The sequence below is a fragment of the Janthinobacterium sp. B9-8 genome (genome assembly GCF_000969645.2).
Lineage (GTDB): Bacteria > Pseudomonadota > Gammaproteobacteria > Burkholderiales > Chitinibacteraceae > Iodobacter.
On sequence record NZ_CP014222.1, the window covers coordinates 2,124,592 to 2,182,262 of the forward strand.

At 49.6% G+C, this 57,671-nt stretch carries 49 protein-coding genes (2 of these 49 only partly in view); 29 read left to right on the top strand and 20 right to left on the bottom strand.

Annotated features, from left to right (window positions below; all coding sequences use genetic code 11):
* Together VN23_RS09540 and VN23_RS09545 are read left to right on the top strand one after the other, a co-directional pair.
* A protein-coding gene (locus VN23_RS09540; RefSeq protein ID WP_046351317.1) for a uracil-DNA glycosylase crosses the window boundary here: on the top strand, positions 1-605 show its 3' portion. The gene continues 235 nt to the left of window position 1, outside the view; the window shows 605 of its 840 coding nt (coding positions 236-840); the start codon falls outside the window, past its left edge; the stop codon is at positions 603-605.
* Positions 606-702: 97 nt separating this feature from the next.
* On the top strand, positions 703-1,905 hold the full coding sequence (locus VN23_RS09545; RefSeq protein ID WP_046351316.1) for an EAL and HDOD domain-containing protein: 1,203 nt from the start codon (positions 703-705) through the stop codon (positions 1,903-1,905).
* Positions 1,906-2,021: 116 nt separating this feature from the next.
* Here VN23_RS09545 and VN23_RS09550 read toward each other — a convergent pair whose 3' ends face one another.
* Both VN23_RS09550 and VN23_RS09555 read right to left on the bottom strand, forming a co-directional pair.
* Positions 2,022-2,462, bottom strand: a complete 441-nt coding sequence (locus VN23_RS09550; RefSeq protein ID WP_156455169.1) for a hypothetical protein — start codon at positions 2,460-2,462, stop codon at positions 2,022-2,024.
* A gap of 382 nt (positions 2,463-2,844) precedes the next feature.
* Positions 2,845-3,903 (bottom strand): ABC transporter substrate-binding protein, encoded by a 1,059-nt coding sequence (locus tag VN23_RS09555; RefSeq protein WP_046351314.1) that lies wholly within the window; start codon positions 3,901-3,903, stop codon positions 2,845-2,847.
* A gap of 204 nt (positions 3,904-4,107) precedes the next feature.
* Here VN23_RS09555 and VN23_RS09560 point away from each other — a divergent pair, with 204 nt between their 5' ends.
* The 4 genes from VN23_RS09560 to VN23_RS09575 all read left to right on the top strand — a co-directional run bounded on the left by VN23_RS09560 (position 4,108) and on the right by VN23_RS09575 (position 9,813).
* Positions 4,108-5,793 carry a glutamine--tRNA ligase/YqeY domain fusion protein gene (locus VN23_RS09560; RefSeq protein ID WP_046351313.1) on the top strand — a complete coding sequence of 562 codons (1,686 nt, stop codon included), beginning with the start codon at positions 4,108-4,110 and terminating at the stop codon, positions 5,791-5,793.
* On the top strand, positions 5,790-6,179 hold the full coding sequence (locus VN23_RS09565; protein ID WP_046351312.1) for a hypothetical protein: 390 nt from the start codon (positions 5,790-5,792) through the stop codon (positions 6,177-6,179). Before VN23_RS09560 ends, VN23_RS09565 begins: the two co-directional genes overlap by 4 nt.
* Before the next feature lie 82 nt (positions 6,180-6,261).
* A complete protein-coding gene (hemE, locus tag VN23_RS09570; RefSeq protein WP_046351311.1) occupies positions 6,262-7,335 on the top strand; it encodes a uroporphyrinogen decarboxylase in 1,074 nt (357 codons plus the stop codon).
* A gap of 291 nt (positions 7,336-7,626) precedes the next feature.
* Positions 7,627-9,813, top strand: a complete 2,187-nt coding sequence (locus tag VN23_RS09575) for a primosomal protein N' (RefSeq protein WP_046351310.1) — start codon at positions 7,627-7,629, stop codon at positions 9,811-9,813.
* Between the two features lie 182 nt (positions 9,814-9,995).
* On the opposite strand, the gene rnk is transcribed toward VN23_RS09575, so the two are convergent.
* The 3 genes from rnk to VN23_RS09590 all read right to left on the bottom strand — a co-directional run bounded on the left by rnk (position 9,996) and on the right by VN23_RS09590 (position 12,691).
* A complete protein-coding gene (gene rnk, locus VN23_RS09580) occupies positions 9,996-10,379 on the bottom strand; it encodes a nucleoside diphosphate kinase regulator (RefSeq protein WP_046351309.1) in 384 nt (127 codons plus the stop codon).
* A gap of 150 nt (positions 10,380-10,529) precedes the next feature.
* Positions 10,530-11,030, bottom strand: coding sequence for a DUF934 domain-containing protein (locus tag VN23_RS09585; protein WP_046351308.1), 501 nt, complete (start codon positions 11,028-11,030; stop codon positions 10,530-10,532).
* Complete coding sequence (locus VN23_RS09590) at positions 11,030-12,691, bottom strand: nitrite/sulfite reductase (protein ID WP_046351307.1); 1,662 nt, start codon at positions 12,689-12,691, stop codon at positions 11,030-11,032. Before VN23_RS09590 ends, VN23_RS09585 begins: the two co-directional genes overlap by 1 nt.
* A 432-nt stretch (positions 12,692-13,123) precedes the next feature.
* On the opposite strand from VN23_RS09590, the gene pepN reads away from it, so the two are divergent.
* From pepN to VN23_RS09635, 8 genes are all read left to right on the top strand, one after another.
* Positions 13,124-15,742: an aminopeptidase N gene (pepN, locus tag VN23_RS09600; RefSeq protein ID WP_046351305.1), complete on the top strand. Its 2,619-nt coding sequence runs from the start codon at positions 13,124-13,126 to the stop codon at positions 15,740-15,742.
* A 344-nt stretch (positions 15,743-16,086) separates the two neighbouring features.
* Positions 16,087-17,721, top strand: a complete 1,635-nt coding sequence (locus VN23_RS09605) for a DUF2138 domain-containing protein (RefSeq protein ID WP_046351304.1) — start codon at positions 16,087-16,089, stop codon at positions 17,719-17,721.
* A gap of 469 nt (positions 17,722-18,190) precedes the next feature.
* Complete coding sequence (locus tag VN23_RS09610; protein WP_231743387.1) at positions 18,191-18,832, top strand: DUF1175 family protein; 642 nt, start codon at positions 18,191-18,193, stop codon at positions 18,830-18,832.
* Between the two features lie 212 nt (positions 18,833-19,044).
* Entirely contained in the window at positions 19,045-23,457 is a 4,413-nt protein-coding gene (locus VN23_RS09615) for an alpha-2-macroglobulin family protein (protein WP_197433075.1), read from the top strand.
* Complete coding sequence (locus VN23_RS09620; RefSeq protein WP_046351303.1) at positions 23,438-23,947, top strand: DUF2300 domain-containing protein; 510 nt, start codon at positions 23,438-23,440, stop codon at positions 23,945-23,947. The genes VN23_RS09615 and VN23_RS09620 overlap by 20 nt, the downstream gene beginning before the upstream one ends.
* A 191-nt stretch (positions 23,948-24,138) precedes the next feature.
* Positions 24,139-24,915: a YfaP family protein gene (locus tag VN23_RS09625; RefSeq protein ID WP_046351302.1), complete on the top strand. Its 777-nt coding sequence runs from the start codon at positions 24,139-24,141 to the stop codon at positions 24,913-24,915.
* Between the two features lie 53 nt (positions 24,916-24,968).
* The gene (locus tag VN23_RS09630; protein ID WP_156455170.1) at positions 24,969-25,748 is read left to right on the top strand and encodes a hypothetical protein; all 780 of its coding nucleotides are present in this window, start codon (positions 24,969-24,971) and stop codon (positions 25,746-25,748) included.
* Positions 25,699-27,237 carry a YiiX/YebB-like N1pC/P60 family cysteine hydrolase gene (locus VN23_RS09635; RefSeq protein WP_082752715.1) on the top strand — a complete coding sequence of 513 codons (1,539 nt, stop codon included), beginning with the start codon at positions 25,699-25,701 and terminating at the stop codon, positions 27,235-27,237. The genes VN23_RS09630 and VN23_RS09635 overlap by 50 nt, the downstream gene beginning before the upstream one ends.
* Positions 27,238-27,400: 163 nt before the next feature.
* Here VN23_RS09635 and VN23_RS09640 read toward each other — a convergent pair whose 3' ends face one another.
* From VN23_RS09640 to VN23_RS09655, 4 genes are all read right to left on the bottom strand, one after another.
* Positions 27,401-28,876: a B12-binding domain-containing radical SAM protein gene (locus VN23_RS09640; RefSeq protein ID WP_046351358.1), complete on the bottom strand. Its 1,476-nt coding sequence runs from the start codon at positions 28,874-28,876 to the stop codon at positions 27,401-27,403.
* 772 nt (positions 28,877-29,648) lie between these two features.
* Entirely contained in the window at positions 29,649-30,746 is a 1,098-nt protein-coding gene (locus tag VN23_RS09645; protein ID WP_046351300.1) for a site-2 protease family protein, read from the bottom strand.
* A gap of 138 nt (positions 30,747-30,884) precedes the next feature.
* Positions 30,885-31,478: a GNAT family N-acetyltransferase gene (locus VN23_RS09650; protein ID WP_046351357.1), complete on the bottom strand. Its 594-nt coding sequence runs from the start codon at positions 31,476-31,478 to the stop codon at positions 30,885-30,887.
* Between the two features lie 106 nt (positions 31,479-31,584).
* On the bottom strand, positions 31,585-32,613 hold the full coding sequence (locus VN23_RS09655; protein ID WP_046351299.1) for a hypothetical protein: 1,029 nt from the start codon (positions 32,611-32,613) through the stop codon (positions 31,585-31,587).
* A 127-nt stretch (positions 32,614-32,740) separates the two neighbouring features.
* On the opposite strand from VN23_RS09655, the gene VN23_RS09660 reads away from it, so the two are divergent.
* The gene (locus VN23_RS09660) at positions 32,741-33,289 is read left to right on the top strand and encodes a ClbS/DfsB family four-helix bundle protein (RefSeq protein WP_046351298.1); all 549 of its coding nucleotides are present in this window, start codon (positions 32,741-32,743) and stop codon (positions 33,287-33,289) included.
* Here VN23_RS09660 and VN23_RS09665 read toward each other — a convergent pair.
* A complete protein-coding gene (locus VN23_RS09665) occupies positions 33,235-34,059 on the bottom strand; it encodes an isocitrate lyase/PEP mutase family protein (RefSeq protein ID WP_052746516.1) in 825 nt (274 codons plus the stop codon). The two genes, VN23_RS09660 and VN23_RS09665, sit on opposite strands and share 55 nt — an antisense overlap.
* A gap of 231 nt (positions 34,060-34,290) precedes the next feature.
* On the opposite strand from VN23_RS09665, the gene VN23_RS09670 reads away from it, so the two are divergent.
* Entirely contained in the window at positions 34,291-35,856 is a 1,566-nt protein-coding gene (locus tag VN23_RS09670) for a DNA-3-methyladenine glycosylase 2 family protein (protein WP_335339392.1), read from the top strand.
* On the opposite strand, the gene VN23_RS09675 is transcribed toward VN23_RS09670, so the two are convergent.
* Complete coding sequence (locus VN23_RS09675; protein WP_046351297.1) at positions 35,813-36,703, bottom strand: LysR substrate-binding domain-containing protein; 891 nt, start codon at positions 36,701-36,703, stop codon at positions 35,813-35,815. The genes VN23_RS09670 and VN23_RS09675 overlap by 44 nt on opposite strands.
* A gap of 94 nt (positions 36,704-36,797) precedes the next feature.
* On the opposite strand from VN23_RS09675, the gene VN23_RS09680 reads away from it, so the two are divergent.
* The 5 genes from VN23_RS09680 to VN23_RS09700 all read left to right on the top strand — a co-directional run bounded on the left by VN23_RS09680 (position 36,798) and on the right by VN23_RS09700 (position 40,845).
* Positions 36,798-37,055 carry a DUF2917 domain-containing protein gene (locus tag VN23_RS09680; protein ID WP_156455171.1) on the top strand — a complete coding sequence of 86 codons (258 nt, stop codon included), beginning with the start codon at positions 36,798-36,800 and terminating at the stop codon, positions 37,053-37,055.
* A gap of 110 nt (positions 37,056-37,165) precedes the next feature.
* Positions 37,166-37,771 (top strand): LysE family translocator, encoded by a 606-nt coding sequence (locus VN23_RS09685; protein ID WP_046351295.1) that lies wholly within the window; start codon positions 37,166-37,168, stop codon positions 37,769-37,771.
* 94 nt (positions 37,772-37,865) lie between these two features.
* Positions 37,866-39,974: a heavy metal translocating P-type ATPase gene (locus VN23_RS09690; RefSeq protein ID WP_046351294.1), complete on the top strand. Its 2,109-nt coding sequence runs from the start codon at positions 37,866-37,868 to the stop codon at positions 39,972-39,974.
* A 357-nt stretch (positions 39,975-40,331) separates the two neighbouring features.
* Complete coding sequence (locus VN23_RS09695) at positions 40,332-40,538, top strand: heavy-metal-associated domain-containing protein (protein ID WP_046351293.1); 207 nt, start codon at positions 40,332-40,334, stop codon at positions 40,536-40,538.
* Positions 40,525-40,845: a metal-sensitive transcriptional regulator gene (locus VN23_RS09700; RefSeq protein ID WP_046351292.1), complete on the top strand. Its 321-nt coding sequence runs from the start codon at positions 40,525-40,527 to the stop codon at positions 40,843-40,845. Before VN23_RS09695 ends, VN23_RS09700 begins: the two co-directional genes overlap by 14 nt.
* A 137-nt stretch (positions 40,846-40,982) precedes the next feature.
* On the opposite strand, the gene fabG is transcribed toward VN23_RS09700, so the two are convergent.
* Both fabG and VN23_RS09710 read right to left on the bottom strand, forming a co-directional pair.
* Positions 40,983-41,723, bottom strand: coding sequence for a 3-oxoacyl-ACP reductase FabG (gene fabG / locus VN23_RS09705; protein ID WP_046351291.1), 741 nt, complete (start codon positions 41,721-41,723; stop codon positions 40,983-40,985).
* Between the two features lie 288 nt (positions 41,724-42,011).
* Positions 42,012-42,326 carry a DUF3579 domain-containing protein gene (locus VN23_RS09710; protein WP_046351290.1) on the bottom strand — a complete coding sequence of 105 codons (315 nt, stop codon included), beginning with the start codon at positions 42,324-42,326 and terminating at the stop codon, positions 42,012-42,014.
* 341 nt (positions 42,327-42,667) lie between these two features.
* Between VN23_RS09710 and argF the strand changes: the two genes are divergently transcribed.
* The 8 genes from argF to VN23_RS09750 all read left to right on the top strand — a co-directional run bounded on the left by argF (position 42,668) and on the right by VN23_RS09750 (position 48,839).
* Positions 42,668-43,582 (top strand): ornithine carbamoyltransferase, encoded by a 915-nt coding sequence (argF, locus tag VN23_RS09715; protein ID WP_046351289.1) that lies wholly within the window; start codon positions 42,668-42,670, stop codon positions 43,580-43,582.
* A gap of 68 nt (positions 43,583-43,650) precedes the next feature.
* A complete protein-coding gene (gene leuE / locus VN23_RS09720) occupies positions 43,651-44,271 on the top strand; it encodes a leucine efflux protein LeuE (RefSeq protein WP_046351288.1) in 621 nt (206 codons plus the stop codon).
* A gap of 30 nt (positions 44,272-44,301) precedes the next feature.
* Complete coding sequence (locus tag VN23_RS09725; RefSeq protein ID WP_046351287.1) at positions 44,302-45,516, top strand: argininosuccinate synthase; 1,215 nt, start codon at positions 44,302-44,304, stop codon at positions 45,514-45,516.
* A gap of 60 nt (positions 45,517-45,576) precedes the next feature.
* Entirely contained in the window at positions 45,577-45,798 is a 222-nt protein-coding gene (locus VN23_RS09730; protein WP_231743389.1) for a DUF2788 domain-containing protein, read from the top strand.
* A 12-nt stretch (positions 45,799-45,810) separates the two neighbouring features.
* Positions 45,811-46,122, top strand: coding sequence for a pyrimidine/purine nucleoside phosphorylase (gene ppnP, locus VN23_RS09735; RefSeq protein ID WP_046351286.1), 312 nt, complete (start codon positions 45,811-45,813; stop codon positions 46,120-46,122).
* Between the two features lie 52 nt (positions 46,123-46,174).
* Positions 46,175-46,669 carry a YajQ family cyclic di-GMP-binding protein gene (locus tag VN23_RS09740; protein WP_046351285.1) on the top strand — a complete coding sequence of 165 codons (495 nt, stop codon included), beginning with the start codon at positions 46,175-46,177 and terminating at the stop codon, positions 46,667-46,669.
* Between the two features lie 40 nt (positions 46,670-46,709).
* Positions 46,710-48,554: a sensor domain-containing diguanylate cyclase gene (locus VN23_RS09745; RefSeq protein WP_046351284.1), complete on the top strand. Its 1,845-nt coding sequence runs from the start codon at positions 46,710-46,712 to the stop codon at positions 48,552-48,554.
* Positions 48,555-48,653: 99 nt separating this feature from the next.
* Complete coding sequence (locus VN23_RS09750) at positions 48,654-48,839, top strand: DUF3149 domain-containing protein (protein ID WP_046351283.1); 186 nt, start codon at positions 48,654-48,656, stop codon at positions 48,837-48,839.
* Between the two features lie 52 nt (positions 48,840-48,891).
* On the opposite strand, the gene VN23_RS09755 is transcribed toward VN23_RS09750, so the two are convergent.
* The 7 genes from VN23_RS09755 to flgK form a co-directional block, all read right to left on the bottom strand.
* Positions 48,892-50,517, bottom strand: a complete 1,626-nt coding sequence (locus tag VN23_RS09755) for an ArnT family glycosyltransferase (RefSeq protein ID WP_046351282.1) — start codon at positions 50,515-50,517, stop codon at positions 48,892-48,894.
* Positions 50,518-50,633: 116 nt separating this feature from the next.
* Positions 50,634-50,891 (bottom strand): type B 50S ribosomal protein L31, encoded by a 258-nt coding sequence (locus VN23_RS09760; RefSeq protein ID WP_046351281.1) that lies wholly within the window; start codon positions 50,889-50,891, stop codon positions 50,634-50,636.
* A 105-nt stretch (positions 50,892-50,996) separates the two neighbouring features.
* Positions 50,997-52,253 (bottom strand): transcription termination factor Rho, encoded by a 1,257-nt coding sequence (gene rho, locus VN23_RS09765; RefSeq protein ID WP_046351280.1) that lies wholly within the window; start codon positions 52,251-52,253, stop codon positions 50,997-50,999.
* Positions 52,254-52,378: 125 nt separating this feature from the next.
* Entirely contained in the window at positions 52,379-52,705 is a 327-nt protein-coding gene (trxA, locus tag VN23_RS09770) for a thioredoxin TrxA (protein ID WP_046351279.1), read from the bottom strand.
* A 139-nt stretch (positions 52,706-52,844) separates the two neighbouring features.
* Positions 52,845-54,197 carry a DNA repair protein RadA gene (gene radA, locus VN23_RS09775; protein ID WP_046351278.1) on the bottom strand — a complete coding sequence of 451 codons (1,353 nt, stop codon included), beginning with the start codon at positions 54,195-54,197 and terminating at the stop codon, positions 52,845-52,847.
* Positions 54,198-54,291: 94 nt separating this feature from the next.
* The gene (gene flgL, locus VN23_RS09780; RefSeq protein ID WP_046351277.1) at positions 54,292-55,746 is read right to left on the bottom strand and encodes a flagellar hook-associated protein FlgL; all 1,455 of its coding nucleotides are present in this window, start codon (positions 55,744-55,746) and stop codon (positions 54,292-54,294) included.
* 45 nt (positions 55,747-55,791) lie between these two features.
* A protein-coding gene (flgK, locus tag VN23_RS09785; RefSeq protein ID WP_052746515.1) for a flagellar hook-associated protein FlgK crosses the window boundary here: on the bottom strand, positions 55,792-57,671 show its 3' portion. 358 nt of this gene lie beyond the right edge of the window; 1,880 of the gene's 2,238 nt are visible here — the last part of the coding sequence; its start codon lies beyond the right edge, outside the window; it ends in the stop codon at positions 55,792-55,794.

Consider the following 57,671-nt stretch of genomic DNA (forward strand, 5'->3'; position numbering starts at 1 on the left):
ATGAGCCGGTAGAAGACGAGCGATCGAAGCGAATCTCGATAATGAGCTGGGAAGAATTACGCAGTGCAGTTAGCAGCTGTACCGCCTGCGCACTTTGCCAAAGCCGCCAGAAAAATGGCGAACAGCCTGTTTTTGGCACGGGGCCAATGCAGCCGAATATTATGGTACTCGGTGAAGCACCGGATGGTGACGAAGAAGCCCAGCAAACCCCGTTTCTAGGTGAGGCAGGCAGGCTGCTCGACAATATGCTGGCAGCCATCGGCGAAGAACAACAAGTTTACAAAGCCAATATTATAAAATGCCGCACACCCAATAAACGTAACCCACAAGCCGCCGAAGTCCTGCAATGCGCGCCGTTTTTAAAGCGCCAGATCGAGCTACTCCAGCCCAAATCATTATTTGTAGTAGGCCGCTTCGCCCTAAAAACATTGCTAGAAACCGACGAGCCCGTCAGCGCACTACGTGAAAATCTACATCACTACAAGCAGATTCCGCTGGTTGTTAGCTACAACCCCAGCTATCTGCTGCGTAACTTACCAGACAAATCCCGCGCATGGCACGATCTGCTGCGCCTTAAAGCCTCAATCAACAAGCACCCGCTTTAAACCGAATATCTTGTCTGGTGACAACAAAATAAACGTGAGCGCTTCAGTCTTAAAAATTAGCGGCTAGACTGCAGTACTCACCTTTGCTCAGACCGCCATGCAAAACGCTTATCACCTAGGACGACAACCCATCCTAAACCGCCAGCAAGAGCTGGTGGCTTACGAATTACTATTCAGAAACAGCAGTCAGCGTAACGAAGCCATCGTTCCCGATGATTTTCTGGCAACACTAGATGTCATTCAGCACGCATTCAGCACACTCGGTGCAAGCAGTGTATTAGGAGATAAACTCGGCTTTATTAATGTAAACGCAGATTTATTAATGTCTGATGTCTTAGAATTATTACCCCCAAAGCAAGTTGTATTAGAAATTCTGGAAACAGTCGAAATTACCCCAGCTATTATTGAGCGCTGTCTTGCCCTAAAAAAGAAAGGCTTTAAATTAGCCCTGGATGACATTATCCATTTAGGCGATGCACAACGTGCCATTTTGCCGCACCTCTGTTTTGCCAAATTAGAAGTCATGGGCATGAGCAGCGCACAAATGCGCAGATTAATGAGCGAGCTACGCGCCTACCCGCTGCAAATACTCGCCGAAAAAGTAGATAGCCCGGAGCAACATCAGCTTTGCATGAAGCTGGGGTTTGATTTATTTCAAGGCTATTACTTTGCCAAACCCACTATTTTATCCGGCAGCAAACCACAGCCTTCCCAAATGGCTTTATTACGCCTATTAGGGCTTATTAATTCGAATGCAGATAATAGCGAAATTGAAACCGCATTTAAGCACTCGCCCGATCTCACCATTAATTTACTAAAGCTGGTTAATTCAGTCGGAGCAAGCTCCCCTAAAAAAATAGATAGCCTCTCTGCCGCCATCACCGTATTAGGCCGCCGTCAATTAGGACGCTGGATTCATTTACTGGTTTATGTACAGCAATCGGGTAAAGCCATCAATAACAACCCGCTCGTACAAACAGCGGCTATTCGTGGCAAGTTTATGGAACTACTGGCACTAAAACAAAAGCCAAACAATCAAAGCTTTGCCGATCAAGCTTTTATGGTGGGTATGTTTTCTTTAATTGATGTTTTTTTTAATGCACCACTTCAGGATTTACTAGAGCCGCTCAATCTGAGCGACGATGTAAAAGATGCACTGATGGGGAAAAGTAATTTACTGGGTAATTTACTCGCCCAAGCCCTGCTGACAGAAGACAACACCCCTGATGCCAACACCAACCCGCCCTGCGATTTTGAAGCACTACTCAATGCCATGAGCTGGGCCAATGAATTAGGCTAGGCCACCGATCCTGTTGCAGAATAGGTGCAAACCACGAGCAATACTGAAAAGTACGCGGCTTACACCCACCCTGCGATCATTCGATATTTGCAAACAGACAAGCCCAAAACAAATACCTAGCCTGATACGCTTAAGCGCTGACTCAGCCTAATAGCAGCATCGACACCTTCTTCCATATCAGGGACGGCGTCAAATTGCACTACACAGTAGATTTTCCAGCCTTCCACTCCACGCTTGACGTGATAGCAAGTGCCATACTGCCAAGGTGCCAGATCTAGTCGCGTTACTGACCAGATCAGCTTGACGGTTGCAAAGTTGTCATCAATAAAGAGTACTTCTTCTATCTTGTAAGTCGCACTGAGAAACCCTTGCTGCTCAAACCAGCCTAGCAAAGCCGCTGTTGCAGGCAGCAATGAATCCATCGTTTCCCAAACGGTGCCCTGCCCTTGGTGAACGGTCATAAAGGGCAAAGCAAACATGGACGAGGTCGCGTTCGCATCCAAGGCAGAATAAGCCTCACCATATTGCTCAAAAAACGCTTCCAATCCTTGATTCACCTTCATCACTCCATTCTCTCAATATTTCTTTAATTTATACATGGAGCTTTAAAGCAATACAACAAGTTACTTATTCATTTTTACTTTTATTTATTGGGGTTTGTCCGTAGGTAGTTGTAAAAAATACACTAAATACAATCTCGCTGAAATGCAAAAATGATTGCGTAGCCTGTTTAAGGTGCCATAGAGAATTTCGGTATCAATATGATGTCTTTTAAAAAAATGAATTAAACATATTTCAATTATTAAAATAATTACGCAGGCATCTATCTAACATTCAAGCTATGAGATTATTTTTTTATATTCCCAAACTAAAAAAACCATGCGCAGGTGATCAGCGTAGCTACAAAATCACCCACGCTGATGCACTCGTTTCTTAAAGTTAGCGTACTTTAATGCCCGTCCAGTAGCGGCTTAATAAGCGCCGCTCTTTGGCATCATACGCGCGCAATAAAGTCCACTTGGCAAAGTCCTGAGGTTTGGGATTGAGTACCGGATGCTGGCTAAGCTCCGGGTCTAAAAAGGGCACTGCGGTACTGACAGGGCTGATGCCACCACTGGCTTTTGATTGTGCCGCTGCCGTTTTTCCTTCTAGCAGGAAATCAATAAACTGATGGGCAAGATCCGGCCTTGGTGCGTCTTTCATAATGGTGACGGTATCCATCCACCATTCATTGCCTTCTTTTTGCGCGGTAAATTCCAAGTTGAATTTTCGCTTGGTCTCTTTAACTTCACGGCGCGCCTGAAATAAATCCGAGCTATTACCCATCGCCAGCCAAATATTGCCGTTTGCAAGTTGGCGGCTATAGCTATCGTTATTAAATGCGGCCCAATAAGGCTTGGCTTTACGGATTACATCACTGGCTGCAGCAAGGTCTTCCTGCTTACCAGAGTTAGGATCTTTTCCCAGATACATCAGCGCAGCGGCAAATAATTCGCGCGAGCTATCTAACACGGTGACTTTGTTTTTTATCTTTTTAAGCTGCTCCGGGTCAAAAATAGCGGCCCAACTGCTTGGATCAACGCCTGCCGCTTTCAATTTTTCTGCGTTATAGCCCAGCAAAGTTACGCCGATCATAAAGGGCTGGTGGTAGGCATTATTGCTGTCGTAGGGCACACGTAAAAAAGCGGGCAAAATATCTTTGCTATGCGGAAGTTTGTTTTTATCGAGGGCGAGTAGCTTATTAGGGCCGATCAGCGCAGGCAGGACAAAGGTCGATGGGAACACCAGATCGTAACCCTTAGCACCCGCAGCCAGCTTGGCAAGTAGCTCTTCATTATCGCCATAATAACTTTGCTCAACACGGCATTGGCAGCGTGCTTCAAAGGCCTTGATGGTGCTGGCAGGCATGGAATTGCTCCATACATAAATCGATAATTTATCGTCAGCATTTGCCCAGGATACATGAAGTAAAAAGCCTAAAAATAACCATTTCCACATAGTGTGCACTTCCTTTGGATGAGCTTAAATATCGCGGTTTAGAAGGTAAAACAGCCGTTTGGGCTGGGCTGTTTCTAAAAAAGGCGCAAAGATATCACGCAAGTGCTTATTGCCGCATTGCTGAAGCGCATGGGCAGACCCCTATTCGCACTTGGTTACGGTAGAATAGACGGTATCTAAGTATCTACAGAACCCTATTCAGACATGAGCAATGAAGCCCCGATTGTAAGCAATTTTATTCGTAGCACGATTGAAAGCGATCTTGCCAGCGGCAAGCATGCGAGTATTCAAACGCGTTTTCCGCCTGAGCCTAATGGCTATCTGCACGTTGGCCACGCTAAATCGATTTGTCTGAACTTTGGTGTTGCACAAGATTACCAAGGCCAGTGCAATTTGCGCATGGACGACACAAATCCTGAAAAAGAAAATGAAGAATTCGCGCAAGCCATTGCCAGCGATGTGAAATGGCTGGGCTATGAGTGGGCGGGTGAAATTCGCCATGCTGCAGATTATTTTGACCAGCTTTACGCATACGCAGAAGAGCTTATCCAAGCAGGCAAGGCCTTTGTTTGTGAGCTGAACGCCGAGCAAATGCGCGAATACCGTGGCAATTTTGAAGTACCGGGTAAAAACAGCCCTTTCCGCGATCGTGCGATTGAAGAAAATATGGATTTATTCCGCCGTATGAAAGCCGGTGAATTTGCCGATGGCAGCAGAACACTGCGCTTAAAAATTGATATGGCCTCGCCTAATTTAAATATGCGCGATCCGGTGATCTACCGCATCAAGCGCGCGCACCATATTCGTACCGGTGATAAATGGTGCATCTACCCGATGTATGACTACACCCATTGTATTTCTGATGCGCTGGAAGGCATTACGCACAGCCTATGTACGCTCGAATTTGCCGATCACCGCCCGCTTTACGATTGGGTGCTGGACAATATCAGTATCGATTGCCACCCACAGCAGATCGAATTCTCGCGCCTTGAGCTGCTTTACACCATGACCTCCAAGCGTAAGCTGGCTGCGCTGGTGAATGAAGGGCTGGTGTCGGGTTGGGATGATCCGCGTATGCCTACCGTGATCGGCATGCGCCGCCGTGGTTATACGCCAGAGGGGATTAAATTATTTGCCCAACGCGTGGGTGTTTCTAAATCAGAAAACGTAGTGGATTTAAGTATTCTGGAAGGCGCAGTACGCGAGCAATTAGAAAGCAACTGCCCGCGCATTATGGCTGTGGTTCGCCCGCTGAAAGTGACGCTGACTAATTATGAAGAAGGCGTCACAGCATCTCGCGCCGCACCGTACCACCCGCAACACCCGGAATTTGGCGAGCGCAATGTACCTATCTCGCGCGAGATCTGGGTAGAGCAAGATGATTTTGCCGAAGTGCCACCCGCAGGCTGGCAACGTCTGACCGTGGGTAGCGAAGTACGTTTGCGCTATTCCTATGTAATGAAATGCGATGAAGTCATCAAAGACGCCGCAGGTAATGTCATCGAGCTGAAATGCAGCTTAGATATGGCAACCTTGGGTCAAAACCCAGTGGGGCGTAAGGTAAAAGGCGTGATTCACTGGTTGTCAGCAGAGCACGCTGTGCCTGCCGAAGTGCGCCTCTATGATCGCCTGTTTACTGAAGCACGCCCTGATGCGGTGCGTGGTGCGGATGGCGAATACGTCGATTTCCGTCAGTTTATTAGTCCAGAATCACTGGAAGTGGTGACGGCCTATGTGGAGGCCGTGGCGCGCGATCTAGCACCCGAAACCCATTATCAGTTTGAGCGCGTTGGGTATTTCGTCACCGATCGCAAAGACCATATTGCTGGTGAAAAGATTGTATTTAACCGCGCCGTTACCCTGAAAGACACTTGGAAAAGCGCCACATGAGAAAGTTACTAGCACTGGTTTTACTGGCATGTAGTGGTGCTGTATTTTCTGCAACGCCTTCTGCAACACCAGCTGTGGTGTATCAAGGGGGTGCAGGCCAGCATCCGGTGCAAGTGGCTTTAGCTTATCTGAAAGATAAAATCAGCAACCCTGCCGGGCAGTTTGAATATCAGCGTTTGGATATTCAGCAGCGCTCGCAAGGCGAAGATTTTGCCCATACTCAGATCAGTGTAGAAATTAAAGGCCTGATGGACGATAGCGTGGCGAATGAGCGTTATCGCCTGAAAATGGCTTTTGTCGATGCTGCGTGGGTGATTACGGCAGAGCAAAAAGATCATCGCTGCCGTCGTGGCTTGAAAGGCTATACCCAGAAGCTTTGCCGCTAAAAAAATGTGGAATTTCCGCCTGTTCTTCAGCAATTCGCCCCGCATATGGGGCGTGTTGCTTTAAAAGGAAAGTGATTAATCAATGAGCCAATTACAAAACGATACTTTCTTGCGCGCGTTATGCCGTGAGCCTGTTGAATACACACCGGTCTGGCTGATGCGCCAAGCTGGGCGTTATTTGCCTGAGTACTGCGCTACTCGCAAAGTGGCCGGTTCTTTTTTGCAGCTTTGCAAAAATACCGAGCTGGCTACCGAAGTGACCTTACAACCGCTAGAGCGCTACCCTCTGGATGCCGCAATTTTATTCAGCGATATCCTGACCGTGCCCGATGCAATGGGGCTGGGGCTGTATTTTAGCGAGGGTGAAGGCCCGAAGTTTGAGCGACCACTGCGTGACGAGCGCGATATCCTGGCGCTGACCGTACCTGATGTAGGCACTGAGCTGCGTTATGTGACCGATGCTGTGTCATCCATCCGCAAGGCTTTAAATGGCCGCGTGCCTCTGATTGGATTCTCGGGCAGCCCATTTACTTTGGCCTGCTACATGATTGAAGGCCAAGGATCTGCTACGTTTAGCCGCGTAAAAACCATGCTCTACGATCGGCCAGACCTGTTGCACCATATCTTGGATGTGAATGCACGCACGGTGATCGATTATCTGAATGCTCAAATTGAAGCAGGTGCACAGGCGGTGCAAATTTTTGATACATGGGGCGGCGCTTTAGCCTATGGCAAGTATCAGGAATTCTCACTCAATTATATGAAACAGGTGATTGCCGGCCTTAAACGTGAACACGACGGGCGCAAAGTACCAGTGATTGTGTTTACCAAGGGCGGTGGCCTGTGGCTGGAAGATATCGCTGATAGTGGCTGCGATGCAGTGGGCTTGGATTGGACGGTTGATCTGGCTGATGCACGTCGCCGTATTGGCGATAAAGTGGCTTTACAAGGTAATTTTGATCCGAATGCTTTATTTGCCAATCCCGCCGCAATTGAATCCGAGGTGGATCGTTTATTAGCAAGCTTTGGCAAGGGTGAAGGTCATGTATTTAATCTGGGCCATGGCATTTCGCAATTCACCAACCCAGATCATGTCACCACCTTGGTGAATAGTGTACATAAACTGTCACGAAACTATCATCAAATTCATAAATAAAACAAGGGCTTATACTGAAAGATCATTAGATTTTTTTGATATAAGCCTAAGTTATACACATTACTCATAGCCATGAAGGGCAGCTTGTCAAGTGTTAAGGTAAAATTAATCCTTTGTTACTGATTTTTTTAAGTCATTGATTTTAAAGGGACTAATTTAAAGTTCAAAAAATAGGCAAGCTAAGCATAGCCCCGAATCTATTGGGGTTTGTCCACTTATCTTCAGTTAATCCACAAAGTTATCCACACAATCTGTGGGTAGTCTTGTTTTGCAGCTATTTGCAGGGCGTTTATGACCGGAGTATTAAAGAAATGTGTTTATGTTTCGGTGGCGCTCGATGTTCCGCTTACACGCCTTTTTGAATATAGCGTTACAGCAGAGCGCACGCCAGCTATTGGCGCTCGGGTGATTATTCCCTTTGGCCCGCGCCGTTTAGCAGGCGTTGTGCTGGGAGTAGCCGCTGAAACGCAGTTTGATAGCAGCAAGATCCGCCCAGTGATTGCTCTGCCTGATGATATGCCGCCCTTGCCAGAGGATGTACTGGCGCTGAGCCGCTTTTGTGCCGAGTATTATGGCCACCCCTTAGGCCAAGTCTTGGCCACCGCCCTACCCGTCGCTTTGCGCCAGCCCAAGGCCTTTGTGCCACCTGAGCCAAGCGGCGTCTATCAAGCCAGCAATATGGATGCGCTATTACAAAGCCTGTCTTCCCGCGCCACGGCACAAAGGCAGCTTGCCTTAATGCTAGCCCAGCCAATGGCGCGTGCCGAGCTGGCAGCTATTTCGCCAAGCGCCAATAAATGGCTAAAAAACTGGATAGATGCAGGTTGGGTGGCTTTTACCGAAACACTGCCCGATGCGATTCCCTTGCCTGTCGGGGCGGCCGAGGCCAATGCCGAGCAAGCCGCAGCAATCAACCTGATTGATAGCCAGCATGCGTCATTTGCCGCGTTTTTATTGTTCGGGATTACTGGCAGTGGCAAAACCGAAGTGTATTTGCAGACCATCGCAGCTTGCCTCGCCAGAGGTCGGCAAGCCTTGGTCTTGGTGCCCGAGATTAACCTTACCCCGCAGCTGGAAGCGCGGTTTAGAGCGCGCTTCCCCAGTGCCCGTATTGTGGCGCTGCATAGCGGCTTAAGTGATAAAGAAAGGGTTCTGAACTGGCTGTCTGCCAGCAGTGGTGAGGCGCATATTGTGCTCGGCACACGTTTGGCCGTGTTTACACCCATGCCACGCTTAGGAATGATTGTAGTGGACGAGGAACACGATGCCTCGTTTAAGCAGCAGGAAGGCCTGCGCTATTCGGCGCGGGACGCGGCCGTGTATCGCGCGCATCAGCGGCAGGTGCCTATTGTGCTGGGTTCAGCGACGCCAGCACTAGAGACCTGGCATAACGCCCGCCAAGGGCGCTATCGCCTGATCACCCTGCAACACCGCGCGGTGGGCGGTGCGATGCCACCAAAAATCGAAATTATCCCCATGCACCGCGCCAAGGTGGTGGAAGGCCTGCATCAGGCCACTTTAAATATCATGCGTGATCATCTGGCGGCAGGCCAGCAGGTACTGGTGTTTATCAATCGCCGTGGTTATGCACCGGTGCTCTCTTGCGGCGAATGCGGCTGGCTAGGCGAATGCAAGCGCTGCTCGGCCAAGCTGGTTCTGCACTTAAAAGAGCGCCGCTTGCGCTGCCATCATTGCGGCTATGAGGAAGAGATTCCTACCGCTTGCCCAGATTGCGGCAATCAGGATATACGCCCGCTTGGGCAAGGCACGCAGCGGATTGAAGCCGCTTTAGAAACGCTGTTTCCTGACGCAAAAATCTTACGCATCGATCGGGACAACACACGGCGCAAAGGCAGTTTGCAGGAAATGCTGCGCCAGGTAAGCGCGGGCGAGGCTAATTTGCTGGTCGGCACGCAAATGATGGCTAAGGGCCATGATTTCCCTGCACTTAACTTGGTAGTGGTGTTAAACGCCGATGCGGGCCTGTTTAGCGTCGATTTTCGGGGTGAAGAGCGAATGTATGCCCAGCTTTTACAGGTGGCGGGCAGAGCCGGACGCGCAGGCACGCAAGGCCGGGTGCTCATTCAGACTGGCTATCACGACCATCCCTTTTACGGCCAACTGCTAGCGCAGGACTACGCTGCCTTTGCCGATACGCAGCTGGACGAGCGCCGCAGCATGCAGCTGCCGCCGTTTGCGGCTTATGCGCTACTACGGGCCGAGGCCGAAGATGGCACACTGGCGAAAGCTTTTCTACAGCAATTACAAGCCGTGCTCGCCGATGCGGCAGGAGTACAAATGTTTGACCCTATTGCCGCCACCATGCAGCGCAAAGCGGGCATGGAGCGCTGGCAGCTGCTGGTGATGAGCGACACGCGCCATCCTCTGGTCAATGCCCTAAAACGAATCGCGCCACTACTGGAAGCACGTAATAATAAAGTGCGCTGTATTCTGGATGTGGACCCGATTGAAATGTGATTGCTATAAAGAGGCAGAGCATTTGCGGATAAATGCCTGCGATATTTGCACTTAAACGAGCAAGATTAAGCCAAATGAGTTTAACCCATTCATAAAAAAGGCTGGGCCCTGTGCAATACAGAACTCAGCCCTTGGCAAACTTGCTTAATAAGATCAGTTAAATCAAACAGCAGTATTTTATATTACTTGCTTACGCTTAATATTTTAACCTTTACTTCTTTACCGCCCGGCGCAGGCCAATCAATACTTTGCCCCACCGATAAACCCAATAAAGCACTGCCCACAGGGGCGGTAACAGAAACCTTGCCTGCTGCGCCGTCTATTTCATGCGGAAAACACAGCGTCAGCTCAAATTCTTTATCGCCCGGCGTCATCAAAAAGCGTGCAGTAGAGTGCATAGACACCACATCATCGGGCATATCGGCCTGCTCCAGCACAGTGGCCCGGCCCAATTCTGCCTCTAATGCATCCGCATCCGGAAAAGCATCTGCAGGCAATTTATCCAGCAAAGCATAAAGACGATCACTATCTAAAGTGGATACGGTAATCGGGGGCAATACGCTCATTATCTAATTCTCCAAACCCGCCGGCAAAGGCAATAATATTTAACAATCAAGATTAGACGCAACATATAAAAAGTAGTTCCCTAATAAACCATTAAACAAAAAAAATCCCCATCGCACGATGGGGATTTTTTAAATAGGCAAGTCGCGAATTTAAGTGCGGCGTCTGAATAATGGCTGTTGCTGATCTAGGCCTGTTTGATAAGCTTCAGGGAAATCATTCAATCCCAATAAAGCGTCTTCCAGATTTTTATCGCTATTCACCACAAAGGCATTAAAACCACAGCGTTTTAAATAGCCCATCGTATCTTTAAATACATCACCAAACGCACGTAATTCACCCACAAAACCAAAGCGCTCGCGTAATACACGACCAATCGAAAAACCACGGCCATCGGTAAAAGTGGGGAATTCCACTGCAATCAGCGCAAGGCTGGCAGCCTCTGCACCCAAGCTTTCCGGCTCATCATCCGGCGCAAACCACACACCAAAATCGCCACGACTGATCAACGCTGATTTTTGTGCAAAATACTGTGCCAAGGGCACAATCACTAAACCACTGGCCGGCAACTCAGCAAAGCTGCCATCGTCACTAAGGCGCAGTAGCTGTGCATCGCATTCCACAATAGCTGCATCTTTAATAATACGCGCCATTATGCCGTCTCCTTCGCATAAACGCGGGCCTTAAAGGGCGGCATACCAATGCGATCAAACACATCAATAAAACGCTCTTCACCCAAACGATTTTCTACAAATACGGCCATGATTTTTTCGATGACATCTGGCATTTGTTCCTGAGCAAAAGAAGGCCCAACCACCTTAGCTAAAGTCGCCCCATTACCCTGACGCCCGCCCAAAGACACCTGATACCATTCGGAGCCATTTTTATCGACCCCTAAAATGCCGATATTACCGACGTGGTGGTGGCCACAGGCGTTCATACAGCCCGACATATTTAAATCAATTTCGCCCAGATCATAGAGATAATCCAAATCATCAAAGCGCTCTTGAATCGCAATGGCAATCGGGATTGATTTGGCATTGGCTAACGAGCAGAAATCGCCACCGGGGCAGCAAATTACATCGGTCATTAAGCCAATGTTAGGGGTTGCAAAACCAATTGCCTTGGCTTTTTCCCATAGTTCAAACAAATCGGCTTGTTTTACATCGGCCAGAATCAAATTCTGCTCGTGCGAAACACGTAATTCACCAAAAGAATAAGCATCGGCCAAATCGGCGACGGCAGCCAATTGATCGCTAGACGCATCCCCTGGTGCAACGCCATGCTTTTTAAGGCTGAGTGTGACTGCGGCATAACCTGCTTGCTTATGCTTAAACACATTACGCTCTACCCAACGGGCGAATGCTTTGCTATCTAATTGCTGCTGAACAAAGCCCGCATCGTCCCCCGCAAAAGCAGTGTAATCCGGCACCGTAAAGAAGCCTTTCATTCTATCGATTTCGGTCGCGGTTAAAGTTTGTGGGCCGTCTTTTAAAAATGCCCATTCTGTTTCAACTTTGCTGGCGAATACTTCGGGCGTCATGGCTTTAACCAGAATTTTAATTCGCGCTTTATACTTATTATCCCGACGGCCATAGCGGTTATACACACGCAATACCGCATCTAAGTAAGTCAGCAAATGAATGCTAGGTAAAAACTCGCAAATCACGCTGCCAATAATCGGCGTGCGGCCTAAGCCCCCACCCACAATCACTTTAAAGCCAATCTCACCGGCTTCGTTTTGCACCACATTTAAACCAATATCGTGCACCCAAATAGCCGCGCGATCTTCTGCTGCGCCATTGACTGCAATTTTAAATTTACGTGGTAAATGGGCGAATTCAGGATGGAAAGTCGACCATTGACGAATAATCTCGCACCAAGGGCGCGGATCAAGTATTTCATCATGTGCCACACCCGCAAACTGATCTGAAGTGGTATTGCGAATACAGTTGCCCGAGGTTTGAATAGCGTGCATTTGCACGGTGGCTAATTCAGCCAGAATATCAGGCACGTCTTCTAATTTGGGCCAGTTATATTGCAGATTTTGGCGGGTAGTAAAGTGCGCATAATCTTTATCATATTTACGTGCAATTTCTGCCAATTTACGTAATTGGATGCTAGTCAGATGCCCATAGGGAATCGCCACGCGCAGCATAGGGGCATGGCGCTGGATATAAAGGCCGTTTTGCAAACGCAGCGGGCGGAATTCTTCATCGCTCAGCTCACCCGCTAAAAAACGGCGAGTTTGATCACGGTACTGAACCACACGCTGGTCTACGATGCGTTGATCGTAGTCGTCGTAGATATACATCTGAATCATCCAGAAAAAGAGATCGGGCTATGTGCCGCCAATGACATTAAAACTGCAATAAAAAGGGCAGAAAATCTCACTACTTGCAGAGATTGTCTACCCGAGTGTGCCAATTTATCCCTCAGACTATACCAGCGGCACTTTACAAACCAAATGACTATTTTTGAATAAGGTTAGGCTGCAATCGGCATATACCCGCTTGCCTTCTGGAGTAAAGAGACGGCTCCGTAAATAAACTGCCCATAAGCCCGGTTTAAAGCAGCTGGCATAATAAGCTGCAAAAATCATCAGCAAAACAATGTACTGGGCATTATTTACCTTGCTCTCTGCTGGCACAGGCCAATCGTATGGGATAACCACGATGGCGATTTGTTTACACGGCTCTTGCACGAAGAGTATCCTCGCATTTCAATCGAACTTTGAACCCACAGCATGACACTCCAAAGCACCCCAATTAATCGCCTCGATTACACTCCTCCGGCCTTTTTAATCGACCGAGTGGATCTTACTTTCGAACTAGAAGAAAGCCAGACCCGGGTTCAATCCCGTCTGGTACTCAAACGCAACCCTGAGGCCGCGCCCCAATTACCACTGGAGCTGGCTGGCGAAGAGCTGACACTTGAATCGATCAAGTTAGACGGCGCGCCACTCAAGGCCGATGCTTATACGGTTTCTGCCAATGGCTTAATGATCGCGGCCATGCCCGACGAAGCCATTCTGGAAATCGTGACCCTGATTAACCCGCTCACCAACACCAGCTTAAATGGGCTGTATGTTTCGAGCGGTAATTTTATTACTCAGTGCGAGGCCGAAGGCTTTCGCAAGATTACTTATTACTTAGATCGCCCTGATGTGATGGCTAAATTTACCACCACCATCATTGCCGATAAAACCCGCTACCCTGTACTGCTGTCTAACGGCAATCGCGTCGACAGCGGCCAGATGGATAAAAACCGTCACTGGGTAAAATGGGTCGATCCATTTAAAAAACCCGCTTATCTCTTTGCACTGGTTGCCGGTAAATTAGTCATGCTGGCCGATCAGCACACCACGCCAAGTGGCCGCCAGGTTGCGCTAGAGATTTTTGTAGAGCCGGGCAATCTGGATAAATGTCATCACGCCATGGCCGCAGTCAAAAAAGCCATGCGCTGGGATGAAGAGCGCTTTGGTCTGGAATACGATCTGGATTCCTACATGATTGTTGCCACCAGCGATTTCAATATGGGCGCGATGGAAAACAAAGGCTTGAATATTTTCAACACCAAATACGTGTTGGCCAAGCCAGAAACCGCCACTGACGTGGATTTTGACGGCATTGATGCCGTGGTTGCCCACGAATACTTCCATAACTGGACCGGCAATCGCGTGACCTGCCGCGATTGGTTCCAGCTCAGCCTAAAAGAAGGGCTAACGGTTTATCGCGATCAGGAGTTCTCCAGCGATATCGGCAGCCGCTCGGTTGAGCGTATTAATAACGTAAAAGCGCTGCGCGAAATGCAATTTGCCGAAGACGCAGGCCCGCAAGCGCACTCGGTTCGCCCAGAAGCTTACTCAGAAATTAATAATTTCTACACCATGACCATTTACGAGAAAGGCTCGGAAGTGGTGCGCATGTATGCCACCCTTTTGGGCAAGGCAGGCTTTCGTAAGGGGATGGATCTCTACTTTAAGCGCCACGATGGCCAGGCAGTTACATGTGATGATTTCCGTGCGGCCATGAGTGATGCAAATGGTGTTGATCTCACTCAGTTTGAAGAGTGGTATAAGCAGGCAGGTACACCAGAATTGGCCATCACCAGCCAATATGACGCCGCAGCCAAAACCTATACCCTGCATATCGAGCAAAGCTGCCCAGCCACACCGGGCCAAGCCGAAAAACGCCCTTTCCATATTCCGCTGGCACTAGGCCTCTTGGATAAGCAAGGCAAAGACTTGCCGCTGCAATTAGTGGGTGAAGTAGAAGCACAGGGCACAACACGCGTGCTGGAGCTGACGGCCACCAGCCACAGCTTTAGCTTTATCAATATTGACGAAGCGCCAACGCCATCCTTGCTACGTGATTTCTCTGCGCCGGTGAAGCTGAGCTATGCTTACAGCGATGAAGAGCTGGTGTTTCTGATGGCTAACGACAGCGATGCCTTTAATCGCTGGGAAGCTGCCAATACCTTTGCAAAAAACCTGCTGCTCTCGCTTTACGCCAGCAACGATGATCAGCCACTCGCGCCTGCCAGCTTTATTAATGCGCTGCGTAAAGTATTAAGCGAAAAGCTCGATCCTTCACTCATTGCACTGATGCTGGATCTGCCGCGCGAAAATTATCTGCTTGAACAAATCGACAGCGTAAACCCTGCGCAATTGCATCTGGTACATCGCAGCGTCAAAGCACAAATCGCCCGCGAATTACGCGCCGAGCTGCTAGCAACTTACAACAAGCTCAACGATGGTAGCGCCTACCAGTACGAAGACGCGGGTAAACGCAGCCTGAAAAACATCTGCTTAGATTACTTAGCCGAGCTGGATGAACCCTTAGTTACCGAGCTATTAAGTAAGCAATATCGCCTTTCCGACAATATGACCGATCGCCTTTCCGCGCTTAAAGCACTGGTTAACCGTGATGGTGGTGAAGCCCAGCTGGCAGATTTTGCGGTGCAATGGCACGACGACGCGCTGGTGATGGATAAATGGTTTGCCCTGCAATCCACCAGCCGCCGCCCCGGCGCACTCAGCCGTGTGCAAGCGCTCATGGATCATCCGGCATTTTCAATTAAAAACCCGAATAAAGTACGCGCGCTGATTATGGGTTTTTGCTTGCAAAATGCAGTGCATTTCCACGCAGCAGATGGCTATGGCTATGCTTTTGCTGCCGACCGAATTATTGAACTCGACAAAATCAACCCACAAGTCGCAGCCCGCTTGGCATCCAGCTTTAACCGCTGGAAAAAAATGGAGCCACAACGCAGGCAAATGATGCAAGACGAGCTACAACGCATTGCCCAGCAAGATGATTTATCCAGCGATTTGGCTGAAATTGTGAATAAAGCGCTGAGCTAATTTTTTCGCTACGTCAGCAGCACAAATACCTTTGGGCATGCTCAAAGGTATTTTTTTGCTTAAAAACGACTCAAAAACCCTGACACAGATATTTCACCCTATAATGCTTAGCCACCCAATAGCTTACAATAAAAAACAACACTTAATCAGCGGAAATCCCATCCCAAAATAAAACCCAAATCTTGAAGCACTTCGACCCCAGAGAACGCAGAGTTGCACGAAGAAAACCTTGTATATAGATGCTTTTCTCCGTGGCCCCCGTGTTCTCCCTTTCCTTTGTGGCTCAAGATTTGGGTTTTACATGACTTCCACTAACACGTACTAGCAAACATCCAGCGAATAAGATGATGAAAAAAATCTCCTTAAAATGGATATTGGCACTCACCCTTGGCAGCGTCACCGCGCTTGGGGCTTACTGGGTTTTCAAGCCTAGCAAAGAAATCCCGCCCAAGCTGGATACGCCGATTATTGCACTGGCAGCTGGCTTGGCAGCCCCTGATGTCGTGCTGGCGACCCCTAATTTAGCGCAGCTACCTGCCGCACTGATGCAAGTACCACTATTTAAAAAGGTGCTCACAGAAGATGCGGTGGATTATTACGAGCATCATCCGGACAAACTAGGCCTGGAAGGTTCGCTCAGACGGATTGCTTTTGAGCACGAGCTTAATCTGCAAGACCGTTTTATGAATGCGCTGCTCTCTGAGCCTGCCGAAATGGCGATGTGGAAAAGCGACGATGGCCGCCCCGGCCACTGGGTGCTGCGCATTACAAAAAACAATTTCGCCAGCCTGCTGCAATGGGTAGCTAAGGCTTCATTAAGCGATAGCCAGCTTAGCGTGGATGGCAGCATCGCCAAAGTGCCATTGTATAAATTGCAATATGGCAACGACGACGCCCTCTGGTTTTTTAGCCAGAATAATAAACTAGTCGTGCTTTCTGATAAAAGCTGGCTGGAAGGCAAGCAGGCTGCGGCATGGACTAAAATCTTAAGCGGCCTGCTTGATGACAAGGCCAATCCTTTACTCCAGCATTACGGCGTGCAAGCCGCCAACAGCGGCCATGCTGTGGTCGCGAATATGAAATATCTTTCATTTGGCTATCAAAGCCTCTTTGCCAATGTAAAAGCGCTGCGCATGGATGTCAGCAAAGAAAACGGCTGGTTCAGCCATGTACTGCTTAATCAGCAAACTCGATGGGATGGCATGGCGCTCTGGCAATCTGCCCCCGATGGCGCTGCGCTTTGTCTATCCGCCCCTGTAGATTGGAAAACACTCAAGCCCGTCAGCAAAAAAGCCAATATCCCCGCCGAATGGCTGGCACAACTGGAGCCTGCCGCAGGCGTGTGCTGGTATCCGGATTCATCGCTCTACACCCCGCTGCTGCTGGCACAAACCCGCGAGCCAAAGCAATTTACCAAGCACGCCCCCAAGCTGTTTGACTGGCTGATAGGCGCAAGTGAAGCCGGCCTGCGGGACGAAGAAGCATCGCGCCTGCCGGTCAGAAAAAGTAAAAAAGATGATGGCCTGCTATTGCAACGCGCGGTGAGCGCCGACGATGGCAACCTGAGCAAAGAGGCCAAAGACGCCGCGCCTGATGTCGATAAGCTCACGCTGGGCCGCTATTTTGACGTCAGCATGGCGCAATCCGGATCATCCATCGTGTTCTCGCCAGACAGCAAACTCGTCAGCACAGCCATGGCCGTACAGCAAAAACGCTACGCCGCACTGGCAGACCGAATGGAAGGCCCAAAACAAGGCTATATCGCCCCGGAAGCGCTCTCCAAACTACTTACCACCGCCACGATGTCCACGCTGCCGGGCAAAGCACAGCCCCTGCTACAAAACGCCGCCGTTACGTATCTCATCCCGCATATCACTGCGATAGGCGAGTTCTCCAACACCGGCCTGCAACTCAGCCCCAGCGCAGATCAACGCAAAGATCAGCATTGGGAAAGATTGGAGTGGAAGAATCCGAAGTGATTTATGGGGGAATTGACAAACCCACACCTTGAACCACTTCGGCCCCAGAGAACGCGGAGTTTCACGGAGAAAAACAGGGCAGTAGGTATTTAATATTTTAAAACCCAGCGACTAGGGTTTAGATCTCTGCTCGTGGCACGGGGCTTAACTCCCCCTTGAAGCACGCCGAAGCGAGGAACAAGCGGGGTTTCGGCGAGGACTGTTTGAGCGAAGCGAGTTCCGCAGCCGCCGCTCGATTGTCCGCAGCGATGGGTTTCGTGCTGGCCGGGGCGGCCTTCTTTGCGTACTAGGATTTCTGGCCGTTCAAGAAAGTGAGTCCCACGCGGGGGATTCCCACACCAAAATCAACGTGCCGGAGGCACTGATCTTTTTGAATTTGTTTGCCGTACATGAAATGAAAACCGCCACATTTGGCAAACACCCCAAACAACAGCGAATATCACCCCCAACACAAGGAAACCGACCTTCTGTGTTTTTAAGTAAATATCTCTGCACTGGCCTTATCCTGCTCTGCACCACCAGCCATGCCGCAGAACCCGTCCTCAACCCCGCTCAAACGCAGGCTTTTCGGGGCTGGTTTGTGCGGATTGTGAATGAGCAGCTTCGTCAGGGGCCGAACCCGCGCTGGCAGCATCGAGATTGCGCGGGGCTGGTGCGTTTTGCGGTGGCAGAAGCCTTGCAAAAGCACGATGCGGCATGGCTGCAAAGCAATGGCATCAGCCGTACAGGTTTACCGCCAGAAGTGGATTTAAGCCCAGCCAGCCGCGATGCCCTGCGGCACAACTGGAAGCAATCTGACGGCAAACGTGCCGCCTATGTGCCCACCTTCGGGCTGGTGCAAAATAATGCCCGCCTGATTGGCAAAGATATTAATCAGGCAGAGGCGGGTGATTTACTTTTTTTTGACCAGGGCGACGATCAGCATGTGATGGTCTGGACTGGTCGTTATATTGCCTACCACACCGGAACGTCTCACCCAAAAGACTCGGGTTTAAGAGCCGTAAGAATCGATCAATTAATGCAATGGAAAGACACGCGATGGCAGCCACGCAACGACAACCCCAACTTTATCGGCATCTATCGCCTGGCTTTCTTGCCCTCTGCTTCTTAATTTTCCGCTTCTTCCGTAGTGCACATCAGTGGAAGTTTTATCATATGCAAAATCTTGAACCACAGAGAGCACAGAGTTTCACAGAGAAAAATCTCAAAAAAAGGTTTGGCTTTCTCTGTGGCTCTCTGTGTTCTCCTTTTACTCTGTGGTTCAAGATTCTGATTTTTGCTGGCGCTTTATTACACAGCCCCAGCTTTGCGGCCGATTACGCCGTGCGCGGCAATACTTTTTATTTATTGTCTGATTCTGACTTTGCCAGTACAGACGAGGCCACGGTGCGGCTGGAAGCGTCCACTTACGATGCGCAAAGCTATGGCGGGGTGGATATTCTGGTTTACCGCGTTCCCAAACCGCTGGATTTTCTAAAGCAGCAAAAAGACCCGCATAAGCTTGATTTGAAGGGTAACTATCAGGGCGAAGGCGCGGCCAATGCGCTGCGCTATCTGTGGGACCAATGGTATACCCGCTCACGTAAAGCATGGCAGCGGGTGTTTTCTGCCCCTGCGCGTGGTGCCGTCACCCAAGCCGCGCCCGCACTCAAAACCCCGCCGCCCACCACCACTCGCTATACCGCGGTGCGCCAGTATCAGCCGCTTAAAGGTTTTGAGCTGGTCAACGAGTTTCGCTATCCGCTGCATCTGGCCAAACCAGAAGCTGCGAACAAAGCCGGTCGCTTAGAAGGCAGCAGCAGCGAGCGCGGCGTCACCCCTGGCAATGTTCGCGTACCTTTGGGCAAGCTGGCTCCGGGCTTATATATTATTGAAGGCTATCTGGGCAGCTACCGTGCAGCCACCCTGCTGTTTGTCTCTGATACCGCGCTGGTTACCAAGGTATCGAGCGAACAAATGCTGGCATGGACTGCGCATAAACAAAGCGGCGCCGCCGTAGCCGACAGCGAGCTGGTCTGGAGCGACGGTAATGGCACTTTAAAATCGGGCGACACCGATAAAGAAGGTATCACCGTCTTTAAAAAAACCGCACCTGAGCAAAGCTATGTTTACGGCATAGACAGCAAGGGCGGCGCGATGATCTCGGAGAACTTCTACTATCCGGCAGAGGTGAACAACAGCAAGCTGTATATCGTCACCGACCGCCCGCTCTACCGCCCCGGCGATGAAGTGAATGTGTCGCTGGTAGGCCGCCAATTTGAAAGCGCCCGCGAAAGCAGCCGGCTTAAAGCTGAAACCGTGCAACTGATGCTGCGCGATCCTGCGGGCACCGAATTATCGCGCCAGGAAATCAAAATCAGCAACGATGGCGCAACCAGCCGCTTTACCCTGCCGGACAATGCCGTGGCAGGTGGCTATGAGCTGAGGCTGGTTTACCAGAACACCCCTTATGCCGCGCCGTTTCGCGTGTCTGAATATACCAAGCCGCATTACGATATCAGCATTGATTTGGATAAGGCCGCGCTTAAAACCGGTGAAGAAGTCAGCGGTAAAGTCAGCATGCGCTACCCCGATGGCCGCCCTGTGGCAGGGGCCAGCGTAGAGCTGGTGCTGCGCAGCCAGCGGGTATCTATGGTGAATGCCGAAGTGCAATACCAAGGCTTGTTCCCCCTTAAGGTAAAACAAGACACGCTTAAGCTGGATGCCAGCGGCAATGCCCGCTTTAGCCTGCCTGCCGCCACCGACCCCAGCCGCTATGTCTTGCGTGTGATCGGCAGCCAATCTGGCGCTTACCCCGTTACAGCCAGCCGCGAAGTGCTGATCGACAGCGCCGCCAGCCGCTACCACATCGTGCCGGACAAGCAGTTTTCTGCACCTAACGAAACCGCCCGCTTTAAGCTGATCAGCGATTGGCCGGGGCAGAATAAACCCGCCAGCTGGAATGCTCAGCGACTGGAAGACCGCAGCACACAAAGCGGCACGCTCGCAGGCAATGTCCAACAATTTGATATTCAGTTTAAGCAGGCCGGTAATTACCAGATTAATTTGCTGGATGCTGCGGGCAAGCCACTTGGGCAAAGCAGCTTTATAGTCAGCGGCAAGGGGCTAAATGTAGCGCCGGGATCGATCTCACTGCTGTTTGATCGCGAAAACTATGCGGTGGGTGAAACCGCCGAAGGGGTACTGAGTTTTCCTGAAGATGTAAACGATGCCCTGCTCACCTTAGAGCTGGAAAACGTGCAGGAAAAAGCCACGCTGGCCCAAGGCGGTGATTGGCTCAAGCTGAATAAAATCAACGCCCGCCAGTGGAAAATTAGCCTGCCTATCGTTAAAGACTATCGCCCGAATATGACTTTCTCGGTGCTGTATATCAAGCACGGCAGCCATACTTTCCAGAACCGTGGCTTAGCAGTGATTCAGCCCAAAATCGACGTCGCCATTAAAAGCGACAAAAAAGAATATCAACCCGGCGATATGGTGACGCTGGAGCTAAGCAGCAGTGTGGCGGGTAAAGGCGCACCGGCTCAGCTTAGCTTGGGTGTGGTCGATGAAATGATTTATCTGCTGCAGCCTGAAATCACGCCGGATATTTATGACTTTTTCTACCACGCCCGCCGCAATGCGGTGCGCACCAGCGCCAGCTTAAATTTCTATGGCTACGATATGGCATGGTCGCCGCGCGCAGGTGGGGAAGATGAAATGCGCTATAGCTCGCGCTCGCAAAAAATGCTGGTTCGCCCGCGGCGCGACAATATGGACACAGCCTACTGGAACGGCGCGCTGAAGACCGACGCCAACGGCAAACTCAAAATCCAGTTCCGCATGCCCGACGCGCTCAGCCGCTGGCGTATTACTGCCAGAGCCATTGATAACGACGGTGTGGTCGGGCAAAAAACCCACTATATCAACTCGAATAAAGCCGCCTATGTGCAATGGGCCGCGGCCAAAACCTTCCGTGAGGGCGACACGCCCAGCCTGCAAATCGCCGTGACTCAGCAGGCCGAAAAAGCCCAGTATCAATTGGTGACGCGCGCGGGGAATAGCGTACAAAAAGAGCAAACGCTCAACCTCACCAAGGGCACCAGTTATATTCCACTGGAGACTGGCCCGCTGCAAAACGGCCAGTTGATTGTTGAATTAAAACAAGGCGGCAAGCTGATCGACCGGCTGATTACCGATCTTAGCCTGCAAGCGGCGCAAGAAATGCACACGGTCAGCCAAAGCATTCAGCTAAAAGAGGGTAAGGCAGATATCAGCCTGCCTGCCGATGCACAAGCCGTGCGCCTACAGCTTTTAGATAGCGGCGATGCGGCGTTTCGCAGTGTGATCGATGATTTAATCGATTACCCCTATGGCTGCGTAGAGCAAACCGCCAGCCGCCTGCTGCCCTTAAGCCTTGCTTACCAAAAGCTCAGCGACGCCCCAGCGCCTATGCGCGCTGCCTTGCGCCAGCGTATCGAAAACGCACGTTTACGCTTACTAAAAATGAGCGGCAGCGGCGCGGTCTTTAGCTGGTGGGGCGACAGCACGGCAGGCGACCCGATGCTGACCAGCTACGCCCGCCTTGCCGAAGCACAGGCCAGCCGTGCGCTGGGCCTAAGCCCAAGGCTGGCCAACAGCAAATCCTTCCAAACGCTGTATGCCAATCAAGTAAAATCCATGCCGCCGCTGCATCAGGCGCTTACTTTATGGATGGCGGCCGACACCGGCGAGGCGATTCGCACCCAGCTTTCCGGTCTTGTCGATCAGCTGGCAAAAACCAGCCCTTCAGCAAATACGGCCAAGGCCAATATCATGAACTCGCCCGATTCGGCGCAAGGCCAGCAGGCCGCGCTGGTGCTGGTCAGCAAGCTGGCCAGCCAGCACAAGCTCGCACTGCCGGACGCCATCAAAACATCGGCCAAAACGGCAACGCTCAGCCTTAAAAAATCAAACAAGCCATGGCTGCAGGCACTGGCAGCATGGAGCAGTGGCGAGCTAGCTGACACCGCACAGCTGCTGGCCACACTCAGCCAGAACACACCAACGCTGGAGCGCTCCCTCGCCCTGCTGTGGTTGCAAGATGAGTGGAAAACCGCCAAGGCCGGCACGCTTGCGCCACAGGGGGCATGGCGCAAAAACGCAGGTAGCAGCGGCGGCATTGAATGGCGTTTAAACAGCAAAGCCACAGAAACATTGACTGTTCAGGTAGCTAAAGCACCGGCCTTACTCAATGCCACGCTGAAATACGATAGCGCCAGCAAAGCAGCAAGCGCGCTGCCAGTGAGCATTACCCGTCAGCTTTATGTATTAGAGCCCAAAGGAGAGGCGGGCTTTACCGCCAAGCCTGTGCCCTGGACCAGTAAGCTGGCGACCGACAAATTGTATATCGATGAAATCGTGCTGCAATCGAAAAAAACCTACCGCTACGGCCTGATTGAAGCGGCACTGCCACCGGGAGCCATGATTGAAGAGCAGCATTGGGGATTAAATATCGACAATCTGCCGGGGCAGGATAAATACGAGGATGAGGAAGGAAACGAGCAAAACACCCTCGCCGTCCAGCCCATGCAACAGCGCCCCCTAGGCTACGCCCAGCCTGTGGCCGTGCTAGATGGCAAAGTCGTGCAGCGGCAGATTATCCGCTTCACCCAAGCGGGCCGCTTTACCCTGCCTGTAGCACGCTACTTTAGAATGTATCAGCCAGACGAAGCCGCGCTAGAAGAAGGAGCTGCTCGTGTTGTGGAGATTCGCTAAGCCGAAATCCCCCCTAGCCCCCCTTTTTCAAAGGGGGGAAGCGACCTATGCAGCGCACTGGGGAGCTGTTTGCTCTGCGCAAAACGGCGACAGTAAGCACCACGCCTCCCCCTTTGAAAAAGGGGGATTGAGGGGGATTTGCCTGTTCATTCTGCTCCTCACCAGCAACCAAGCCACAGCCAGCACGCCCTGCCAGCCCTTGCCAGAAATCCAGCAAAGGCTGGAGCAACTGGCGCGTGGCTGGCATAGCACACTGGCGCTAGAAACCGGCTATGCACCGCCAGCACGCTATACCGTTTGCCAGTTAAAAAGTGGCCTGCCCTTTGCGGATCACCCGCTAAAACGTATTTATATCCGTGGGCTTGCCAGCGAGAACGATGAAATCACCCTCGCCCACGAATACCTGCACCTCGCCTTCAGCCACCACCCACGCGGCCACTATGAGGTGTTTATCGAAGCCATGGCAAGACGCCTTGTGGGGGTGCAGTGAAATACCCGAACACTTAAAAAGTTCTGTAGACACAGAGCTACGAAGAGCACACGGAGAAAACCTATAAGAAGAAGGTCTTAACGCTTTCGTTTTTCTCTGTGTTCTGCTTTTAAACTCTGTGTTCTCTGTGTCTACAGATCTTAGGTTTTCTCAGCTTTCCGCCTTAACGCGCATTTATTCGGATCAACACCATGAAGCCTTTAGCCCTGTTTCTCTGCCTTTTGAGCCCCTTTGCCGCTGCCGCCGGTTTGCAGATCGACGCTCCTGCTGGTGGCTGGCGTAATACGACGGGTAAGCCCGAGCGCTATACGCAAAACGTGCAGTATCCGGCCACGCTGGTGAATACGCCTGAAAACCAAGGCAAGATGGCCTTGATTCGTGGGCATATTGGCAAAACGCCTAAGGAGCTTCCCAAGGGAGAAGACAACCCGCCTTACCGATTAATCGTTAACGGCGTACCCATGCCGCTGCGCGTTGATGCCGATGGCAGCTTCTCGCGCCCCTATTCTTTTGGCCGTGGCGCTAATAGCGTAGAAATTCAAAGCCCAGATGGTAAAGAGCGCGCGGCCACTCAGTTTTTTGATAGCAATAAAGACCGCCCACAAACCAAATTACGCGTGGTGCTGTCGTGGAATACCAATAGCACCGATCTGGATTTACACGTCATTAGCCCGGATGGCGAGCACACTTATTATGGCAACCGCGTCAGCAAAAACGGCGGCGCGCTTGATATCGACGTCACCTCCGGCTACGGCCCGGAAATCTACGCCAACCCCAGCCCGCCCAAGGGCCGCTATCTGGTGTATGTCAATTACTACGGCGGCTATGATGCAAAACCCGCCATGACCATCGCCCAGCTTTCCATCATCAACAACGAAAACACCCTGCACGAGAAACAACAGCTGTTTAATGTTCCCATGCGTAAAACAGGGGATTTAACGCTGGTAGGCAGCTTTGTTTATCCATAGGTTAGCCGGGCATGAACGCCGTCTACTTACACACCTTTTGCACAAAGTGTTCAATGACCGCATCTCCCAATCCCCCTTGGTCTCGCTTGTTTCCTGCTTGCTGGCTCATCCTTACCCTCAGCCTACTTATGCTCTGGCATGGCCCTATTACCCAGCATGCTCATTACCATGATTTTGCTGATCAGCGCGCTGGCTTTGGCGTACCTAATTTATTGGATGTGTTTTCTAATGCGGGCTTTGCACTGATCGGTCTGTGGGGCTTAAGGCTCTGCTGGCATCAAACAAGCATCAGCCGCGCGGGCTGGGTTTTAGGGTTTTTTAGCCTGATTCTGACTGCGCTTGGCTCTGCCTGGTATCACCTTGCGCCTGATGACACACGACTGATTTGGGATCGCTTACCCATTGCGCTAGCGTGCGCTGGTTTTTTATCGGCGCTGGCCAGCCAGTTACATGGGCAGCTCAATAGCCGCTGGTTTGCTCTGCCCCTAGCTTTATGGGCGATATTTTCTGTGAGCTACTGGGTAGTCACGCAGGATTTACGCCCTTATTTATTGCTACAGGCCTTGCCCTTGATTTTGCTGCCTTTGTGGCAATGGCAAATCGGTGGCAAACACCGCGCTTTCTGGCTGATGCTACTCGCAAGCCTTTGCTATATTTTAGCCAAAATCACCGAGCTGCAAGATCAGGCTTTATTTCATACACTGCACCAAATCATTTCTGGCCACACGCTTAAACACCTTTTTGCAAGCGTTGCCTGCCTGTTTATTTTGCTATCGAGAAAATATGAAATTGCCCAAACTACAGCCCATGCATCTGATTCGCCGCGCGGCTAAACCGCTCCATCACTTGCTTGGCGCGATGCTGTTTAGCTTCAGTATTCCCGCGCTGGCTGGCAGCAGCTTGCCCGATTTTCAGGCCAATATCAGTGATATGCTCAGTATTCGCGCCGAGGCTTATCAATTTGCCGAGCTGCACCAAATTATTGGCAGCAGTGCTACGCCTAAATTAAACCGGCAGCAAAGCGAGCAATTGCGCAATATTATTCAACGCTATATGAGCAGCCGTGCACGCCTCATGCCCGAAGTAGAGCGAGTTTCGCCTTGCTTTTCGCTGATCGCCCCCATCCGCCTCAACATACAAAAGCCAAGCGATACCGGCCTGCCCGAGCTATGCACAGCATCCAAAGGGCGAATGTGGTCGCCCTCGCTCAACCCCTATGATGCTGCGGGCAAACAGCTAATTGGTGAAATAGCACGCGGCCTGGCTGCTGCGCTGGTGCTGATGGATAGCTATCAGATTGCCATTGAGCCCTACGCTCAAAACGCCGAGCTGCGTTATCTGATGAATTACGATATGCAAAACAAGGTGCAAATTGATCAGCTTATTCATCAATACCGCTCTGCCGACGTTCATTCCCAGCTGCTGCTGGCCACTGATCTGATCGATCAGTATTTTAAAATCCAGCGCGAAGGCGGCAGCACACCGGATGCGCTTGAACAATATCTTTACACTCTGAGCCAAAGCACGGTCTGGTATGTGAATCAGCGTAAAAACACCTGGACTAACCCACTGCAAGTCACGCAATTTGTACTGGAAGACTTTAATCAGCAAAAAAAAGTAGCGCTCAATACACTGAGTTTTGGTCTCAGTTTTGGCTTTGGCCAGATGGTGGGGCTGGTGCAAACCCGCAGTGGCAAGCTGCGCCAGTTAGATAAAAGTGAGCTTGCCCAGCTTGAATCCGAAATGAAGCCGCTGGATATTTTGCTGGAGAAAACTCCTTTCCGCCTCACCGATAAAATGATCCCCGGCTATTACGGCCATATGGCAGTGTGGCTGGGCAGCGAGGCCGAGCTCAAAGAAATAGGCGCATGGGAAACCATTCCCAGCCAGTGGCAAGAGCAAGTCCGCAAGGGGAAACGGATCGTTGAGGCGCTGCGCTCTGGCGTAACGCTCAGCACACTTGATCATTTTATGAATATTGATGATCTTTTAGTGCTGCGCGATCAGCGCCCGCTTAATCCAGAATACCTGCGCAATGCCGCCCTCACCGCCGTGCAGCAACTCGGCAAAGAATACGACTTTAACTTTGATGTGATGACACACGAGCGCATTGTTTGCTCGGAGCTGGCCTATGTGGTCTTTCCGGATATCGACTGGCCCTTAGCCCAAACACTGGGGCGCTACACCATCAGCCCGGATAACGTCGCCCAACTTGCCGTGGGCGAATCACCGGTTTTTAGCCCCGTAATTATGTATCGCGATGGCAAGCGAGAAGCTGATCAATTGCAAGAAAAACTACAAGCACTTATTGCAAGGAATTAAGCCCAGCCTAGTGCATTGGAAAAGCGTAGTGTTGCATAGGGTGTGCAAGTCGTTTTTCTTGCGCACCGCCTCTCTGCGCTCCGCCTGCGTTGTTGCACGGCCTATAAAAAACGGCTCCCCCAATGGTATAGAGCGGTGCGCAAGAAAATATTGAGTCAATCAATCACGCATGCAAATGCATCGCCTGCCTTTGAGGCGCGACGGTGGCTTTATTTTTAGATTGCTTACCCGCGTAATCACTGGCAATTAAATCTTGAGCCGTGGCCAAAGCTACGCCCTGCTCTTCCACTAAATATTGCACCACCATTTTCGCCAACCTATCCAGCGCAATGCGGTGCGTGGCATCGGTGTTTTGATACAGCCAATCGCTAAACGTCATAAATTGATTAAATGGCGAATCGCCTAGTAATACCGGCAGGGTATGGGCAAAGCGGCCAGAATTGGCGACTAAATCCCAATAGCGCGAAAAGCGCACCAAGCGCTGCATGGTGGCAAAATCGATTACCTTGTTTGCCAGAATGGTGTACGGCGGAAAGCTGTCGTAGACCATGCCAAAATCCTCAGTATGGCGAATAATCGGCGTGCCGCGCAGGCGTTTTAAAATACCGAATTGAATTTCATGCGGGCGTAGCGCGTAAAGCTGATCGAAGCCTCGGCCAAAACTCGCCATATCTTCCCCCGGCAAGCCCGCAATCAAATCCACATGCAAATGCGCGTGCGAATGCTCAATTAGCCAGGAAATATTATCCGCCGCTTTCTCATTATTTTGCTTACGGCTCACCAAGGCTTGCACTTCAGGATTAAAGCTTTGAATGCCGATCTCAAATTGCAAAGCACCGGCAGGAAACTGGCTAATGCCCGCCTTTAAGGCTTCGGGCAAATGATCAGGCACTACTTCAAAGTGAGCAAATACTGGGTCATCTGGATGGGCGGCAATTTTATCCAGAAAGAACTGCATGATTTTTAAGCTAGATTTGATATTCAGATTAAACGTGCGATCCACAAATTTAAACAACCGCGCGCCGCGCTGATACAGCGTTTCCATCTCGGCCAGAAATACATCCAGATCAAACGGCCACGCTGTTTTATCCAGCGCCGACAAACAGAACTCGCACTTAAACGGGCAACCTCGGGAAGCCTCTACATACAGAGTGCGGTGAGCAATATCTTCATCGGTATAGAGGGAATACGGCAGCGCCAAATCATTTAGCGGTGGCTGCACACCCACATGCGTTTTCATCAAAGGCTGCGGGCCTTGCAAAATCTGCTTACAAAGCTGCGGCAAAGTCACCTCGCCCCAACCGGTAATCAGGAAATCCGCCAACTTAACAATACTTTGCTCAGCGCTTTCATAAGAGACCTCGGGCCCGCCCAAGATAATCTTGATGTGCGGTGCAACGCGTTTAAGCATCGCCACCACCCGCTCTGTTTCCTCAACATTCCAGATATACACGCCAAAACCAATAATCTTGGGATGTTTAGCCAGCAATCGCTCCACAATCTCGGTGGTCTTGGTGCCAATCACAAACTCCGCCAGCTGCGTCTCCCCCCGCAAATCGCCCATATTGGCCAGCAAATAACGCAGCCCCAGTGAAGCATGGGTGTAGCGAGCGTTGAGAGTAGAAAGAATAATCGACATGGCAGACATCTGGCTGAGGCAAAAGGGGGTATTTTACGGGTTAATAGACACAGGAGGCGATCAAATATAGGGAATACAAAAAATGTCATGCCTCGCCCGCTGTGCCTATATAAAATCAAACCATTCAGAAAAACCAGTACAGCTATCAAGAAAAATAACCGTAAGCAAAACACTGAACTGACAAATATCCAGCGGCGAAGCAAACTTTCAAGCATTGTTGAAACATTCAAACCATCACAGTTAATTTAACCAAAGAAGCCCATGCAAACCAAAAAACACTACACGACTTCCCGGTTCATTAACTACTTCACCCACGCAAGCTTGCTATTATTCATTTCCATATCAAACATGGCTTTTGCAGATGACTTTGAAAACCCCGAAAGACACATTCAGCATATTTATCAAGAGAAAATAAAGCAAACACTTAGCAACTAGCCTCTCTCTATTTTAAAAGCAATAAAAAGTATATCTTAGGCGATCCAAATGCATATCAAATTAATTCGTTTTTTTCTTATCAGCAGCCTTGCTTGTGTCCCAGACTACACAAAAAGAATGTAGAAGCCAAAAAAAACACATACGCAAAACTCATGCTAATACTAGCGGTTCTTTCATTATTACTTGCACTATTGTCACTAGATTTAATCCTATCTATCATATTCAGCAACTACAAAAGCATAACAGATCTATTGTTTTAAACATTTATTGACCTTTTCCCCATTAAAAAGCCAGATCATCCAATCTGGCTTTTTAATATTACAAGCTATGCTATATCTTAACTTTTTAAAATCTGCAAAGGTACGCGCAGCATATCGTCGCCATGCCCGGCAAAATACCAAATAATGCTAATCAATGCGCCAACGGTGATTAAATACCACACCGCAGAGAAGATTTGCCCATAGCGATCCAGCGGCAATAGATGGCTTTGATGGCGGCCTCGCCATTCAAAGACGATTTCCACACTACCAATCAGCAATAAGAATCCTAATAATGCCAAACCAAGGGTATAGCTGATAAATACACCGAAAGCAGCACCCGCCACACAGGCCACCAAGCCCAGCACGCTATTCATCGAAAAACTAATACTTTTTAAGATGTGCCCGCCATCAAGCGGCAGAATGGGTAATAAATTAAATAGATTAAGTAGCGCATTAAATGCAGCCAAGCCTGCAAAAAACATCGAGCCCGTCAGCCAATAAACCACCAGACCAGCAATCGATAACAATAGGCCAAAGCTTGGCCCCATGATTGAAATCACTACATCTTGCCAGCGAGTATTAATTTTCTCATCCGACAATGCTAATCCGCCCATAAAGGGAATTAAATAAATGCCTTTGGTTTTGATACCGAAGTATTTCATCGCCCTGATATGGCCGTATTCATGAAAAACCAAACAGGCAATCAGCGCAATGGCAAACTGAAAAGAGAATAGCCATGAATACGCCGCAACACTCGCCCCGGCTAAAGCCACTTTAACCAGTTTGGCACTTTTAAGCAGTTTAAGCGCCAAAGCACCCAGCCCAAGCAAGCTCAGCTTATTGGTTTTAGTAATCGGCACAACAGGTGTTTGCCGCTCGATATCCCGAGTATTTCGCTGGCCTTGGACCGCCTCTTGCTCATCAACGAGCAAGCGATATTTCAGCACAAAGGGCTGCCACTGCAGATCTGTTTCAAGGCGAACACGCGTGGTTGCGGCGGTGCCATCTTGCGCTACCGCAGAGAGCTCAAATTGCAAAGCACTCAATCCTTCGCGCTCAGCCGAGGCGTTTTTTTCTGCAACTAAGGTATTGTCCCAAAATAGCTGCTGCCAGCCCGCTGGCGTACCTTCCAGCCTGAGCGCTTTGCCCAGGCAATTAATATTTAATAATTCCACGGCGTATCCAGTTCAATAAGAGTCATCAACAAGGCATAAAGCTTGAGCGAATGCGGGCATTTTACGGGTTTCTGAGTATTTAGGGGCAAGCACTATGGGTAAGTTCAGGCAAGGCTAAGTGCCCATCTTGTTTAAGAATCAGACAAACTGGCCCAGCGGCAACCCCAGTGAAAGGGTGGTATTCGTAAATGCCGCAGCGTGGTCGTGTGCATGCTCAGACAACAAGCGAAACAACACCACCTTGCCCAGCTCCGTGCTAGATAATGCGCCCGCATCATGGCTTCCAATCACAGCCACGCCAGAAACCGCTGGCCAGCCTGCTTTGGCGTAGAACGAAGCTAGTGGTGGATCGCAAGTAAACAAGCCGATATCAGCATGGCTGTTTTCAATACAGCGAGTGGCTGCACTGACGACTAAACTACTTAGCCCCTGCTTCTGATAGGCAGGGTCGGTTGCAACACAGCTCAATGCGGCCACGCGAAAGGTCTGCCCGGCGTGGCTAAGTGTAAAATTCAGCACCGCAGCGTAGCTCAGCAGGCGATTGCCCCGATATATAAAGCAGGAAAGCGCATCTAGCGCCGGATCATGCTCCTCTGGCACGGTTTCGCCCTGAGAGGGAGCAGACTGATCAGGCCATACACGATGCATCAGCAAGGCAATATCCCGCCGCACCTGCCCAGAAGTCTGTCGGTAAGGCTGGATGCTCAGTAAGTCAGAAGAGACGGAACTCAAAGAATTAAAACTCCCAGATAGCAGATAAAATATGAGCTGCGAAAAACTGTATTTAGCTGCCCTTTGCACGTATTGTTAAGACAAAGAAGCTGCTTTTAAAAATATGCTAAAGTGTTATTAGCACCTCATTCGTAAAATAAGGCTCGTCCTCTACCCAGAAAATATAATCCAAGCCTAAATAATTCTGGCCAAAATCCAGAATATCGCCCACTGTGTTCTTTTTGCCGGTCTTAGGGTTAATCTGGCGAAGATTACCATCCTGCACGGCCATGCCTTTGACTAAGCTATTAGAATAATCTTTAAAAAAACCATAGCTCTGCGCCATATGGCTTTTGCGGTAAGGCATTAAATCCGGCCCACCCACGCCCATTTTTAACGATTGGGCCAAGGCAAACAGACCGCGCATATAGCCCTTATCATCGCCCGGCAGCCATTCATCCGGCAGAAAATTTAAATAAACCATGGCGGTGGATTGCTTAAATGCGCCAGCCAACACGCGCATATTGTCGCCAATCGCATCTACATAGGCCTTAGGGCTGAAATCTTTTGGAAAAGTAGTGCTGCCATCGGCGTTTTCAGTGCCGATATCAATCGAGCTTTCGCTAAAATTAATCCCTGCAATCTTGCCATCAAATTCACGGCCCAATTGCTGGATTAGTTTTTGATAGCGCTCCCGCACCGATGGCTCCCACATTTTGGCCGACCAGCCATATTCATCATCCGTCACCGGCTTATTGGGATCGCGCTCGGGCGCACTCAACATGCTTTGCTTGACTACACCACCTTTAAAAACAGGATCTTGCCGCAGATAATCAGGCACATTCACACGGGGCGTAAAAGACTTTTCCTGCAGCTGAATCCACAGTTTTTTATTCATCGAATTCAAATAGGCAATATCGGCTTTAATGGCACTAAAATCGTAATGATCTTTCCTTGGCTCCAGATCCCGCCATGTGTAAACAATTTGCGCACCGCTAAAGCGAGGATCAAGCAGACCCTTATCCGCCTTGATATTTGCGCCGTCTGCCTCGCGGTGATTAATATAAATAAAATGCTGCAAAGTAGGTGCGGCGGCCAAAGCCGCCGAGCTCATTACGGATAAAACCAGAGCAAAACAGAATAATCGGCTAAGCATAATAGCTCTGCATGGGATGATGGATGCTAAAGTTAACCTGAATAGGCCAGAGCAGATACCCAGATTATTTACATATCCTGAGTAGAATTTTATTTATGCCACTCAATTAATTAGCAGGGGTTATGCCATGCCACTTCCATGCAATAAAGCAGAGCTGCTTCTGAACTTTGACAGCGCTTATTCCAAGCTAATCAAAGAGCTCGCCACCATACCGGAGCAAGATACAAGATTGCCCGAAATAGAAGGGAAAATATCAGCGTGTGATTTACTTGCCTATCAAATAGGCTGGGGCCGGCTTTTATTGCAATGGGATAAAGACGAGTTACAAGGGAAACCCGCACAAATGCCTGCGCCGGGCTTTAAATGGAATCAGCTTGGGCTGCTCGCCCAAAGCTTTTACACCCGCCATTGCAATTCATCACTCAGCCAATTACATGCAGAATTTGCCGAATTAGCCGGACAAATCCGACAATTTATTCTGGACAATGAAGAAAGCACACTTTTTGAACAGGACAAAAGGAAATGGGCGGGGGACAAATGGCCGATCGTAAAATGGATACAAGTCAACACCATCGCCCCCTACCAGAGTGCGTGCTCAAAACTGCGCAGATGGAAAAAACATCAGTCCCTGCCTGCTGCTGAGCGCCCTAGCGATTCTGCCTCTGCAAAGCCATAAAAACGCTCACCCATCAATTGCCAGGTACCCGCCTCACGCGCCTCAAACGCAATATCGCGCAAGGTGCCCATGAGTGCCAGCATCGGACAAACACCCAGACTCACCCGACGCACGCCTGTGGCAAACAAAGCCGCAGCGGAAGGCGCGCCTGGCATGGCCATCACGCTGACGGGGCCATTTACCAACTGGCAAAGACGCGTTAACGAGGGCAAATCAACTAAGCCCGGCACAAACACCATATCGGCCCCTGCGGCCAGATAGGCATTTGCCCGCTCTACTGTGATCATTAAGCGCTCTTCCTCATCCTTCCCCAAACCCAGTAAATAGGTGTCAGTACGGGCATTCATCCACAGTAGATCTCCCGCCGCTGTGCGGGCTGCACTGATTCGAGCCGCTTGTGCGCTTATATCAAACAAGCCCGCTGCGCCATGCTGACGATCTTCTAAATTCACGCCCACCGCCCCCGCCGCAATCACCGCAGTGATGGTTGCGGCTACCGACTCGGGCAAGTTGCCGTAGCCTGCTTCAATGTCCGCAGTTACGGGCAGATCTACTGCGCGGCAGATGGCTGCCAGCTCGCTGAACATGATCTGCGGATCCATTTGCTCGCCGTCTTTAAACCCACGCGAATAGGCAATTCCGCCACTGGTTGTACCAAGGGCCACAAAGCCCGCCGCGGCAAAAACCCGCGCACTGCCTGCATCCCAAGCATTAACGAGTAGAAATTGGCCCTGTTCATTAAGTGTGCGAAATTTCTGAGCAAGCTGCATGGTGTGTCTCCTAAAAAAAACGCATCTTGCCGCGATGGCAAGACCAAGGCTGGCGCTTTTCGGACGCGGACATGACTGTGGATAAAAAGTTCTGTAGACACAGAGAAACCCAAATCTTGAACCACGGAGAAAAAGGAGAACACAGAGGGCCACGGAGGGAAACACAGATAGGTTTTCTCCGTGAAACTCCGCGTTCTCAGTGTCCTCCGTGTTTTAAGATTTGGGTTTTACATGCCTGCCACGTCCGAAAACCGCTGGCCAGCATCTGCCTTGCCTGTCATGATTTCGACCATGGAACTCGATCACGATATTTGCTACAGAGCACTTGCCAGCCGCGATGCGCGCTTTGATGGGCGGTTTTTTATTGCCGTTAAAACCACCCGCATCTATTGCCGGCCCATCTGCCCTGCCCGCACGGCCAAGCAAGAGAATGTTTTATTCTTTCATACCGCCGCCGAGGCACAGGAGCTGGGCTTTCGCCCCTGCTTACGTTGCAGGCCAGAGGCCGCCCCGCATTCTGGCGCTTGGCGTGGCGTATCTAACACGGGCGTTTCTAATACGGTAAACCGTGCGCTCAGACTGATCGAAATGGGCGCTTTAGATGAAGGCTCGCTGGCTTCTCTCAGCGATAAATTGGGCGTAGGTGAGCGCCAATTACGTCGCCTATTTGAGCAATATGTGGGTGCATCGCCACAGGGCGTGGCACAAACGCGGCGTGTGTTACTCGCCAAGCAGCTGATCCACGAAACCGCAATGCCCATTACCGATATTGCTTTTGCCGCAGGCTTTGGCAGCGTGCGCCGCTTTAATGAAGTTTTTCAGCAGCTCTACCAGCGCCCACCCAGTGATTTACGCCGTGATAAGCAGGCCGGATCATCAAGCGGTGTCACCCTACTGCTGCGCTATCACCCCCCTTATGATTGGGGGGCGATGCTGACCTATTTATCGGCTCGCGCCATAACTGGGCTAGAGATCGTAGAGGGCGGCATTTACACCAGAACGATCTGCATCAACGGTGTGCAGGGCACGGTATCGGTGCAACAGAGCAATCACCATGCGTTGGCAGCCACTATTTGTTTTCCTAATTTGGCCGCACTGCCACACATTATCGCCCGCCTCAGGGCCATGTTTGATTTAGCCGCCGATCCCGGCATGATTAATCAGCAATTAGCCAGCGATCCTCTGATGGCAAAGCTGACCGCAAGGCACCCCGGCCTACGCGTACCCGGTGCATGGGATGGTTTTGAGCTGGCCATTCGCGCCATCCTTGGCCAGCAAATCACCGTCGCCGCCGCCATTCAACTGGCAAGCAAAATAGTAGCGCAATATGGTGAGCCATTAGCCACACCCGATGCGCAATACCCCACTTTAAGCCATGTCTTCCCCACTCCAGCCCTATTGAGCAAGGCAAATCTCACAGGCATACCACAAAGCCGCACCAACACTATCCGGGCGCTGGCCGCAGCCTTTGAAGCGGAGCCTGATTTACTCACCAGCGGCAGCAACGCAGCTGAGGCCAGCAGCAAACTACTCGCCATTTCTGGCATCGGCGACTGGACCACCCAATATATCGCCATGCGTCAATTACGAGAGCCCGACGCCTTCCCCACCAGCGATGTCACCCTCATCAAAGCCATCACCCAACTAGAGGGCCCATGCAAACTCAGCACCCGAGCCGAAGCATGGCAGCCTTGGCGTGCCTATGCGGCGCAGCATCTTTGGACATCGCTAGGGGCTGCCCCCCTAGCCCAAATCACTGATTGCGCCCATTCACAAAGTCACTGGCCTGCCCAATAATCCAAGCAGAGAAATCCGCTAATTTACAGCTGGCGCTGCTTTTTTCTGGCCAAATCAGCCAATAAGCGTATTGATAGGGGACTTCTATCTCAGTGATTTGCACTAGGCTGCCTGCATTTATAGCCGCACTCACTAAAGATCGACGCAGCAGCGCAAGGCCATGCCCCAGCTTCACGCTTTCAATCTCTAAATTACTGTCGTTATACGTAAATAGAGGCTTAGGCCGCCAATCTGCAAGACCCGCAGCTTGGCACCAGTTAGTCCATTGCACGGCTGGGTTGGTGATAATCGCTGCCGTTTGCACTTCGGCAGCAGTCTGAGGACGGGGACTAAAGTGAGGAGCTGCCACCAAAAGCAACGACTCATCCATTAAGCACTGCTGTTGCAGCCCCTCCCAATTGCCATTTCCCATACGAATCGCTAAATCAAGCAGACCATTATTCATTTCCTCAAAGCCCAAACTCGCTCGAAGATTAATGGTGTATTGCGGATATTTCGCCTTAAAATCAGGTAAGCGTGGCAACAACCAGTGCAAGGCAAACGAAGGAAGAACTCCAATCGTGATGTCATTCGGCCTAGGGCGAGTCAGTACCCGCTGAGTCGCCTCCGCCATATCCCCCAAAGCGCCCCTCACCCGCAGCGCGTAAATCCGCCCTTCTTCTGTCAGCAGCAGTTTTTTCCCTTCGCGTAAAAATAACGACAAGCCCAAAAAGTCTTCCAGCGTACGTAATTGATGGCTAATTGCGCTGTGCGTGACATGTAAGGATTCTGCTGCTTTGACCACGCTACCCAAGCGTGCAACCGCTTCAAAAGCACGTAAGGCCCCTAAGGGCGGCAATTGGCTCATGTTAATTTTACTCACATAAAGGCTGAAAATTGATCAGTAACGTACTTGGTATTCTTGGATATAGTGAATTGATTATGCCAAAGAGATGAAAGATATGTTCACCTATCCAAGATTAAACTTGCAAGTAGGTGAATTATTTGCGGTCGATTTAGCCCATGCGGCCCAATTAAGTTGTGAATTAGGCGAGCGGTGGCTAACCCTCGATCGCTTAAGCGAAGATTTTGAATTAAAACTAGGCACACAGCTTGCCCTGCCTAAGGGAAAAGTGCTCATTGAAGGTCGTGGGCAGCTGCATTTTTATGGTGAACGTGCAGCCATGAAAAATAGCGTCCATATCCACAAAGGGAAGTAGCGGTGCTAAAAGCCAGATTTATCCTGCGTATTTAGCACGCTGACAATTTAAGCAGCCTGATTATTCAATTGATCAACCACACAATTCATTTGCATAAAAGAGAGCAATCAATGCACTTAACCATTTCTATGATTTTGTTTTCACTCGCCATGTCTATTTCACCTGGCCCCGCCAATATGGTCATTGTTTCTTCTGGGGCCAAGCATGGATTTAGGCAAACACTTCCCTTCGTTTCTGGGGCCAGTTTTGGCTTTACTTTATTACTTATATTTGTAGGCTTTGGGTTTATTCAATTAATGAACGCTTACCCTATTTTTTTGACCTCGCTAAGTTGGATAGGCGCTATTTTTATCAGCTATATGGCCTATAAAATTGCCTTCTCTGCTCCAGAAATTGCACTGCATAAAGTAAACAGGCCCACATTTTTACAAGGATTTTTATTGCAATGGCTTAATCCTAAAGCATGGATGGCCTGCGCTTCTGGGGTTGCCCTATTTTCTAATGCCCATAGCGCTAAGCCACTCATTATTTTTATTCTGATTTATTTTTTAATCTGCTACGCATCGCTTTCTGCATGGGCGCTGCTTGGTGATCGCGCTGCAGTTTTTCTTAATAGCAGGAATCGAGTGCGATTTTTTAATCTCACCATGGGTGGTCTACTGATGGCGACGGCGGCGTATCTTATTTATCTGCAAGCAGAAGCCATCATTCGCTAATCAAATCGCCCCCTAAGAGCAATATTACCCCTGCTCCGAAGTCTTCCAATATACCCTTAACGGGTATATTATCGTATCTGACAGGAGGGGCAAAATGACTTCAGAAATCCAACTTCGCCTTGGTGGTATGACCTGCGCAGCGTGTGCGGCGCGGATTGAAAAAATCCTTAATCGCCAGGCAGGTGTGGCTGCGGAGGTTAACTTTGCGACTGAAACTGCGCATATCAGCCGTAGCGACACGACTATCACCGCCGAATCGCTAATTGCCACCATCAGCCGCGCAGGGTTCACCGCCGAGCTGGCAAGTAGCCCTGCTAGCGTAGAAAAAGATGAGCGCTGGCCACTGCTGATCGCCGCCCTGCTTAGCCTGCCGCTAATGGCAAGCATGTTTAGCACAGATCACGCCGAGCTATTGCCGCGCTGGCTGCAAATGCTGCTGGCCACGCCGGTGCAATTTATTTTGGGCTGGCGCTTTTATCGCGGCGCGTTTTTTGCGCTAAAAAGTGGCGGGGCAAATATGGATGTGCTGGTGGCACTGGGCACCACCATGGCCTATGGCCTATCCGCCGCCGTTACCATTATGGGCATGCACGAGCAGCACGTATATTTTGAAGCCAGCGCGGTGATTATTACGCTGGTGTTGGCAGGAAAATGGCTGGAAAGCCGCGCCAAGAAGAAAACATCGGGGGCGATTAGCGAGCTTTTAAAGCTGCAACCTAAAACCGCAAGGGTAGAAACGGCGGATGGACTGATTGACGTAGCCATCGGCCAGCTCAAGCCCGGCGATATCGTGATAGTGCGCCACGGCGAAGTGATTCCCGTCGATGGCGTAGTCATCGAGGGCCAGGCTGCAGTCGATGAAAGCATGCTGACGGGGGAGAGCTTGCCGGTCGAAAAAAACTTCGATAGTAAGGTATTTGCCGCTACGAAAAACAGCAGCGGTATGCTTAAAATCAAGGCCAGCAGTGTCGGCAGCAAAACACAGCTGGCTGAAATTGTGCGGCTGGTGGCCCATGCTCAAGGCTCTAAAGCGCCGATCCAACGCCTTGCCGATCAGATTTCCGGCATCTTTGTGCCCATTGTGACCGCGATTGCCGTGTTTACCTTTTTGGGGAGTTTTTGGTACTGGGATAGCGCCGTCACCGCGCTAATCCATGCCGTTGCTGTGCTGGTGATCGCCTGCCCTTGCGCGCTGGGGCTGGCCACGCCCACCGCGATATCAGTCGGCATAGGCCGTGCGGCGCAGCAGGGTATTTTATTTAGGAATGCTACAGCGCTAGAGCATGCGGGCAAGATTGAAATGCTGGTGGTCGATAAAACCGGCACACTGACCACAGGGCAGGCCAAGGTGGTGGAGATCATCAGCTTGCAAAGTGATATCTCCAAAGATGAATTGCTGCAGCTGGCAGCCAGCTTGGAGCAAGGCTCGGAACACCCGCTGGCCCATGCCATCCTAACAGCCAACACTCTGCCACTCTTGCCTATCAGTGACTTTGTCGCCGTAGCAGGGCAAGGCGTAATGGGCAAGCTCAGCAATGGCAGTGAAATTAAGGTTGGCATTCCAAGCTGGGCGGGTGAAATGCCAGAAAAAAACACCCAGCCGCATACCCTGGTGAGCATCTCCAAGAATGGCCTTTTGCTTGGACAATTAGCACTGGCCGATACACTCAGAGCCAGCTCGGTGGAGGCAGTCAAACGCCTGCACGAGATGGGCATTGAAGTAGTGATGCTCACCGGCGATCAGCCCGCCACCGCGGCCGCCATTGCCAAGGCCAGTGGCATCCGCCAGCACCAAGCCTTAATGCGCCCACAAGACAAGGCTGCGTTTATTCAGCAGCAAAATAAGGTAGTAGCGATGGTTGGCGATGGTGTAAACGACGCCCCTGCACTCGCCGTTGCAGCAGTTAGCTTTGCCATGGGCGCAGGCAGCGATGTGGCAATCGAAGCGGCCGATATCACCCTATTGCATAACGATTTGCTGGCGGTCAGCGACGCGATTGCACTATCGCGCGCCACCATAAAAAAAATCCGCCAGAATTTATTCTTCGCGTTTTTCTATAACACGCTTGGCATACCGCTGGCAGCCATCGGCCTGCTCAACCCTGTATTAGCCGGAGCTGCGATGGCGCTGAGCTCGGTTTCGGTGGTGAGTAATTCGCTGCTACTGAGGCGCTGGAAAAGTCACCCCCAACAAAATCATTAAACCTATAGACACAGAGATCAGGGAGAACACAGAGCGCACAGAGCGCACAGAGAAAACCAACACAACGAAAATGTAATTTGTTTTTTACAAAAACGCAGAGCACAAAGAAGCCTAAGAGTTTGGCCGTGATTAACTTCCTGTACCCAAAACACCGTCATTCCCGCATGCCTTTGGCGGGAATCCAGCAGCGTTACTGGATCCCCGATAAAAACACTCGGGGATGACGGTTTTCCTAGCCAGGCAGCTATTTTTCGCCATGCCCTAATACCAAGTTTTCTCTGCGTGCTCTGTGCTCTCTCTTTGGCTCTGCGCCTACAGAACTTAGGTTTTTTTATACATTTTGAATGGAGCAAGAAAATGGAACACAGCACACTTAAAATTGAAGGCATGACTTGTATGGGTTGTGTACGTACTTTAACCAGCGTATTAAGCGCTCTGCCCGGAGTGAGCCATGTGACCATTGATTTAGAAAGCGGGATTGCTAAAGTGGATCACAACGCGGCCCTTACTTCGACTGACACCTTGAGTGACGCCATTGAAGGAGCGGGCTTTGAGCTTGTCTGATTGCTACACCCCAGATGAAGGGCCAAAAGTGATTCAGCCGGGCAAGCAAAAACTGCTCTCTCGGCTCAATCGCATTGAAGGTCAGGTACGTGGCGTGATTAAAATGGTTGATGAGGATAGATACTGCGTAGATGTGCTGACGCAAATCTCGGCCATAAAATCAGCCATGGACTCAGTCGCCATGCAGCTACTGGAAAACCATGCTCATGGCTGCGTGGCACAAGCGATTAAAGATGGGGAAGGAGATGCGGCCATTGATGAACTGATGATGGTCGTCAAAAAACTAAGCGGCAAAACGCTGGGGTAAATCAAAAAATTCTGTAGACACGGAGCAAAACGAAGAACACAGAGGACACGGAGAAAACTAAATATTTGGTTTTCTCCGTGTCCTCTCTTTATCCCCTCGGTGTTCTCCGTGTCTACAGAATTTAGGGGGTTCCAAATTTACAACGTCAACCCTCCCGTTACTTCAATCGCTGCACCGTTGATATAGCTGGCTTCATCGCTGGCTAAAAACGCATACACATTGGCGATTTCTTCGGGCTGGGCCATGCGTTTCATTGGCACACGCTCTTCCATCGCTTGAATCACTTTTTCTGGCATGGCTTTCAGGATCGGTGTGGCTACAAAGCCGGGGCAAACTGCATTAGCGCGAATGCCTTTCTTACCCAGCTCTTTGGCCCATGTTTTTACAAAACCAATCACCCCAAATTTAGCTGCCGCATAATTAGTCTGGCCAAAATTGCCATATACGCCCACCACCGATGAGGCGTTCAAAATCACACCACTGCCCTGCTCTACCATGGTATCAACCACGGCGCGGGCGCAGTTATAAACACCTTTCAGATTGATATCGATCACGCGATCAAACTGATCTTCGGTCATTTTGATCAGTTGTGCGTCTTGCACAATGCCTGCGTTATTCACCAGCACATCGATGCGACCAAATTGCGCCTTAACCGCCGCCACCATTTCAGCAATCTGGGTTTTATTGGTCACATCCACCACGTACCCTACCGCCACTGCGCCACTTTGTACAAGGCTGGAAACGACGGCATCAATACCGCTCTGGTTCACATCACACACCACCACTTTGGCGCCTTCTGTGGCAAACTTAATCGCTGTGGCCTGGCCAATTCCGCTGGCGGAACCTGTGATAATCGCAACTTTATCTTTCAGTCTCATAACACACCTTTCATATCAATTGAAAATGGCCGTACCCGGAGCCAGTTAGATCATCAGCCAATCTTGCTAACTGACTGATTAATCAACAGCAAACAAGCAATTAATTCAGCATAGACGCTCTTGGTGCAACGCAACAAGCCAATCATCACAGGAATCAAAAGATTCACACTATTTTTAGTGCATCAAACAAGCCAATAGCCGCAGCAAAACATGCAAAGATTGGCATCAAGGGAGGGAAAGCGCGCAAGGAAGATGCAGCCAGACAAGGTCTGGCTGCCACAATCGCGTTTATTCTGCGGGTTTATCCGCGTAATGCTCACTCAGCAAGGAGCGGCAATCTACAATGCGTAAATCATTGTCGCGGGCAAAGGTCATGAGGAATTCGAAGACACGCGGATCGATTTTTTCAAGCTGTTTGTCCACAGCCACACAACGAACATTGTCGTGCACCATAGGGCGAACAAAAGGGGCGTAAGAAAGCTTTTGATCAACGCCAAATGTGCTTAAGATGCCAGACAAGCGATCAGCCCAGTCGCTGGGCCGAAATTCACGCCCATTACTGGTAATGCCCTGAATAATGATTTCGTATGGATTGCAGATCATTTTAACAACAGCGTATTTAATGGTGGAATATCTACCAGATTATACCATCGCAGGCCAAACTGCTGCCTTAGAAATTCTCAAACACTTGCAGATCAGACGCCACAGATAAAACAATAAGACGCTGACAAAGCTTGCCAGCCGCCTGCAAACGGTTGAATAATGGTTGTTTTTTCTCAAAGTGGCTCAACCCGTTTCAAAAATGAAAGCTGCATAGCCTGCATAAAAAATCATGGTGTAGCATCGAAAACCTGTAAGAAATTGTGCAGAGCACAGTGGATCAGAGCTTTGAGCACACTAAGATTTATCTTTTTTGAAGCGGCAGCCCATTCGGACTGTTCCCTATGCGCCATTATCTGCAATTCACTGATTTCACCCGCGAAGAATACGATTACCTATTCAAACGCGCTGCCATTCTTAAAGCAAAACTGGCCGCAGGCGAGCTTTATCAGCCCCTGATTGGTAAAGTTTTGGCCATGATTTTTGAAAAATCATCCACCCGCACCCGTGTTTCTTTTGAAGCGGGCATGGCGCAATTCGGTGGCCATGCGATGTTTTTGCAATCCAAAGACACTCAGTTAGGTCGCGGCGAGCCCATCGAAGATGTAGCTAAAGTGATTAGCCGCATGACCAATATCGTAATGGTTCGCACTTTTGAGCAAAGCATTGTTGAGCGCTTTGCCGATAATTCTTTAGTCCCTGTCATTAACGGGCTGACTAATGAATATCATCCATGCCAGATTTTGGCCGATATTTTTACTTATATCGAAAAAAATGGCTCGATCGAAGGCAAGACCGTGGCTTGGATTGGGGACAGCAACAATATCTCCCGCACTTGGCTGCAAGCAGCGAAAATATTCAACTTCAAACTCAACCAAGCCTGCCCGCGCGGCTATGAAATGACGGTTTTAGACGGCCAGAGATACGGTGCCGAGCATTTCGAAACCTTTTATGATCCGTATCAAGCCGCCAGAGATGCCGATATCGTCAGCACTGACGTTTGCACCTCGATGGGTTTTGAGCGCGAAACATTGCAGCGCAGAAAAGACTTTTTGCACTATAAAGTCAGTGAAAAAGTGATGCTGCAAGCCAAGGCAAATGCCATGTTTATGCACTGCCTGCCTGCACATCGCGGCGAAGAAGTCGACCCGGAAGTGATCGATGGCCCACAATCGGTAGTCTGGGATGAAGCAGAAAATCGTATGCACACACAAAAAGCAGTGATTGAATACCTATTACTCGGTAAAGTAGAGGATTAAGTAAGCTTATTACCCAGAAATGGGCACAAACTGCTTATCTCCAGCCCCGTGATACAGGATCACCCTTAATGTTTGGCATTACCGATTTAAGCAGCTATTTACTCGGCACTATTTTTATTATCTTATTGCCGGGGCCCAATTCCATTTTTGCACTTTCTGTTGCGGCCAAACAAGGCGTGCGCGCAGGCTATGCCGCTGCGGCAGGTATTGTAACGGGCGATTTTATCCTGATGCTATTAGCCAGCGTTGGTGTTGCTTCTTTAATGCGCACTCATCCGGCAGCCTTTGATATGGTTCGCTATGCAGGTGCAGCGTATTTAGCTTGGATGGGTTTGAAAATGCTGCTTGCCAAACCGCAGGCAACAAGCAGTACCCCTATTGAAGTGCCATCCAGTCATATTTTTAAGCAGGCACTCTCAATTTCACTGGTAAATGTGAAAGCTATATTATTTTTTATGGCATTCTTCCCCCAGTTTGTGGATCCGACTTATGATCGGGTTCCGCTCACGTTTGTAGTACTTGGCATGATCGTACAAGCCGTAAGTTTGGCTTATCTGACCTTTTTAATTTTTGCTGGCGCTGGCCTTTCTCGGCGGCTAGCAGGCAAACAGTGGCTGGGCCGCTGGCTAGCTCGCCTAACCGGTGTACTTTTCATCAGTTTTGGTGCGCGGCTTGCTCTTATTCACTAATCCTTGCCTTTCTCCCTTCTTGGAGTTCTCATGTCTGATGTAAAAAAAGCGGTTCTTGCCTACTCCGGTGGCCTCGATACCTCGGTAATTCTGAAGTGGCTGCAAGATACATATCAATGCGAAGTGGTGACATTTACCGCAGACCTGGGCCAAGGCGAAGAGCTTGAGCCTGCCCGCCAAAAAGCGGTGCAATTTGGCATTAAGCCAGAAAATATTTTTATTGATGATTTGCGCGAAGAATTTGTGCGTGACTTTGTATTCCCGATGTTCCGCGCCAACACGGTTTACGAAGGCGAATACCTACTGGGCACCTCGATTGCCCGCCCGCTGATTGCCAAGCGCCAAATTGAAATTGCTAATTTGACCGGCGCAGATGCTGTCAGCCATGGCGCCACCGGCAAGGGCAATGATCAGGTCCGCTTCGAGCTGGGCTATTACGCCCTGCGTCCAGATATTAAAGTGATTGCACCGTGGCGTGAGTGGGATTTAAACAGCCGTGAAAAGCTGCTGGATTACGCTGAAAAGCACGGCATGGATATTGCCAAGAAAAAAAATGGCGGCAGCCCTTACTCAATGGACGCCAATCTGCTGCATATCTCTTACGAAGGCCAAGTGCTGGAAAACCCAGCCGCCGAGCCAGAAGAAGACATGTGGTTATGGTCGGTTAGCCCGGAAAAAGCACCGGATGCGGCTGAGTATGTAGAGCTTGAGTACGAGCAAGGCGATATCGTCGGCATTAATGGCGTGAAGATGAGCCCAGCCACGGTATTAGCCACACTGAATAAACTCGGTGGCAAGCACGGCATCGGCCGTCTTGATCTCGTTGAAAACCGCTTTGTGGGCATGAAGAGCCGTGGCTGCTACGAAACCCCTGGCGGCACCATTATGCTCAAGGCGCACCGCGCCATTGAATCGATCTGCCTTGATCGGGAAGTGGCTCACCTTAAAGACGAGCTGATGCCTAAATACGCCAGCCTGATTTATAACGGCTACTGGTGGGCACCAGAGCGCCTGATGCTGCAAAGCATGATTGATGCAAGCCAAACCCATGTAAATGGCTGGGTGCGCGTTAAGCTCTACAAAGGGAATGTGATTGTGGTGGGCCGTGATTCTAAAGAATCACTCTTTGATGCCAACATTGCCACCTTTGAAGACGACGGCGGGGCTTATAATCAAGCAGATGCAGCAGGCTTTATTAAACTCAATGCACTACGCATGAGAATTGCCGCCAAACTACGTAAGTAAGCTTACCGTTATTTTACAAAGCCGGCTACGAGCCGGCTTTGTTCGTCAAAGGAAACCATCATGCTTGAGGCGCTTCAAAATATGTCTGAGGAAACATTCACCACACTATCGGTGTCTATCCTCTGTACCGGCCTCATCATTTATATGGGCTTTATCATTTATCGATTAGCAGCGGATTCTAAAGCGGGGAAATACGGCTCCTTGGTTTTATTTTTCACACTGGGGTTCGGCGTATTCGGCTTTATTATTAAAACAGTGCTCACCGAAGTCATTCAAAAATAAAGAGAATTCTCTATGTCACAATTTGATAATGTATCTGTACTTAAGCAAGGCAATGTTTATTTCGACGGTCTATGCATATCGCACACGCTGATTTTAGCAAATGGCGAAAAGAAAACCGTCGGCGTTATTTTGCCATCGACGCTGACTTTCAATACAGGCGCAGCAGAAATCATGGAAATCGTAGCGGGTCTTTGCCATGTAAAACAGGCAGGTGAATCTGAGCCCACCCCCTATACTGCAGGTCAAAGCTTTCACGTACCCGCTAACTCCAGCTTTAGCATTGAAGCACTGGAAACACTGCATTACGTTTGTCATTTTGCTTAAACCGCAAAATACCAAATAAATTTAATTAACTACTTACAAAAAGGAGAAGCCTGTGCCTTCTTTCGACATTAGCTCCGAACTCGATATGGTTGCCCTCAAGAATGCGATTGATGCGGTTGAACGCGTGATCAACAATCGCTTTGACTTTAAAGGCACCAGCGCCAAAGTTGATTTAAACGAAAAAGACGAAACCATCACTCTGCATGGCGATTCCAATGCGCAGCTCGATCAGATTAAAGATATTTTATTCCCTGCGTTAGAGAAAAAAGAAGCTGATAGTAGCAAGCGCTTAGAAAGCGGCGAAGTGCAAAAAATTTCTGGTAATAAAGTAAAACTAGAAATGAAAATCAAGGCAGGGATTGATCAAGACTTAGCAAAAAAAATCATCAAGCTGATTAAAGATGAAAAGCTAAAAGTACAAACCGCCATTCAAGGCGATACCGTGCGTGTAACGGGTGCCAAGCGTGATATTTTGCAAGAAGTAATCGCATTCATGCGTAAATCAATTACTGATTTTCCATTACAGTACCAAAACTTCCGCGACTAATCATTGAGGATTAGGGCGGCAGATCGTTGCCGCCCACGCCATGAACTGGACCACTCGCCAATCTGCTTTTATCACCCTGCTTGCCATGCTTTTTGGCCTGGGGATGATTTTTATTCTTGCCTATCAAGTCAATAGCTCTTACAGGATTGAGGTGCAACGCACCCGTTTGAACGTTACTCACCAATCCAGCGAAGTAGCCAATCAAATTAGCAGCGCATTAAGAGAAATAGATATTGTTCTTAAAGATTTAAGCGATCGGATCAGCCCTCAAGACCTTCTCAATGCAGAGCAAGGCGACAGCCGCAATGCAGAATTACAAAATATTTTATTAGATAAACTACTTCAAGTTCACCAAGCGGACAATATCGTCCTCGTGAGCAGCAATAGCAGTATCACCCATCGTGCGCTAGATACACCCGGCCACGGGCAATTAATGGACGATGCTTATTTTCAGCTAATTCGTAACAATCGCTATCAAGAGCGAATTTATGCTCGCCTTGCCAGCCATAGCCAGAATACAGGCATTGTTGTCGCAAGGCGGGTTGAATCGCTTACTGCTGAATTTTCCGGATTAATTGTCGCCAGCATGACCCGCAGCTATTTAGATGGTTTATTAAGTGCCCTCCCTTTAGGAAAGCACGGCAGCATTCAGCTCATCGATCAAAATAAAAACATCCTTGCAAAATACCCACCCAATGCGCTCGCCTTACCCTTAGACGAGGCAGGCATCAAAGATTTGCTCGCAGGTAAAGAAAGTAAAATATTAGTTAACCACATCAGCCCCACCCAAAGCATCAGCAGCTATCATTTAATAAAAGACACTCCTTTTATTGTGATTGTGAATGCCTCATCCGACGATTATTTATTACTTTGGCGAAACAACACCCTGTATTACTTACTAGGCGGTGGAACTCTACTGATTATGGCTTTGCTGATGTGTTATTTCTTTTGGCGATCACATCGTTTAACTCAAAATCTGCATAAAAAAGAAAAACACTTAAATGCAAGCGAGGCACGTTTCAGGCAAATGATTGAAACCAGTCCTGTGGCCATCGTGCTTGCCCGTATGCCGGATTACTTTATTACTTATATCAATCATCAGGCCGCAGAATTATTTGACCAAACACAGGCAGGCGCTTTATCGCAACGCGCTTTTGAATTATATAAATCCAAACCGATGTTTATGGAACAGGTTCAAAAAATTCAACAAGGACAATGCCAGCACAATATTGAAGTCATGCTGCAACGTAAAGATGGCCAACCCTTTTGGGGTAATCTTTCAATGTCGATGCATGAAACCAACCACATCACTACGCTTATGATTGGTATCAGCGATATCACCAGCAAAAAACAAATGGAAGCCGATCTGCAACATAAAGCCACAATTGATAGCTTATCTGGCTTATTTAATCGTGCTTATTTTACCGAACGCGCAAATCATGAAATTGCACGTGCCAAACGTAATCAGCAGCCACTCATTGTGATCATGCTCGATATTGATCACTTCAAGCATATTAATGATAACTGGGGGCATGATATTGGTGATAAAGCGATTCAAAGCCTAGCCGAGCTTTGTCGCACCACATTGCGGGATATCGATATTATTGGCCGAATTGGCGGTGAGGAATTTGCCATTTTATTACCCGAAACGGATTTAGAAAAAGGCTACCCGGTTGCAGAGCGCTTGCGTCAGCGCATTGAAGCACAGCGTATTTCATTAGCAAACGAGCAAACGCTGCAATTCACTGCCAGTATCGGACTAAGCATACTCTGCGCCGACGATGATAAGCTTGATCGCATCCTTAAGCGAGCAGATCTGGCACTTTATCAAGCAAAAAACGAGGGTAGAAATCAAACGGTTATTTACAGCAAAATCGCCGAATAAGCACAAAAAATGATAAAGACATAAAAAGCTTGATTTTCATCAATACCCAGAACAACGCTTTGCATTTATATAGCATTATATAAACACATGGCGATCATCATGGAAAACACACCTCTGCAAGCGCTGTTTACTTCTGATATTGGCTTATTAAGCTTATTTACTATTCTATTTATTCTGGGAATGGCTGCGTATATTTTTTTCTACGTTCGGCGCAAAGTGATCGAAGAAACAGCAGCACACGCAAAAAGCATTGATAAAAACACACAAAAACAATCATCGCTATAAAAAAATAAAATATCTAAAGGATCGCTTACTTATGTAAGCGATCCTTTTTTGCTTATTGCACCGTAATCAAAGCAAAAGACTCTTTATGCTCCCCCGCGCGATTACCACGCCATAACACGGTGCTGCCCAATGGCTCGCCACCAATGGTCATCCGCAAAGAACACAACTCCGCTTTAGCCCCCTGCTTCAGGGTAATCCCGGCAAAATACTCAAATGACGCAAGAGGAGCTGAAGGGATATTGCGCCCATCGATACAATCCTTGCGCTCTTGCATGGCATCACGCAAAGAATAGGAAACCGCCCGATAGCTTTTTTGAGCATCCAGCCAAGGCTGCCACAAGCTAATCAGCACCCCCCAAACCAAAGCCACACCACACGCCCAGTTCGTCACCGCCAAGCGCCCTGGCGGGCGTTTACGTGCAATCACAAAGCACCAGATTACCGTTAAGCACAGCGCAAAAATCAAACCCAGATAACCCCACTGCGCAATATAAGCCGGGCTTGCCTCACGCAGCGTTCTTGCCATTCCAGTAGGCACTCCGGTATGCACAGCCAACCAGCCTAGCCAGAGCAAGCCCGTAAACAGGCCAAAAGTCATCATGCCAAACCAATTGAGCGCCTGAGCTGCACCTCGGCGCAGATCATCTACTCCGCTAGCCGCCAGAATCGATAAAGGCAGTAAAACAATCAGCGCATGCGATTCACGAGCATCACCTGCCATCACAAACCAAAGCACATGCAATAGTAGCAACACGCTGGGCAATAGCATCTTTGGCTGAATCAGCTGGCGACGATTCGCCCATAAACCCCAAATTGCCAGAGGCAAAGCTGGCCAAGCAAACCACAATACGATGGATGAAAAAAAGCCAAAAGCATGAAACGCTTTAAAATCAGCCAGCCCGCCAAATGGGCCTAAGGCATATTGATTAATCCATAAATCAAAAACCGGGCGGGCATGCTGATAAAGATCGATAGGCCAGATTGCACTCAGCGGAACAGCGATCACCAAGGCAGACAGTAAACTCACACCATAAGAAGTATTTCGCCAAGGCTTAAATAGAAACAGCAGCAAAGCCGATGCAAGCGCCAGAATAAACTCAGCCCAGTTTCCGCCCAGAAGCAGTAACAGCCAAGCGATTCCCAACACAAACCCAGCACGTAGCGGCTGGCGGAGTGCGTAGGCAAGCGCATAAATATGCCATGAAAAACCAGCCAGCACTAAAACTTGCGGGGAAAGATGATGCCCCCAGATAATCAAACCAATGCAGCCAATCAAGGTAATCACAGCCACGCGGCCATAGCGGCGGCCATACAGCTCTCGGCCTGCCATGCCCACGCCCCATAAACCGAGCGCCATCCAAATGCCCGTCGTTAAACGGGCCGCATCGTGCACTGCCATCCCCAGCTTTTGCAAAGGCCAAGCCAATAAGGCAGCGGTCCAATAATACAAAGGGGCATGCTCTAAATAAGGCTGGCCAGCAAACTGTGGTACCGACCAATAAGCCCCATGCATAAACTGCTGAATCACTGCCGCCGTTTCAACCTCATCCGGCTTCCAAGGATCATGGCCAATCAGGCCTGGCAGCAACCAGACCAAACAAAGCAGCAGTAGCAGCCAAGGCTTTTCTGTACCAGCAGGCAGCGGCTCACGCTCAAGAGGAGGAATATAAGTCAACATGGTATTTACCCAAGACCAGCAGGAATTCAATAAAGTTTATTGAATTTTTGAAGCCAATATTTAAATGCAAAAAAGGCAGCGCGCGGCTGCCTTTTTCAGATACTGCGCAGGAACAATTATTCCTTGCTGCCGTACATGCTGTATTTTTGACGGAACTTGTCGATACGGCCAGCAGTGTCCACGATCTTTTGTTTGCCGGTGTAGAATGGGTGTGATTCCGAAGAAATATCCAGCTTAACCAGTGGGTACTCTTTACCGTCAGTCCAAACGATAGTTTGCTTAGCAGTCAGAGTAGAACGGCTCATAAATTTGAAATCAGCCGCTGCGTCATGAAACACAACGTCTTTATATTCTGGGTGAATACCATCTTTCATTTTACTTCCCTTTATTTGTTAGCGTGCTGGGGTTGTGCCAACACTAGCCATAAAAACGAGATCATCGCACAAAAGCGCAGTTTGAACAAGCCGCGCTGTATGTGTTTATCGACGCATCGAATCAAAGAAATCCATATTATTCTTGGTGCCTTTGATTTTATCTAACAAGAATTCCATCGCATCCAAATCATCCATTGGATAAAGTAATTTGCGCAGAACCCAAATCTTTTGTAATTGATCTTGCTGAATCAGCAATTCTTCGCGGCGAGTACCAGAGCGATTTACATTGAGTGCTGGATAAGTACGCTTTTCTGCCATACGACGATCAAGGTGGATTTCATTATTACCCGTACCTTTGAATTCTTCGTAAATCACGTCATCCATACGGCTACCGGTATCGATCAATGCCGTAGCAATAATCGTTAAGCTACCGCCTTCTTCGATATTACGTGCGGCACCAAAAAAGCGCTTAGGACGCTGCAATGCGTTCGCATCCACACCACCAGTCAGTACCTTGCCTGAGGCTGGCACGACGGTATTGTAGGCACGAGCCAGACGGGTAATCGAATCCAGCAAAATCACTACATCTTTTTTATGCTCAACAAGACGCTTGGCTTTTTCGATCACCATCTCTGCCACTTGTACGTGGCGAGTTGCTGGCTCATCAAAAGTAGAAGAAACCACTTCGCCCTTCACTGAGCGCTGCATTTCGGTTACTTCTTCAGGGCGCTCGTCAATCAGGAGCACAATCAGCATCACTTCCGGGTGATTGGCACTAATCGCATGGGCAATATGCTGCAACATCACCGTTTTACCAGTTTTGGGCGGCGCAACTAATAATGCGCGTTGGCCTTTACCGATAGGAGCGATCAAATCAATGATACGGCCAGTGACGTTTTCTTCGGCGCGAATATCACGCTCAAGATGCAAACGCTTATTCGGAAATAACGGCGTTAAGTTTTCGAATAAGATTTTATGCTTGGCATTTTCAGGCGATTCGCCATTAACCTTATCGACTTTAACCAAGGCAAAGTAGCGCTCGCCATCCTTAGGCGTGCGAATTTCACCATCAATGGTATCGCCAGTATGCAGATTAAAGCGGCGAATCTGGCTTGGGCTGACATAAATATCATCAGGGCCAGCCAGATAAGAAGTATCCGGGCTTCGCAAAAAACCAAAACCATCGGGCAACACTTCCAGCGTTCCATCGCCATAAATGCTCTCGCCTTTCTTGGCCTTGGTTTTCAGAATGGCAAAAACAAGATCTTGCTTACGCAGCCGGTTTGCACCGTCGATTTCGCAAGACGTAGCCATATCAACAAGTTCGGAAACGTGGAGGTGTTTTAAATCAGACAGGTGCATAGGGAGGGCGCGCTTGAGTAAATCAGGAAGGGAAAAATAGAATTTAATATACTGGGCGGGCCGAAAAGAATATCCGGCTGGCCCAGTTGAATACCCATAAGCCTATATGGGTTTACTTAGTGCTGTCAAATATTACTATCAAGAAATGCAGTGAGTTGCGATTTTGACAACGCGCCTACCTTTGTTGCCTTCACTTCACCGCCCACAAACAACATCAGTGTTGGGATGCCGCGAATGCCGTATTTAGGCGGAGTGGCTTGGTTTTCATCAATATTAAGCTTAGTCACTTTCAGGCGACCTGCATATTCAGCGCCTACTTCTTCCAAAATAGGAGTAATCATTTTGCACGGGCCGCACCATTCAGCCCAATAATCAACCAAAACAGGGCCTTGCGCTTGCAATACTTCAGCATCAAACGTGGCATCTGTAACCTGTGCGATATGTTCACTCATATTAAAATCTCCAGCATGGGGGGAATGGGGTTCATTCAAAGACTAGACTTATCAAATCCTAGACGAAGGAAGAAGTAGCCAGCAATGTTTAATTGATGTGGGCGAACTGATCTTTTTCAAGCCCATTGTACTAGAAAACTTACAGAGCCGCGTTAACCGCCTCGTCTAAACGCTCAACCAGCGTCACCGTCATGCCCTCAATACTTTGCCGGGGGCGATTGCCTTTAGGCACGATCGCGTGGGTAAAGCCCAGCTTAGCCGCCTCACGCAAGCGCTCCTGCCCCCTTTGTACTGGCCTCACTTCGCCCGCCAGCCCTACCTCACCAAATACAACTAATTTTTCTGGTAGCGGGCGGTTTTTTAAAGAAGACACAATTGCCAATAAAACCGCTAAGTCTGCCGCAGGCTCGGCAATCCGCACACCGCCCACCGCATTAATAAATACATCCTGATCAAATGCAGCGATCCCTGCGTGGCGATGTAATACCGCCAGCAGCAAGGCTAGACGATTTTGCTCAACCCCCACCGCCAAACGCTTAGGCTGAGGCGAGTGTGAATCATCCACAAGCGCCTGAATCTCCACTAGTAAGGGCCGTGTCCCCTCTTGCGTCACCAAAACGCAACTTCCCGGCACGGGCTCCTTATGCTGCGACAAAAATAGAGCCGAAGGATTAGACACTTCGCGCAGGCCTTTATCGGTCATTGCAAACACGCCCAACTCGTTCACGGCGCCAAATCGATTTTTTATCGCACGAATCAGTCTAAAACTGGAGTGCGTATCACCTTCAAAATAAAGCACCGCATCGACAATATGCTCAAGCACACGCGGCCCGGCAATGGCACCATCTTTCGTTACATGCCCCACCAAAAAGATAGTTGTACCTGTGCGCTTGGCATAGCGTGTGAGCTGCGCAGCACATTCCCTCACCTGCGCCACGCTGCCCGGAGCAGAAGTCAGCGCCTCAGAATAAACCGTTTGAATCGAGTCAATCACCGCGACTTGCGGGCCGACTTTTTCGAGTGCCAGCAAAATTTTTTCTAAGCCAATTTCAGCATAAAGCGCTACTTTACCGGCAGGCAAACCCAAGCGTTTGGCACGCAGGGCGATTTGTTGTGGGGATTCTTCACCCGACACATACAAAACCGGCCGTTCAGCCGCAAGCAAAGTCATGGCTTGCAGCAAGAGCGTTGATTTACCAATACCGGGATCACCCCCAATCAGCACCACGCCACCGGGCACCAGACCACCACCCAATACACGATCAAGCTCGGCCATGCCCGTTGCAATTCGGGGGATTTCTGCGGCTTCTACATCAATGAGCTGGTGAATTGCGCCATCAGCCGCCAAAGACTGAAAGCGAGTAGCGGGCGCGGTCTCTGCCACGCCCTCTTGCAGGGTATTCCACTCGCCGCAGCCGGGGCATTGCCCTTGCCATTTGGGAGACGCAGAACCACAGAGCTGACAAATAAAAGAAGATCGGATTTTAGCCATAGGCCAGATGATACAGGGAGTCAGTGACGAGATGTCTACGGGGATAATCACCAGCCTCAGAATAGGCGAGGCACACAAGCCTCGCCTTCACTGATTAACTAATGTACTGAAACAAACTCAAGCCTTGCACTTGTGAAAAAGATTTGCGCGAAGCCTCAAGCAGCGTCTGGGTAAGAGAGAAATCACTCAGTGCCTCGGCATAATCCAAATCCTGTAAGCCGGATAATGTTTGCCCATACTGCACTTTAAGATCGCCATTGGTGTTTTGCACCGACTGCGTTTCAACCATCCGCGCCCCCATACTTCCCTGGGACGACAGCACATTAGTCAGCATATTGCTGGTATTTTGCAAAACAGAATTCAGCTGATTCTGAAAATTAGCCATACCTGTTGGGCTAGTCTGATACGCATTCAAAGCATCAGAAAACACCTTCATGGTTTGAAAAATATCGCCATTATTCCGGCTGGGATCAATATTAAATGAATCCAAAGTACCGCTAGACACCGACCCGGTTGGCGTAGCATTGCTACCCAGCGCGCCAATCACCACACTGGGTTTGCCTGTGACATTCATCTTAATGCCGTAATCCCACGCAGGCATTGCGATAGGATCACTCGCGATTTTTTTAAACTCAATATCCCCGCCTGGCAAATAGGCCCGGGGGTAATTATTCAGCGTACCGGGAATAGCCGGTCTGACAGGCACAGCGGTGTAATCATAACCATCCACAATTGATTTATTAAAATTGGTATTCGCCGTCACTCCATCCGCAAGAAAAGGCTGATTATCAATTAAATCATAACTAATCAGTGGTTTACCCGGATTAGCCGGATCATTCACGGATTGGAATTCAACTTTAAATTTTTGCGAATGAGTGGGGTCATTCCACTTGTTTAAATCAACCACTTCGCCGGGACTAATCACACCGCTGCCACTATTGCCCGGCGCGACGCCATTTGCCGAGCTCACAAAACTACCGTTACCTGTGCGGGCTGCCTGGAACATCTGATAGCCCGATTCAGACACAGGAATCTGCCGGGAGCCAGAAATCTGCATCTGACGCTGCCCGTCATCCCCAAAATATTGCACATTGCCAAATGATGTTTCAGTAAAAGGCTGTGTTGTGCCCTTAAAACCGGAATAAAGATAGGAGCCGGTGCCATCGGTTGCATTGGCAAGACTTATCATTTGCTTGTACTGACCCTGCAACTCTGAATCAAGCAGCTTTTTTTCTGCAACGGTTTGCGAAGGATTGCCCGCTTTCACCGCCAGAGAATAAATATCGTGCAATAGCTCGGTTACTTGCTGCATGGTAGCTTCAGACAGGCGCATGGCTGAATCGGCCGTTTTACTATTCACGGCATATTGATCATTCAGCTCTTTGGCCTGCATCACGTCTAAGGCTTTTGCCGATGAAATAGGATCATCAGCCGGTGTCAGCACGCGCCGTCCCGTTGACAATTGATTTTGCAACTTTGCTTGCACACTCTGATGCCGCTGCAACTCAGCAGCGCCCTGCTTATAAATGGTGGTCGTTGCAATACGCATGCTATTTATTCCTTATAAATACCGGTAGGCCGCAATAACGCCGCCTTAACCACCAATCCGCACAATGGCATCAAAAGCTTGCTGAGCAATTTGAATCACTTTACTGGAGGCCTGATAAGCCTGCTGATAGCGCAATAAATTAGCCGCTTCTTCATCCAGATTCACCGCCGAAACAGAATCACGAGAGATTTCGGCTTGTTTCAGCACCTCAGTTTGAGCCGTAGACATAATATTCACTTCATTGGTTTTTGCACCAATCACCGCCACCATCTGCCCGTACGCTTCCTGATAATTAGAGCGATTCCCATCAATAATTTTACGGCTTTGTAATTCGCCCAATTTCAAAGCATTTCGCCCGTCAGCATCTTGAGCTGTACCCGGTTTAATCGAAAATTTATCCCCTTGCGCTGGCTGCCCGTCAATTTTTACATTCCAGCCATTCAATGAAATAGTCTGCCCTGCTGTATAAGTTGCCGGGGCAGAAACCGACCCTGTAACGGTATCGGTAAGGGTGTAAGTGGTGGGTGTAGTAAACGTAATATCCACCAGATTTTTTAATGCAGGGTTCGCTGCCGCCGTCGTCGTGAGCGCAGACGGCGTATCCACAGCAACCTGGCCAATTTTACCCGTACCTGTATTCGTGCGCTGGGTATCCGAAATAATAGCCACACCAGCGGCCAACACGCGCGGATCAGTAGGTTTGATCGCCATGCCACGGCTAAAGCCAGCAAAAGGCTGAACCATAAAGCGATCGCCGCTACTTGGTGCGCCCTGTGAAAAACGAAGACGCAATCCATCAATACTGAGAGAGCTGGCATTATCCGTGAACTGCGCACCGGTAATCATGGTGCGCTGGCCATCAGACTGGCGGGTAATCTGATAATCCGCACCGTCATAAAACACTTCGTAATCACTCGCCTGAACTTTGCTTACATCCTCAATATACCCCCCCAATAAAGGGGCAAGTAAAGGCGGTACAGGCACGGTGTTATTCCGATTAGACAACACATTACCCACAGCAGGAGGCATGCTGATTCCCACTGTTTCACCTGCAGCCATCACGCCCGGCACACCCCAGTTCAAGCCCAAAACAGTTGGGTTGGTCCCCATCACTGCAGCGCTCACTGTTTGGCTTACGTTGTCTGACAAACGGGTGATGCTGTATTCACTTCCAGCTACGCCGGTAAACGTCAGCGAATAATCACTCGCCACGCTTTTTACGCCCGTTGGTAAGCTCACGGTAGCAAATACAGTACTTACCCCTGCAACGGTATGGGTTAATGACAAATTACTTTGCTGATAATCAAAGAAATTTGTCCCCATATTGCCGTATAAATCTTGCCCCTGCCGCATCTGGGCATTGAAGGTTTGCCCCAGCACCAAGGCCATCCGTGCGATAGCATTATCGGCAGCATCCAGTGTTTTATTCCGATACTCTAACAAGCCACCCAGCTTGCCCCCTGTGAGCATTGTTTCCGGGATTTCCGCATCTACGGAGCCTTGGGTATACACAATAGTCAGGCGCTGCGGGTCACTAGCCGACGGCTTGGCCGCAATTGAATACGCCGTCCCCCCCACCACTAAGTTTTGCCCATTGCCAATAAATACATTCAACGTGCCATCGCTCTGCTTAATGGTGGTGGCTTTTACCAAGCTGTTTAAATCCAGCACCATCTGATCACGCTGATCTAATAAATCATTAGGAAGTTGCCCGCCACTACTTGATACCGCAATCTGGCCATTAATTTGTGCAATTTGCTTAGAAAGCGCGGTGACATGATCTGCTGCACTTACCAAACTACCATTCACCCCTTGCCGCATTTCCAGCAAACGCTGATCAAATACCTGAAAACGATTCACCAAGCCCTGTCCATTACTCATTAAAGACTGACGAGCAGGCAAAGAAGCCGGGTTGGTGGCAATCC

What these genes read in the sequence shown, in the direction of transcription:
- VN23_RS09545 (WP_046351316.1), top strand. Translation starts at nt 703, where the DNA reads ATGCAAAACGCTTATCACCTAGGACGACAACCCATCCTAAACCGCCAG.
- VN23_RS09555 (WP_046351314.1), bottom strand. Translation starts at nt 3,903, where the DNA reads ATGTGGAAATGGTTATTTTTAGGCTTTTTACTTCATGTATCCTGGGCA.
- VN23_RS09560 (WP_046351313.1), top strand. Translation starts at nt 4,108, where the DNA reads ATGAGCAATGAAGCCCCGATTGTAAGCAATTTTATTCGTAGCACGATT.
- VN23_RS09565 (WP_046351312.1), top strand. Translation starts at nt 5,790, where the DNA reads ATGAGAAAGTTACTAGCACTGGTTTTACTGGCATGTAGTGGTGCTGTA.
- hemE (WP_046351311.1), top strand. Translation starts at nt 6,262, where the DNA reads ATGAGCCAATTACAAAACGATACTTTCTTGCGCGCGTTATGCCGTGAG.
- VN23_RS09575 (WP_046351310.1), top strand. Translation starts at nt 7,627, where the DNA reads ATGACCGGAGTATTAAAGAAATGTGTTTATGTTTCGGTGGCGCTCGAT.
- rnk (WP_046351309.1), bottom strand. Translation starts at nt 10,379, where the DNA reads ATGAGCGTATTGCCCCCGATTACCGTATCCACTTTAGATAGTGATCGT.
- VN23_RS09585 (WP_046351308.1), bottom strand. Translation starts at nt 11,030, where the DNA reads ATGGCGCGTATTATTAAAGATGCAGCTATTGTGGAATGCGATGCACAG.
- VN23_RS09590 (WP_046351307.1), bottom strand. Translation starts at nt 12,691, where the DNA reads ATGTATATCTACGACGACTACGATCAACGCATCGTAGACCAGCGTGTG.
- pepN (WP_046351305.1), top strand. Translation starts at nt 13,124, where the DNA reads ATGACACTCCAAAGCACCCCAATTAATCGCCTCGATTACACTCCTCCG.
- VN23_RS09605 (WP_046351304.1), top strand. Translation starts at nt 16,087, where the DNA reads ATGATGAAAAAAATCTCCTTAAAATGGATATTGGCACTCACCCTTGGC.
- VN23_RS09625 (WP_046351302.1), top strand. Translation starts at nt 24,139, where the DNA reads ATGAAGCCTTTAGCCCTGTTTCTCTGCCTTTTGAGCCCCTTTGCCGCT.
- VN23_RS09630 (WP_156455170.1), top strand. Translation starts at nt 24,969, where the DNA reads ATGACCGCATCTCCCAATCCCCCTTGGTCTCGCTTGTTTCCTGCTTGC.
- VN23_RS09635 (WP_082752715.1), top strand. Translation starts at nt 25,699, where the DNA reads ATGAAATTGCCCAAACTACAGCCCATGCATCTGATTCGCCGCGCGGCT.
- VN23_RS09640 (WP_046351358.1), bottom strand. Translation starts at nt 28,876, where the DNA reads ATGTCGATTATTCTTTCTACTCTCAACGCTCGCTACACCCATGCTTCA.
- VN23_RS09655 (WP_046351299.1), bottom strand. Translation starts at nt 32,613, where the DNA reads ATGCTTAGCCGATTATTCTGTTTTGCTCTGGTTTTATCCGTAATGAGC.
- VN23_RS09660 (WP_046351298.1), top strand. Translation starts at nt 32,741, where the DNA reads ATGCCACTTCCATGCAATAAAGCAGAGCTGCTTCTGAACTTTGACAGC.
- VN23_RS09665 (WP_052746516.1), bottom strand. Translation starts at nt 34,059, where the DNA reads ATGCAGCTTGCTCAGAAATTTCGCACACTTAATGAACAGGGCCAATTT.
- VN23_RS09670 (WP_335339392.1), top strand. Translation starts at nt 34,291, where the DNA reads ATGCCTGCCACGTCCGAAAACCGCTGGCCAGCATCTGCCTTGCCTGTC.
- VN23_RS09675 (WP_046351297.1), bottom strand. Translation starts at nt 36,703, where the DNA reads ATGAGCCAATTGCCGCCCTTAGGGGCCTTACGTGCTTTTGAAGCGGTT.
- VN23_RS09680 (WP_156455171.1), top strand. Translation starts at nt 36,798, where the DNA reads ATGTTCACCTATCCAAGATTAAACTTGCAAGTAGGTGAATTATTTGCG.
- VN23_RS09685 (WP_046351295.1), top strand. Translation starts at nt 37,166, where the DNA reads ATGCACTTAACCATTTCTATGATTTTGTTTTCACTCGCCATGTCTATT.
- VN23_RS09690 (WP_046351294.1), top strand. Translation starts at nt 37,866, where the DNA reads ATGACTTCAGAAATCCAACTTCGCCTTGGTGGTATGACCTGCGCAGCG.
- VN23_RS09695 (WP_046351293.1), top strand. Translation starts at nt 40,332, where the DNA reads ATGGAACACAGCACACTTAAAATTGAAGGCATGACTTGTATGGGTTGT.
- fabG (WP_046351291.1), bottom strand. Translation starts at nt 41,723, where the DNA reads ATGAGACTGAAAGATAAAGTTGCGATTATCACAGGTTCCGCCAGCGGA.
- VN23_RS09710 (WP_046351290.1), bottom strand. Translation starts at nt 42,326, where the DNA reads ATGATCTGCAATCCATACGAAATCATTATTCAGGGCATTACCAGTAAT.
- argF (WP_046351289.1), top strand. Translation starts at nt 42,668, where the DNA reads ATGCGCCATTATCTGCAATTCACTGATTTCACCCGCGAAGAATACGAT.
- leuE (WP_046351288.1), top strand. Translation starts at nt 43,651, where the DNA reads ATGTTTGGCATTACCGATTTAAGCAGCTATTTACTCGGCACTATTTTT.
- VN23_RS09725 (WP_046351287.1), top strand. Translation starts at nt 44,302, where the DNA reads ATGTCTGATGTAAAAAAAGCGGTTCTTGCCTACTCCGGTGGCCTCGAT.
- VN23_RS09730 (WP_231743389.1), top strand. Translation starts at nt 45,577, where the DNA reads ATGCTTGAGGCGCTTCAAAATATGTCTGAGGAAACATTCACCACACTA.
- ppnP (WP_046351286.1), top strand. Translation starts at nt 45,811, where the DNA reads ATGTCACAATTTGATAATGTATCTGTACTTAAGCAAGGCAATGTTTAT.
- VN23_RS09745 (WP_046351284.1), top strand. Translation starts at nt 46,710, where the DNA reads ATGAACTGGACCACTCGCCAATCTGCTTTTATCACCCTGCTTGCCATG.
- VN23_RS09750 (WP_046351283.1), top strand. Translation starts at nt 48,654, where the DNA reads ATGGAAAACACACCTCTGCAAGCGCTGTTTACTTCTGATATTGGCTTA.
- VN23_RS09755 (WP_046351282.1), bottom strand. Translation starts at nt 50,517, where the DNA reads ATGTTGACTTATATTCCTCCTCTTGAGCGTGAGCCGCTGCCTGCTGGT.
- VN23_RS09760 (WP_046351281.1), bottom strand. Translation starts at nt 50,891, where the DNA reads ATGAAAGATGGTATTCACCCAGAATATAAAGACGTTGTGTTTCATGAC.
- rho (WP_046351280.1), bottom strand. Translation starts at nt 52,253, where the DNA reads ATGCACCTGTCTGATTTAAAACACCTCCACGTTTCCGAACTTGTTGAT.
- trxA (WP_046351279.1), bottom strand. Translation starts at nt 52,705, where the DNA reads ATGAGTGAACATATCGCACAGGTTACAGATGCCACGTTTGATGCTGAA.
- radA (WP_046351278.1), bottom strand. Translation starts at nt 54,197, where the DNA reads ATGGCTAAAATCCGATCTTCTTTTATTTGTCAGCTCTGTGGTTCTGCG.
- flgL (WP_046351277.1), bottom strand. Translation starts at nt 55,746, where the DNA reads ATGCGTATTGCAACGACCACCATTTATAAGCAGGGCGCTGCTGAGTTG.